This window comes from Rothia sp. P100 (genome assembly GCF_023712425.1).
Classification (GTDB): domain Bacteria; phylum Actinomycetota; class Actinomycetes; order Actinomycetales; family Micrococcaceae; genus Rothia; species Rothia endophytica.
Map to the genome: position 1 here is coordinate 461,372 of NZ_JAMAYG010000002.1, position 54,109 is coordinate 515,480.

Below are 54,109 nucleotides of genomic sequence, written 5' to 3' on the forward strand. Positions count from 1 at the left end.
CTTCTTCTCCGTCAAACTTCCAGTCAAGTGAGGCATAGCCGCGAGTCTTGGACTTGAGCTGATCAAAGAAGTCGAACACAATCTCGGCTAGGGGCAGGCGGTATCGCAACTCAACACGATCCTGAGATAGGTAGTCCATGCCACCCATAGTGCCGCGACGTGACTGACAAAGCTCCATAATCGCACCCACAAATTCGTTAGGAGCGATGATGGTGCAGGCAACCATGGGTTCCCTAATGGTGGCTACCTTACCCTCGGGGAACTCACTGGGGTTAGTCACTCGCTGCGAGGTTCCATCCTCAGCCACCACGTCATAAATAACGTTAGGAGCCGTTGAAATGAGGTCCAGATTAAACTCGCGCTCCAGGCGCTCGCGCACAATCTCAAGGTGGAGCAGACCCAGGAACCCACAGCGGAAACCAAAGCCTAGGGCCGCCGATGTCTCAGGCTCATACACCAGAGCAGCATCGTTAAGCTGGAGCTTATCCAGGGCGTCACGAAGAGCGGGGTAATCAGAACCGTCAATGGGGAAGAGGCCCGAGAAGACCATGGGCTTGGGGTCCTCATAGCCACCCAGCTCTTCTGTAGCTGACTTCTGAGCCGAAGTGACAGTATCACCTACGCGGGACAGACGGACGTCCTTTACGCCCGTGATAAGGTAGCCCACCTCACCAACTGCCAAACCATCGGTTGGTTTGGGCTCAGGTGAAATAACGCCAATCTCCAACAGCTCGTGTTCAGCACCGGTGGACATCATCTTAATTTTTTGACGGGGGCTGAGCTTTCCGTCCACAACGCGCACATAGGTCACTACACCGCGGTAAGAATCGTAGACCGAGTCAAAAATCATGGCGCGGGCAGGTGAATCCGGCTCACCCTGCGGCGCAGGAAGCAGCTCAACAATGCGGTTGAGTAGATCCTCAACGCCTTCACCGGTCTTACCTGAAACGCGAAGAACCTCATCTGGCTCAACCCCAATGAGGTTGGCAAGTTCTTCAGCATACTTTTCTGGCTGAGCGGCCGGTAGGTCAATCTTATTGAGCACCGGAATGATAGTGAGATCATTTTCCATGGCCAAGTAGAGGTTGGCCAGGGTCTGAGCTTCAATTCCCTGCGCGGCGTCCACCAGTAGCAAAGCACCTTCGCAGGCTGCCAGAGAACGAGAGACTTCGTAGGTGAAGTCCACGTGACCCGGAGTATCAATCATATTGAGGGCATAGTTGACTCCGTCTACCTCCCAGGGCATGCGCACTGCTTGGGACTTGATGGTAATACCGCGCTCCCGCTCAATATCCATACGATCCAGGTACTGAGCCTTCATCTCGCGTGGAGTCACAACCCCCGTTGCCTGAAGCATGCGGTCAGCCAACGTGGACTTACCGTGGTCAATATGCGCGATAATGCAAAAATTACGGATAATTTCTGGGTTGGTGGCCGCAGGTTTGGGCGGTTTAGTTGCCAGAGGTGACAAGCTGTGGTTCCTTTCACGGCTGGTTACAACACAGTTGCACGCATCTGGGGCGGACGCCGGCGCGCAGAGAGTTGGTATAGGTTAGTTAATAAGTTTCCCACATCCAGGGTGACTTTGCACTTTCAACACCTGCCGAGGTATCTACGAAGAACTCAGGGAGTTTTCAGGTACTTGTATGTGCTATTCACCTATTCTTATAGGTATGAAGATCAACATGAGAACTATCCAACAGGCCCTCAATATTGGGCAAAGGGTCTACCGCGAATGGAATAAATACCAAAATAAGAAGGCGCGTGAAACAGCCAGGCAGCAGTCACGCTCCACCAACCAGCCAGCTGGGTACGCCCCACCCAAAGAAGAGCAAAGTGGCAACTTTGGTAATTTTAGTCGCCAGCAGCAACCCCGCACTGCTCCCCCGGCAAATCCTTATGCACGGTCTAACCCCTATGCAGACCCAGGTGCTACTTCTGGCTCCACCTCTGGGAGCTGGCAAGCAGGAGGATACCCCGGGGACTACTTTGGTAGCCTACCTTTTGATTACTCACCTGTTCCGGACGGCAAAGCTGACCCCGGTGAGGTTGTGTGGGCCTGGGTTCCCTTTGAAGAGGATTACCAGCAGGGCAAAGATCGCCCGGTTGTGATTGTTGGTCGCGAGGGAGACTACCTTTTGGCTCTCATGTTAACCAGCAAAGACCACAACAATGCGGTGAACAAGGCTTCGAACTACATAGATATCGGTAGCGGAGTCTGGGATAAGGAAGGTCGCGCTTCGGAAGTGAAGCTGGACCGCGTAATTCGCCTGAATTCTGATGGAATCCGCCGCGAGGGCGCCATCATGCCCCGTGAAACCTTCGACCTCGTCTCCAACGCTTACCGTCAGCTTTAAACCGGAGTTCTAAATGTTGCCCGCATCTCTGCCCAAGATGAGGGTAAGCCTGTTAGAGTTAATCCTTGTGTGTCCGATGGTCATCGGGCACTGCTGTTCGATTGCCATAGGCATCCCCACGCCGCTCAGTCGATGATCGAACAGCGAAGCCCTCACCGACCAATTAGACAAAAACAGAAAGTTTTTACACCGTGGCTAACATTAAGTCTCAGAAAAAGCGTATCCTCACCAACGAAAAGGCTCGTCTGCGTAACAACGCAATCAAGTCCGACCTCAAGACCAGCCTACGCCGCGTCAACGAGGCAGTTGAGGCGCAGGACGCAGCAGCAGCAACCGATGCTCTGCGCACTGCAAGCCGTAAGCTTGACAAGGCTGTTTCCAAGGGTGTTCTTCACAAGAAGAACGCTGCAAACAAGAAGTCAGGCCTCGCAGCTCGCGTAAACAAACTTTCCTAATTTTTCTCTGCCAGCCCCTCTAGCTGGCTGTCTATTTAGCGAAGTGACACGTTGCCCCGCTGACCATTCACTGGTCAGCGGGGCAACGTGCTTTAAGTTTAGGATGATAATTCTTTCTAATGATGCTGGGAGGCACGGGAAACAGCAAGCACTGCTTTTCCCAGGGGATAGAGAGCGTCAAGGTTCTCCCCCTTGAGTGCAGCGTCAGTGTCAGCCAAAACCTGCATAATAGCCGCGATATCCTCAACCGAGTAGCGTCGTGAATCCCGAATGGCTACTTCGACCTGCCAGGGCGCCATTTTGAGATTACTGGCTAGCTGCTGAGCGCTCCCCCGAATGCCGTGAACTTTAGCTATATTGCGCATACGCAAAGCTAGTGCGCCCAGCATAGGGATAGGGTCACTACCGGTGTCTAGAGCCTGACGGAGCAGCTTAACAGCGTCTCTACTATTACCCGCCACAGCAGCGTCGCTCACCTTAAAGGCGGTCACTTCAGTACGTCCACCGTAGTAACGGTCAACAACTGAGATATCAATGGTATCGGGGCCATCTGCATGCAGTTGCCGGCAGGATGAAGCTAGTTCCGCTGTATCAGAAGTTGCTTGCGCTAGAGCCTGTGCAGCCTCGGCAGTAATCTTTTTGCCCAGTGCTCTAAACTCATAGAGCACAAAGTCTGTCTTATCTTTTTCGGTTTTCAGCGGCTTGCATTCGACCAGGGGGAAGGCGCGGGAAGCTCGAACGGTGTCAATCAGCTTCTTACCGCGGTTACCGCCGCTATGACTTAATACCACAACAGCCGTTGAGGAGGGGTTCTGGGCATAGTCGAGAGCATCGATGAGAAAAACGTCGCTCATCTGGGCTACATTCTCAATCTCAACGATTTTAGGTTCGTCAAAAAGGGAAGGGCTGGTGATGACGGTGAGCTGGCCGCTCCTGTAATCCTTAGCGGACAAGGTAGCTAGTTCATAACCACCTTCACGCTCCTGATACAGTTCCCGCAGTCGTTCCTTAGCACGTTGAGCAAAGTAGTCATCTGACCCGTAGAGCAGGATCAACGGTGCCAGTTCTACTGTTCTCCAGCCGTTAGCGTGGCCGGTATTTGCTCGTGATGTGCGTGCCATGTGCCTCCTTAGGTGCCCTCCTATTCTGGCAGACTTTTTCATTCTCTGCAGAGCATCTATTGCCCCTCTAGGGTTACTACAATTTCATGATCTCGTTGTTCCAGTGCGATGCTGCCGCTTTGGTCAGTCCTGACTACAGACACCCCGTGTTGCTTTAGGTAGTCCGTGATGACTTGATGAGGGTGGCCGTAGTCATTACCCCGCCCTGCGCTAATCAGCGCCAGGGCTGGGTTTGTTGCACCGATGAGCTGGGTGCCGCTTCCTCGAGATCCATGGTGCGCTACTTTCAGGATGCTAGCTTCTAGATTCTCTGGCTTCGGGAGGAGACGACCGGCGGCTGCCTCTTCAAGGTCACCCGTTGTTAAAACTGTCAGTGGTTGCTCCCCACCAACACGAAAGTGCAGAACTAGCGAACTGTTATTAACCAAAGCACTGCTGCCCTTCTCCCCCGGTACCCTATCGAGGCTATCTGGCGGCCACAATACTCTGACCTCAGCATCCGTGCCTAAGGAAAGCTCTGGGATGTATTCATCTGAACTGGCTAACTGTGTCAATTCAATGCCCTGAGGCACTTGGGCAGGGTCAAAATGTGCTGACGTAAAAAGGCGAGCTATGGGGTAGCTTTCCGCCAGCTCGTTTAGGGCGCCATAGTGGTCACGGTGCTGGTGGGTTATGAACACAGCGTCTAGCCTCTCAACCTGGGCCCACTCTAGGCAGGCTTCTAAATCGCTGTAGCTATCCCCCGTATCAATAAGGGAGACCTGGTCTTCCACGGTACGCACCAGGTGGGCGTCCCCTTGACCGACATCGCAGGTAATCCACTGCCAACCGTCCGGCGCCTGGGCAGAACTCGTCTTCTGGTTGAAGAGGCTCAGTGCAAGGACACAGAGTAAAAGACAAACTGAAATGATGAGTCTGCGGCGGTCTTGGGGCGATGTTGCGCTCACTTTCTGCTTACCTGCTTTGACAGGATTGGCTGGCGAACTGGTGGCGGTCTGTTGAGTCTGCTATCTGCGACTATGATTCCCGCCGTGAAAAGGGCAACCAGGGTAGTGCTGACCGCAACTGTCTGTGGGCTAGCTGGCAGGGCTACGGAGCTTGCAGGCAGGTGGGTAACCCAAGAGGCCACTGCGTGCACACTGCCCGCTAGTAGCTCACCAGCCCAGAAGAGAAAGGACACGAGGAAGCTAGCCCAAGGGCCTAGAGCCGCACCGATGAGGAGAAGGAGCCCCACGAAGGTTAGGGGGGCAACCATCGGAGCTACCAGTACATTAGCTAGCACGGTGTAGGGGTAGACGGCATCGGACAGCAAGAGAATGAGCGGTGCGCACCAGAGCGCTGCTGAGAGTGGAATGGCAATGACGTCTGCTAGAATTCCGGGCAAGAATTTGGAGGCCAACCTGCGTAGTGCTGGCGCCAGGAAGAGTAGGGAGGCAGTGGCGATGACAGAGAGGGCGAACCCATAGTTACTGGCTAGTTCTGGAGAGAGGACCAGCAGAACTAAAAGACAGGTGCACAGGGCTGTTACGCGATGAGCACCGTGCCCAAGCACCATACCTAAGCCGCCCAAAATACCCATGACCCAAGCTCTGAGGACTGAACCGTCCAACCCAACCAAGCCGACATAAACGGTAGCGGAAATCAGACCAATAAGAACCAGTGCGTAACGATTAATACGAATTTTTTGCGCAAGACGGTAAGAGACCACAAATACTAAGGAGATATTAGCCCCCGATACAGCGGTCAAGTGGGTTAGCCCCGCTACCCGCATCCTGTGAACAGCCTCAGCACTGAGGGATGAGTCATCACCGTAAGCCATCCCGAGAAGCAACCCGGCAGCGTCCCTTCCTACCTCCTGCACAACCCGCTCCCTGACCATAGTCTTGTGACCGTAAACGGGAGGCGGTGGTACATCAGTGCTTTGGGAGTAAAGTCCTCCTTTGACACGGTAGTAGCTACCATCAACGGTGAGGGTGCCCACCCCTGTTACCTCGCTGCCGGCTTCAAAGCGGCTATCGGTAAAAATACTCAGGGTTAGAAACTGGTCAAGAATCTGCCCCCGGTATTCGAGCTCCCCTATTCGCACTTGTGTCAATGAATCGCCGTAAGCACTGGGAGAGGATGCGAGAACGGAACCGGAGAATCGAACTCCTTGGCCATTGGCCGCGTCCAGGAAGTCCCAGCGCTCCTGGTAACCACGAGCGGTAATGAGAGCGCCCTGGATGCAAGCAAGGAGTAAACAAAGCATCAGGACACCTAACAGCGGTTGCAGTCTGGACCGCCACGAAATAGGCGCCGAGTTTTTGGCCAGTGGCAGAAGAGCTGTTGTTGCAGCTAAGAAGCCCAGACTTAAAAGCGCTGCCCTACTACCGCTCAGAATCCATATAAGGGTAAAAGCCCAAACACAGGTGGATGGGGCCAGCAACCGTGCGTCCAACAGACGAGGTAATTCTCTGAGGTGAAGCTGTCTGTCTCTATCAGAGAGCCAGTATTCCTTAAAGCGCTCCGATCCCCGTACAGCCTTCATAGTGTCACCAAATCTCTGAGATTTTCCATGGTTGCCGGCCCGATTCCCGAGACCTGGTCCAGCTCTTCGATGTTTTTAAACCCGCCGTGCTCCTCGCGCCAGCTAATAATATTTGAAGCAAGCACCGGACCGACCTTTGGAAGGGTTTGTAACTCTTCTTCGGTCGCGGTATTGAGGTTGACCAGGACGTTGGCACCACCAGTAGAAACCTGCCCGGGCGCTGCCCCACCGTCGGTGAGCCCTGTTGCACTCTGAAGTGGGGCTTCACCGGAAGTTGGGAGGTAGATTTTCACCCCGTCAGAGAGCTTATCTGCCAGGTTTACCGCCCCTGTCTCAGCTTCGGGAAGGGCGCCGCCAGCCACCTGAACCGCATCGTTCACGCGACTATCGGGAGGAAGAGTATAAACACCCGGAGCGGCAACAGCACCGTCTACATGGACCGTCAGAGACTCTTGTGGGGCAGGGCTCAAAGACTCCTGCGTCGCTGAGCCACTAGGATATTGGGAAGAGGAGGGAGCAGAGGTAGAGCCGGTTGAAGAAGGAAGCGCGAGTGACACCGTTTCAGTTTGGCCAGGAAGGGAACCTTTAATCGTTGTCCAGAGCGTCAACAGGGTAAGTAAGACCGCCACGGTGGCAATGAGCCCACTGGGAATTTTCCACCGTATGAGGTGTTGATCTGGTGAAGAAGAATGATGAGGGTTTGCTTCTAGCGTTTCCTTAAGGAGGGCGCGGCTACGTTGAGCCGATGATGTGTCTACCCTTGCCCGCTGAGAACCGTAGCGGCGGCTCGTTAGTAGGCGGTCTGTCTCTAGGTCACCTAAAGACTCCTGCGGTCCTATGCTCTCAGCAGCATCATGTAGGATCCAGCCTGAACCATCTTCTCGCCTGCCATGTTTCATGACCCCAGGATAAGCACGGGCGTAAGCCCTGAACTCTAGAACGAGGATCTGTGGATAAGAGCCACTCGGCTGAGAGCTAATGTATCTCGCCAGTTCCCACCCACCTCGGTGAACCTGAGACGAGTCTTTAACCGGTCAGCTACATTCTATCCACAGTCTGATTCACCGATGTAGGGGCTAATACACCACCGCTGCCAGAGCGCCTAAACCTGAGTGGGCAGAGAGCACCGGTGGAAGAGGCAGTAGCTCTGCATCTTCGGCTGGCTCACCCAGCGATCGCTGAAATCCCTGGGCTTGCAAGAGATTACCGCAGTAGTGGACGGCGACGACCCGACCGGTAGGTGCTGGAACACCGGCGGCAAAACGATGAGAGCCCTTTGCCTGTTCAGCGCTGAAGTCTAGGGTAAGTTCGGTGAGCCGTTCAATAGCTTTTGGCGTGGTACGCGGCCTTTCTAAGTAGATCAGCTTACCGTCAAGTACCGTGGCAACTGGCCGTATCTGAAACATCTGTGCCACCATTGCCAGGGCGGGAGCAACGCGGCCGCCCCGTTTGATGGCGTCCAATGTTGGGATAAAGAAGAACAGTTTGACAGCGGCGCACAAGTCCTCTGCGACCTCTACGGCAGTCTCTAAATCATCGGTATTTTCAGTGAAACGGTAGAGGTTTATAACGACCTGGCCGAGTGCCATGGCTAGATTTTCAGAATCGATAACGGCCACCGGTAACTGAACCATATCAGCGGCAACTCGCGCCGCGTCGCAGGTGCCAGAGAGCGCCCCCGAGAGATGAATAGAAATGATACCCGCATACCCTTCGCTAGCAAGCCGTTCGTAAACTTCTATAAGTTCCCCCGGTGAAGCGCCTGAGGTGGTGACTTGTTCCCCCTGGACGTGGGCGGTGACGATAGCAGCATCAATCTCGGCGGAGCTCAGCCCCTCCAGCGGCTGCCCAGCAATGGAAACAGGTAAATCAACCTGGGCCAAGCCACCTGAGGCTGTGGCTTCGGCAAAGAAATCGGCAGGCAAGGCAGCCGAAGAGTCAGTCACGATAGCTATAGAACGCACCGTTCCACTCTACCGCCTCCCGTGAATAGAGAAGAGGCAGACAAGGTCGTCATGACCTTGTCTGCCCTTCAGCTCAGAAATAAAACCCTAAATAACGATGTTCACGAGTTTGGGTGCTCGAACGATGACCTTGCGAATCTCGGCGTCCCCAATGGAACGCTGAACTGTCTCGGATTCCAATGCTAGCTTCTCAAGATCAGCTTCAGAGATGTCCTTAGAAACTTCCAGGCGATCCTTTACCTTACCCTTGATTTGGACGATAGCTGTGACGGTATCGTCTACCAGCTGGGTCTCGTCTACCTCGGGCCAGCCTGCAGTCAGCACGGGGCTCTCGTGACCCAACAGGTGCCAGGTGTCCTCAGCGGTGTAGGGCGCGTAAAGGGAGAGCAGAATCGCGATAGCTTCAGCGGCTTCGCGGACGGCAGGGTCCCCAGCACCAGCACCGGAGTCAATGGTCTTGCGGGTGGCATTGACCAGCTCCATGGTCTTAGCAACCAGCACATTGAACTTGCCGGTTTCAGCCAACTTGGCAGCCTCAAACATGGTGCGGTGCACCAGCTTGTGCAGATCCTTATCACCTTCTGAGCCAACAACGCCAGGGGCGCTGGTAACGTCGTTGGCAACGCGCCATGCGCGGGCCAGGAACTTCTGTGAACCTGCCGGTGACACGTCTGCCCAGTCAACGTCGTCCTCAGGGGGCGAGGCAAAGACCATGACGGTTCGCACGGCGTCCACGCCGAACTTATCGAGCTGTTCACCCAGGTCAACGCCGTTACCCAGTGACTTGGACATAGCCTTGCCCTGGTTGAGCACCTGGCCCTGGTTCATGAGCGCCTTGAAGGGCTCAGAATGGTCAATTAGGCCAAGGTCACGGATAACCTTAGTAAAGAAACGGGCGTACAGCAGGTGTAGAATCGCGTGCTCAACACCGCCCACGTACATATCAACCTGGTTCCACTTCTTCATCTGCTCGGGGTCAAAGACGCCGGCATCAAAGTTGGGTGAAACATAGCGCATGAAGTACCAGGAGGAATCCACGAAGGTGTCCATTGTATCTGAATCGCGCTTAGCAGGCTTGCCACATTCGGGGCAAGCAACGGTGTTCCACGCCTCGGCTGCGGCCAGAGGTGACTGCCCCTTGGGAGCCAGGTCTTCACCGGAGAGGTTGTCGGGCAGACGAACAGGTAGCTGATCTTCTGGGACCAGAACTTCACCGTGCTCTTCACAGTGAATCACGGGGATGGGGCACCCCCAGAAACGCTGGCGGGAGAGCAACCAGTCACGCAGGCGGAAGTTGACTTTACCCTTCCCTGCGCCCTGCTCTTCCAGCAGCTCGATAACCTTGCGGGTAGCTTCTGAACGGTTCAGCCCGTTCAGGGGGCCAGAGTTAATGTGGTTGCCGTCGCCAGCTGTGGCCACGCCGCTTTCAGCGGGGTCTTCTTCACCGGTTTCAACGACGGTAATGACAGGGATATCAAATTTACGAGCGAAGTCCAGGTCGCGCTGGTCGTGGGCGGGCACAGCCATCAGGGCACCGGTCCCGTAGTCAGCCAAAGCATAATCGGATGCCCAGATGGGCAGCTTATCCCCGGTCAGGGGGTTGATGGCGTAGCGACCCAAGAAGACACCGGTCTTCTCACGGTCTGATGCCTGACGATCAATGTCAGAGAGCACCTTGATGCTCTCGCGGTAGTTCTCCAGAGCCTCACGCTGCTCATCGATGACCAACTCGCTTGCCAAATCAGCATCTGCTGCCACGATGAAGAAGGTAGCACCAAAGAGGGTATCCGGGCGGGTGGTGAAAACATCAACGGTAGATGCTTCCTTACCCTCAGTAGCCTCAACGGCAAAACTGACCTCGGCGCCCTCGGAGCGACCAATCCAATTACGCTGCATAGCCAGCACACGCTCTGGCCAGTGACCCTCCAGACCCTTCATATCATCCAGCAGTTCCTGGGCGTAGTCAGTGATCTTGAAGTACCACTGGTTCAAAGACTTCTTAGTGACCTGGGTATGGCAGCGCTCGCACTCACCGTTGATGACCTGTTCGTTGGCCAGAACGGTCTGATCCTTGGGGCACCAGTTGACCTGGGAGTACTTACGGTAGGCTAAACCCTTCTTGTAGAACTGCTGGAAGAGCCACTGAGTCCAGCGGTAGTACTCGGGGTCAGAGGTGTGCAGGCGGCGTGACCAGTCAGCCATAATGCCGTAGCGCTTGAAAGAACCCGCCTGAGTCTCGATGTTCTTGTAGGTCCACTCTTTGGGGTGGGTATTGTTCTTGATAGCCGCGTTCTCTGCGGGTAGACCAAATGAATCCCAGCCAATGGGGTGCAGAACGTCGTAGCCCTTCTGCTTCCAGTACCGGGCAGTGACGTCCCCAATAGCGAAAGCCTCAGCGTGACCCATGTGAAGGTCGCCTGATGGGTAGGGGAACATATCCGCTACATAGCGTGTCTCTTTGCCCTCTTCATTGGTGGGTTCAAAGACCTTAGTATCTTCCCAGTAGGGCTGCCACTTAGTTTCCATCGCGCGAAAATCCCAGGTATTTTCGGTCTGTTCGGTAGTTTCTATCTCAGCAGTCACTTGACTTCCTGTCTGTACGTGTAGGTTGAGTTTTGAGTTTTGGGCGCACGAAAGGCGCCGGCGTCAAAACCTTTGGGTATAGTCTATCGGTTCTCCCCATTTTTCGCCGGAGCGACCAGTTTTTGGACGCCGCTGGGCGGGAGCGGGCAGCGGGGCCGCAACCGCAGCGGTAGAGTAAAGGGGTGAGTGAGAAAGCTAGAGTATCGATGCCCCCTGCCAGCGTTTTTGAGCTACACCCTACCGTCACTTCCCATGGGAAGCTCCACGAAGCCACGGTGAACGGTTCACTCACCCGATGGTGGGAATACGGGGATAGCACCGCTGAAACCCTTGTCTTAATCCACGGTTTTAGGGGGGATCACCACGGGCTTGAGCTTCTAACACAGGGGCTGCTGGACTACCGCGTCCTCATCCCTGATTTGCCGGGTTTTGGTAGGTCTGAACCCATGCCGGTAGCAGAGCATAACGTGAGTACCTATGCCGCCTGGCTAGCGGAATTTCTGGGGCTAACGGGTCAAAACCCTATCCACCTGGTGGGTCACTCATTTGGGTCTATCGTCAGCTCCTATCTCACAGCTACCCGACCCCATCTGGTTCAGAGGCTGACACTCATTAATCCTATCTGTGAACCCGCCCTGGATGGCAACCAGAAACTGATGAGCCGGCTAGCTGAGATGTACTATACGGCCGGTGCGCTCCTGCCTGCCCCTCTTGGGTTCAGTTTGCTGAAATCCCACATCATCACCAGAATCAGTAGCGAATTCATGATGAAGAACAGCCATGCAGAACTAAGGAATTTCATTAACGGTCAGCACGCAGCCTACTTTCGTGCTTTCTCTTCACGCGATGCTGTGCTTCAAGCCTACCGAGCTTCCATCTCATCAACCGCTGCGGACTTCACCCCCACAATCGATCTACCAGTACAGATGATCGTGGCGCAGGAAGATGATTTGGGGAGCATGGAGGGCCAGCGAGCTATGTTCGGCGCTCTTCAGCGGGGCCGTTTAGATGTAATTCCCGAGGTAGGGCACCTCATCCACTACGAAACTCCTCTCCGCGCTGCTGCTCTCATTGCTGATTTCCACCAGGAGCCCATCCGATGAAACTGATGATCGACGCCCGCTACACCCGCATCGGCATACACGACGGTATCAGCCGCTACACGGCGTCCTTACTCACAGCGCTCAAAGACCTGCAGGACGCTGGTCACCCCGCAGTACCGGAGGACCTGCAGCTGGCTATGGTGATTAGTGATGAGCGGCAGTTAGAGATGCTTCCCGAACTTCCTCACGTAAAGATTTGCTCACCCACTTCACCTTTGGAACCCACGGCTGCTCTTCAAATCAACCCTTATCGGCCAGAGGTGGTCTTCTCACCCATGCAGACCCTGGGGCTCGGGGGCTGGGGGCGGAAGTTCAAGTTGATACTCACCCTTCACGATCTTATTTACTACGCCCACCCTGATCCGCCGGGCTTCCTCCCTGCTCCCGTGCGTGCGGGCTGGCGAGTCTTTCACACCACCTACGCTCCGCAGCGATTTTTGCTTAACAGGGCCGACGCCGTGGTGACGGTGTCTGAGACTACCGCGGGTCTGATGAGGCAACACAGCCTCACGAGCAAGCCCGTTCACGTGGTGCCTAACGCCCCCCAGGACAGGATAAAGAGTCAAGACCAAGCGCTGAGCCTACTTCCGCAGCGCACCAAAGATCTAATCTACATGGGATCTTTTATGCCCTATAAAAACGTAGAGACACTAATAGCGGCGATGGGCTCCCTACCGGACTACACTCTGCACCTGCTCTCCAGAATTTCTCCTGCTCGACAGCGCGAACTAGAGCCAAAAGCTGGGCCCAACATTGTATTTCACAACGGTGTCGATGAAGAGACCTATACAGCCTTGCTGGGCACAGCCGCTGCTCTGCTGACCGCTTCAAAAGATGAAGGGTACGGTCTGCCGGTGGTAGAGGCGCAGTCGGCAGGGTGCCCCGTGGTGCTCAGCGATATTCCTATCTTTAGGGAAATCGCCCCCTCGGCGTTCTTTGCTAACGCTAACTTCCCCAGCGAATTTGCACGTGCAGTACGAGATCTTGAAGATCCGCAGGCAGCGAAATATCGAGTTGAAGGTGGGCTAGCTGATGCTGCACGTTATAGCTGGAACACCTCAGCTATTAAACTCCTCAACCTTCTGGGTGAGCTTTAGAGAATATCCAAACCATCGCAGCGCACCTGTACCGGTTCACTTTTTTTGAGCGCTGAGAGGGAGGCCTTGACAGCTCGCAGATGACGGGTGAAATCGTGCCCACGGGCATAAGTAAAGAAGAGAATAGCTCGGTAGATTTCACCGTCTATATCCGGCTCAAGATAGTCACCAGGCTCCTGCAGGGGCACCGGCCCGCTGACCCGAACGTCCTCAGGGATTTCAAGAGAGGCCAGGAAAGTCTCGATACCCTTCTCGCTACCGGTAACAGCCGCAGTACGGACGGCCGGCGGCAAGCCAATATCGTGCCGTTCATCAATCTCCCACAGGGCGTAGCCCATCGGGTCCCACCTCACCAGCGCCTCAAGCACGGGTGAAGGGCTGGCAGTTGTCACTACACGGCCACCAACAGCAAAAGACCGCACCAGAGCTGCAGCGTTAAACCAGCGGCGCAAGGCAGTTTCTGGAGCACGAAGAGAATCAGCCTGCATCATTCGATCAGCATCCAGCAGCAGAGCGGCTGAATACCCTCCTTCTGCAACTGGCTCTCCCCCGGGGGTAGCAATCACCAAAGCAGGTTCAGGGCCAATGGAAGATCTAATATTCTCCCCACTAGAACTAATGACCGGCACATCAGGGAAAGCGCGGCCCAGTTCCTCAGCGGTACGAAGCGCTCCCACCGCACCTGAGCGCCATCTGCGTTCGCCACAGTCCGTGCAGGCCCAGTTTTGAGCTATGCGCCCGCACCACCCGCATTGGGGCAGTGCTTGACCATAAGCCAGTGAAAGGGGGCCACGGCAGTCGCGGCACCGCGCCGGCATGTGGCAGCGCTGGCAGCTGAGGCTAGGTATGTAGCCCGCGCGCGCAACCTGAACCAGCACCGGCCCCTGCTTTAGAGCGTCCTGGGCCACGGCAAAAGCTTGGTGCGGAATCCGAGCTATAGCAGCCAGGGGGTCCCTGGCCAGCTGGTAGTCATCGCCCGTTGGCAGCACCCGTGGAGTGAAAGAACGGATGACCGCGCGATCAGCTGACAGTAAGCTAGCCCAACGGCTCCGTACGAGTCGTGCAGCCTCGCTACTGACGGCATACCCCATGAAAAGAGCCGCAGAATCCGTCAGCGTAGCACGCAAAAGAAGGACGTCACGGGCATGACAGTAGGGCGCGCGCTGTTCAATCAGTGAAGAGTCCCCATCATCCCAACAGGCAACAAAACCAAGATTTTTTATAGGGGCATAGGCTGCTGAGCGCGTTCCAATAACGATGTCTGCTAGCCCCTGCTTGGCACGCAGAAAACTTTCATAGCGCGGGGTGGGGGCATCATTGGCTGTCAGCCGGGTGTAGCGCTCAGGCGGGGTAAGCTGAGCAAGCGCTGTTTCAAGACGCTCCAAACTTTTGAGATCAGGGACAACACCCAGCGCTCCCCTGCCGTGAGCCGCAGCTTGCACAAGGCTCACGGCCATGAGGTCTTCCCAGCCGTGTTCCGGGTGTGAAGGCAGCACGCTCATCACGGCGCGAGCCGCGGCCCCAGCAGCAACATCATCGCAAAATTCTGTGCCCTGGGTGTAGTCTTCAAAGGCCGAAATATCCGGTGCCTGAAGAGGCTCTGGCTCTGCTTCTAAGACCTCATCGGTCATGGCTTTTGCTACCCGGCCTGGCTCTGGCTTTCCCTCTGCATCCTTACTCTCAGATGAACTGACAGACGACGCCGGCGCTAGGTACTGCTGCTCAACACTGGCGACTCGGGGCGGTACAGCTAGGCGCAGGACGTCGGGCACAAGGCCGGCATAACGATCAGCAAGAGCATCGGCCAGCTCAAAGATTTCAGCATCCACCACAGGCAGTGGAGAAACAATCTTATGCAGGGGCACAAGCCTGGTCGGTGAATCGGACCGGGCTACGCGCTCGCGAAGCCAGCCAGTCACCTCCCTGCCACCAAATTTGACCCTCACCCTCACCCCCGGCTGAGCCTCGGCATCAAGCGCGGCAGGTACAGCGTAGTCAAAGAGCCGATCAAGATGGGGCACATGGGTATCAATATGAACCCGCGCAACGGGCAGGCTAACGGCGCTATCTTCTGCTTCGGTTGAACCTGTCTGAGAAGGCAAAGAAACACCGAACCCCTGCAACAGGTCTGGTTGCAGGGGTTCGGTGTTAAAGCTGGTCATGTGGCTAGTTTACTATAGGCCAACAGCGGCTTTCAGCTCGGCTACACGGTTGGTACGTTCCCAGGTGAAGTCAGCTCCCTCACGGCCAAAGTGGCCGTTAGCCGCAGTCTTCTTGTAGATAGGGCGGCGCAGCTCAAGATCACGAATGATGGCCAGCGGGCGCAGGTCAAAAACTTCACGAATTGCCGCCTCAATCTTGTAGACAGCAACCTTCTCTGTTCCAAAGGTCTCAACATAAATACCAACGGGAGTAGCCTGGCCGATGGCGTAGGCAACCTGAACCTCTGCACGGTCTGCTAGACCGGCTGCCACAATGTTCTTGGCTACCCATCGCATAGCGTAAGCAGCCGACCGGTCTACCTTTGAGGGGTCCTTACCGGAGAAAGCACCACCACCATGACGAGACATGCCCCCATAGGTATCAACAATAATCTTGCGGCCGGTCAGGCCAGCGTCACCCACGGGGCCGCCCTGAACAAAACGGCCAGCAGGGTTAATAATGACTTTGGCAGCGCTAGCGTCAAAATTGAAGTTATCGAGGACGGGCTCAATCACGTGCTCACGGACGTCAGCAGCCAGCCGGTCCAGATCGTAATCGGCAGTATGCTGGGTTGAAACTACCACTGTATCAATGGTGACGGGGATGAAATCTTCGTTGTACCCCATAGTTACCTGAGTTTTACCGTCAGGGCGCAGGTCGGGCAGAGTGCCGTCCTTACGCACCTTGGTGAGCTGCTCAGCAAGACGGTGCGCCACAAAGATGGGAGCAGGCATCAAAGCCTTGGTCTCGTTAGTTGCATACCCGAACATGATGCCCTGGTCGCCGGCGCCCTGCTTATCAAGCTCATCTACTGCTGTGCCCTGGCGTTCTTCGAGAGAGGTATAGACGCCTGCGTTGATATCACCGGACTGTTCACCGATAGAAACGGAAACACCGCAGAACTCCCCATCGAAACCGTGGGTTGAGGAGTTGTAGCCAATATCCAGGATAGTTCTGCGCACGATGCTGGGGATATCCACGTATCCGTTGGTGGTTACCTCACCGGCAACGTGTACCTGCCCGGTAGTGACCAAGGTTTCAACAGCAACGTTAGAGCGGGGGTCAGTCTCAAGCAGAGCGTCGAGGATGGCATCAGAAATCTGATCACAGATTTTGTCAGGGTGACCTTCGGTCACGGACTCACTGGTAAAAAGGCGAAGATGGTTATTTTCAGTCACGGTTCTACTGTACTTCTCTTGGTCTAACTGGAGGTAAAGATGATCAATTATTGAGGTGTTGCGCTACATGACGCAGGAGGTCTTCAGAAACTTCATATTTTGTTCCTTGAGTCACCAAGGGCTCAACCTCATTGGCAGAAAGGATGGTCAGAGTATTGACCTCAGTCCCAAAACCCTGGGTGGCGCTCACGGTATTAACCGCTAGATAGTCGCACCCCTTACGGGCTAACTTTGCACGTCCGTAGTCCAACGGACTAGCACTCTCATCACCGGTTTCAGCTGCAAAGCCAACGATAAGCTGAGGGCCAGCCTCTCTGTTAGCTGACCGATGTTCCACGAGCTCTCGCAGAATATCCGGGTTACGCACCAGATGTATGACGGGGTCCTGCCCCGGATCATCGGTCTTCTTAATCTTGAAGTCAGCGTAGTCAGCCGGTCGGAAATCCGCCACAGCAGCAGCCATAATCACAACATCGGCCCCTTGTGCGGCTACTAAAGTAGCCTCACGTAGCTCTCTTGCGCTAGACACACGGGTTACGGTATCGAGACCGGTCGGAAGCTCCACTTCCACATGTGCCGCGATGAGGTGCACACTGGCTCCTAGCTGCTTCGCTGCACTCGCCAGGGCGAAACCCTGTTTACCTGAGGAACGGTTACCCAAAAAACGGACCGGGTCTAAATCCTCACGCGTGCCTCCGGCGGTAACTAGCACGCGGCGTCCTGACAAGGGCACATCAGCCGGGGCCGCTTCATCCACGTCCCACCCTAAAATTGCTTGTGCCTGCGCGAAAATATCGTCGGGCTCTGGCAAGCGACCGATGCCGGAATCAGGCCCCGTCAGGCGCCCAACGGCTGGTTCAATAATGTGATAACCAAAACCGCGCAGAGTCTTAACATTAGACCTGGTAGCTGGGTGCTCCCACATTTGAGTATGCATCGCTGGGGCCAGAATCACCGGAGCATAGGTGGTGAGAACGGTTGCCGAGAGTAGGTCGTCAGCTCGACCGCTGGCTAAGCGTGCCATCAAATCTGCCGTTGCCGGCGCAATGACAACAGCATCGGCTCTCTCTGCCTGGCGCACATGATTGACCTCGGGCACCCGGTCAAAAACATCAACCGACACAGGGTTACCGCTAAGAGCTTCAAGAGTGGGCCGGCCAATGAACTTAAGAGCCGCTTCGGTAGGAATAGCTACTACCTCGTGGCCAGCTTTAGAAAAAAGACGCAGGAGCATCGCTGCTTTATAAGCAGCGATGCCCCCGCCAATGCCGATAATGACGCGCATTGTTTTTAGAAACTATGCCTGTTCGGCGTCTTCAGCATCGACGTATTCCACGAAGGGCTCGTCGATGTAGAAATCTGCACCCAGGAAAGCGCTGGGTTCGTCGTCGTGAATCAGGGTGCCGTTTTCATCAAACTTGCCATCGGGCACGTGGCGAGCTTCAACCAGATCTTCATTAATTTCACGCATAGCCACAGATAGTGACTTCTCGTTGGGCTCTGAATCAACCAGGGGACCTACGTGATCGTAGAGGTTCTCGTGCAGCTGTGAGTAGTAAGCGTTGATCTGACGGGCACGGCGAGCACCGAAAATCACCAGACCATACTTAGACTCAGCCTTCTTAATCAGAGCGTCTGCGCTGGGGTTGATGATACCTTGATCGTTGTGTGCGTTAGCCACGTAAGACTCCATCTTTACTGGACTGCGCCACCGCAATCCGGTGGCAAAAACTCTACTAATACTATAGGCGAACCGATTTTTTGTCACGTAAAACGCAGGCGGCCCAGAGGTGATGTTCCACTAGTGCCGCCCGCGCTGACTCTTTAGCGCTCTACGCCCATGAGTTCAATAATCGCTTCGGCAGCTTCTGGCACCGAATCATTAATGACCGTATGGTCAAACTCGGGCTCAGCGTCCAGCTCAACTTTTGCTGTTTCAAGCCGCATCTGCTGTTCCCTAGCAGATTCAGTACCTCTACCGATTAGGCGGGATACCAATTCATCCCAGCTAGGAGGCGCCAAGAAAATCAGTTGAGCTTCTGGCATGGCGTTACGCACCTGACGTGCGCCCTGCAGGTCAATCTCAAGAAGTACGTTTTTCCCAGCTTTGAGCTGACGTTCAACCATAGAGCGGATGGTTCCGTACTTGTACGAGTTATGCACGGTTGCCCACTCCAGCATCTGACGGTTTTCGACCATTGAGTCAAACTCTTCATCAGAGACAAAGTAGTAGTGGATTCCGTCTTCTTCACCAGGTCTGGGATCACGCGTGGTAGCAGAAACCGAGAACCATACGTCCGGGTAGTTCTCACGAATGTAGGTAGACACGGTCCCCTTGCCTACAGCTGTTGGACCGGCCAAAACGGTGAGTTTGGGTATCTGGTGAGTTTCTGCCACGGTATCTAGCCCTTAACGGTCAAGAAGATTGATGAGTGCTCGACGCTGGTGGATGCCAAGACCACGCAAGCGGCGAGACGCAGCAATATTCAGATCTTTCAGAATATTTTCAGTTCGAACTTCGCCAACACCCGGTAGGGAGGTGAGAAGATCGGTTACCTTCAGTCTAGCGACAGCTTCATCAGTTTCAGCGCGCTGAAGGACCTCTGAGATGGTAATTTGCTTATTCTTAACAGCTTCTTTCATTTCAGCACGGATAACACGGGCTTTTTTGGCCTTTTCACGGGCTGCGGCGCGCTGTTCTTCGGTGAGGGGTTTGAGGGGCATGATTGCCTTCCTTATGTGCGAGGTGTTCACGGTGCGAACATGGAATATACAAATGTGTAATAGCTTTTTTCTTATAGGTAATACCCAGAGGAAATCAAACGAAAGCTATTTGCGATCAAACAATTATAAATTAGCACGTCAGGCGGTTTTTTCAAAGTAAGTTACCCGCGGGTAATATAATTAATATAGAAATGGCGGGGAAGCTTCCTTCCCCGCCATCTTATTCTCATCTAACCCTATCGTGAGGCCGAGTCCAGCTCCTCAGCAGCACGCTGTGCAGCGTCCCTCAAACTAGAACGATGAGGCCCGGCGCTCAGAACACCGCGGCTAGAGTTCACCAGCACTTGGCGCTCAATGCCTTCAAAGATCCTGTAAAGATCCTCGGCTGAAGCCCCCTGAGCCCCGTATCCGGGCGAAAGAATTGGACCGTTGAAGGTAGAAAGATCAATGTTGAGCTTAGATAAGGCCTGACCCACCGTAGCCCCAATGACCAGACCACAGGGGCCCATATTCTGCCAGGCAGAAGATTCATTTTCACGCTGAGCTGCTTGAACAATTGAGCCCGCTACCGACTTTTCAGGCCCCCCAATGTGCTGCACACTCCTTCCTTCCGGGTTAGAAGTAAGAGCTAGCACAAAGGTACCTCGCTGGTTCTTTGAAGCGAGGTCAAGGGCTGGTCGCAGAGATTCAAAGCCTAGATAGGGGCTCAAGGTTACTGAATCGGTGGCCAAAGGCGACGCCTCTCCTAGCCAGGCATCTGCGTACGCAGCCATGGTTGACCCAATATCTCCGCGCTTAGCATCTGCCACCACTAAGACGTCCTGCTGAGCAGCTTCAGCTTGAAACTTCTCTAGCACCGCAAGACCGGCTGAGCCGTGACGTTCAAACAGAGCTACCTGGGGTTTTAGAGCCGCCGAAACGTCCCCGCAGGCGTCCAGAACGGTGAAGGCGAAGTGCTCCAATGAGGCAGCTGTATCTTCAAGTCCCCACTGAGCTAGGAGCCCTGGGTGGGGGTCAACTCCCACGCACAAAGGCCCCTTCTCTGCCATTGCGCGTGAAAGTCGATCACCGAAAGGAAGCACATTGCTCATACGCTTATGCACTCTCACGCTGAGAAATCGCTTCACGGATCGATGCCCCGTGTTCCTGGAGGCTCATCACTTCCCAGCTGTATTCACGTAGTGCGTTGATAGCCTGAACAGCAGCACCAAACTCAGAGACCGTGGTCATGATAGGGCAGCCCACAGAGGTTGCAGCTGCGCGGATTTCATAGCCATCGCCTCGCGCCTGACCTCCCGAGGGAGTGTTGAGGATGAGGTTGATTTCACCATCGCGAATCATATCGACAATGGAGCGCTCACCCTTAGCTGTTTCAGCAATCTTTGAAACGACCTGAGCTTTTACCCCGTTGCGACGCAGAACCTCAGCGGTGCCACCGGTTGAAACAATGTCAAAGCCCAGCTGTTGGAGCATCTTTACGTAGATAATGCTGTTGCGTTTGTCGCGGTTAGCAACCGAGACAAAGACTTTGCCTTCGGTGGGCAAGAAGGAGCCGACGGATGCTTCAGCCTTAGCAAAAGCGGTATCGAAATGCGGGTCAAGACCCATGACTTCACCAGTTGAGCGCATCTCGGGGCCGAGCAGTGAATCCACGACGACACCTTCCGGTGTGCGGAAACGGCTAAAAGGCAGAACCGCTTCTTTGACGGCGATTGCTGTATCTGCCGGAAGGCTGGCACCATCCATTGATGTAGGCAGGTAGCCTTCTTCCTTAAGGTGGCTGATGGTTTGACCCGTACCGATGAGGGCGGCTGCCTTAGCCATCTGGACGCCGGTTGCCTTGGAGACGAAGGGAACGGTGCGTGATGCGCGGGGGTTAGCTTCGATGACATAGAGAATATCTGAAGCTACCGCGAACTGAATATTGATCAGACCGCGAACACCTACGCCGGCTGCAATGCGTTCGGTGGCATCTGCAACCTTGGCAATGATGTCCGGGCTGAGGGTGATAGGTGGCAAGGTGCAGGCAGAGTCGCCCGAGTGAATGCCAGCTTCTTCAATATGTTCCATGACACCGCCGAGGTAAAGCTCGGTGCCGTCGTAGAGAGCGTCAACGTCGATTTCAACGGCATCTTCAAGGAACTTATCAATGAGAGCCGGCTGGGAAGGAGAAACTTCAGTCGCATTTTCTAGGTAGCGAGCCAGCTGTTCTTCGCTGTAAACGATCTCCATACCGCGACCCCCCAAAACGTAGGAGGGGCGCACCAGAACCGGGTAGCCGATGTCATCAGCGATTCGCCTGGCGTTCTCAAAGGTCGAGGCGGTGCCGTTTTTGGGTGAGATAAGACCGGCATCTTCCAGAACTCGCGAGAATTCACCGCGGTCTTCGGCGAGGTCAATAGCCTCGGGTGAGGTACCTAGAATCGGAATTCCAGCTGCCTTGAGTTCCTGCGCGAGCTTCAGCGGGGTCTGACCACCGAGCTGCACAAAAACGCCCATCAGCCCACCGGTGCGGCGTTCCGCTTCAACAACTTCAAGCACATCTTCCAGGGTGAGAGGCTCAAAGTAGAGGCGGGTTGAGATATCGTAGTCGGTTGAAACTGTCTCAGGGTTACAGTTGACCATAACGGTCTCATAACCTGCTTCGCGCAACACCATCGAAGCGTGCACACAGGAGTAGTCGAACTCGATACCCTGACCGATACGGTTGGGCCCAGAACCCAGAATCATGATTGAGGGCTTCTCGTGGTGTGCGACCTCATCCTCCATGTCATAGGAGGAATAGTGGTAGGGAGTGAATGCCTCAAACTCGGCTGCACAGGTATCCACGGTCTTGAAGACGGGGCGAATATCCAGTGCGTGGCGAATACCGCGCACCACAGCCTCGTCCATGTTGAGAATCTCGCCAATCTGGGCGTCAGAGAAACCGTGTCGCTTCGCTAGGCGTAGGGACTCCTCATTGAGGTTTTTGGAAGCAGCGATTTCGCCGGCTACCTCGTTGAGCAGCACCAGCTGGTCCAGGAACCAGGGGTCAATCTTGGTTGCCTCAAACATCTGCTCAACGGTAGCTCCCGCTAGAAGTGCCCGCTGTACCTGGTGAATACGATCCGTAGTGGCAGTCTTAGACTTCTCAATGAGGTCAGCCAACTTCTCTGCTGACAACTCAGGGTTAGCGTAGGAGAAGGCTCCACCCTTCTGCTCCAGGGAGCGCATAGCCTTCTGCAGTGCCTCGGTAAAGTTTCGCCCCAGAGCCATCGCCTCACCCACGGACTTCATAGTGGTGGTCAGCGTAGGATCAGCTGCGGGGAACTTCTCAAAGGCGAAGCGAGGAACCTTGACCACAACGTAGTCGAGGGTAGGTTCAAAGGACGCCGGGGTCTTCTGGGTGATGTCGTTGGGGATTTCATCCAGGGTGTAGCCCAGGGAAAGCTTGGTGGCGATCTTTGCAATCGGGAAACCTGTTGCCTTGGACGCCAGTGCCGACGAACGGGAGACGCGGGGGTTCATTTCAATGACGATAATGCGCCCGGTGGCCGGATCAACTGCGAACTGAATGTTACAGCCACCGGTGTCGACACCAACTTCGCGGATCACGTTAATAGAAATGTCGCGAAGTTTCTGGTATTCGCGGTCTGTGAGGGTGAGTGCCGGAGCAACGGTGATGGAGTCACCGGTGTGCACACCAACGGGGTCGAAGTTTTCGATGGAGCAAACGACCACTACGTTGTCGTTCTTGTCTCGCATCATTTCAAGTTCGTATTCTTTCCAGCCCAAAATAGATTCTTCGAGCAGAACCTCGCTGGTGGGGCTGTACTGAATACCGGCACCGGCGATACGGTGGAGGTCTTCCTCGTTGTAGGCCATACCTGAGCCCAGACCACCCATGGTGAAGGACGGGCGCACCACCATGGGGTAGCCAAGGATCTTGGCAGCCTCTAGGGCTTCATCCATGGTGTGAACGATGACTGACTTTGCAGACTCGCCGCCGGCACGTTCAACAACGCCCTTGAAGGCTTCACGGTCCTCGCCGAGGTTAATTGCCTCAATGTTAGCGCCAATGAGTTCGACCTTGTATTTCTCTAATATTCCCTCCTCATCGAGAGCAATGGCAGCGTTGAGGGCGGTCTGGCCACCCAGAGTGGGGAGAATCGCATCCGGCTTTTCCTTAGCGATAATCTTTTCAATCACTTCGGTAGTAATCGGCTCGATGTAGGTCGCATCAGCAAACTCGGGGTCTGTCATGATGGTAGCCGGATTGGAGTTAACCAGGATGACGCGAACGCCTTCCTCCTTGAGAACTCGCAGAGCCTGGGTGCCGGAGTAATCGAATTCGGCAGCCTGACCAATAACGATGGGGCCAGAACCAATGACGAGAATAGAGTTGAGATCTTGACGTTTGGGCATGGTTCTTCCTTAGTTCTTCTTCGCAAGCATGAGGTCAATAAAACGGTCAAAGAGGTAGGCTGCATCGTGGGGACCAGCGGCTGCCTCTGGGTGGTACTGCACAGAAAAAGCTGGGATATCTAGGCAGCGTAACCCTTCAACTACCTGGTCGTTGAGACCGATGTGTGAAACTTCAACCCTGCCGAACTCAGCGTGGGGGGCTTCAACTGCGCCGTCCAGGGGTGCATCCACAGCAAATCCGTGGTTCTGGGCGGTAATTTCGACTTTACCGGTGGTACGATCCATGACCGGCTGGTTGATACCCCGGTGACCGAAGGGAAGCTTGTAGGTGCCAAAGCCTAGGGCCCGACCCAGCAACTGGTTGCCGAAGCAGATACCGAAGAAGGGGGTACCGGTGCGCAGGACGCTCTGAAGCAAGGCAACCTGGTCGTCAGCGGTCGCCGGGTCACCGGGGCCGTTGGAAAAGAAGACCCCATCCGGCTGGTAGGACTTAATATCCTCTAGAGTGGCAGTTGCCGGTAGGACGTGTACGCGCACCCCTCGCTCAGCAAAACGCTTGGGGGTCATGGCTTTGATGCCCAGATCCAGGGCAACCAGGGTTGCCTTAGGCTCCCCCTCCCAGCCCTGGTCGGCTGGTTCGATGGTGTAAGCCTGATCAATGGATACCGTATCAGCCAGTTTCTGCCCCTGCATCTGCGCACTCGCCTTGACCTTTTCCACCAATGTCTCGGTGGATGCGAGAGCCTCCTTGCCGGTAAAAATACCGGCACGCATAGCTCCTGCGCTCCGCAGGTGGCGGGTCAGTGCACGAGTGTCGATGCCTTGAATCCCAACAATTCCCTGCTCCACAAGCTCCTGATCTAGGGTGCGCTCAGAGCGCCAATTAGAGGCTCGACGCGCGGCATCTCGCACAGCGTAGCCTGAAACCCAAATCTTACGAGATTCGGCATCTTCTTCATTGACACCTGTGTTGCCGATGTGGGGCGCAGTCTGTACCACAATCTGGCCCGCGTATGAGGGGTCAGTTAGGGTTTCTTGATAACCGGTCATACCGGTGGAGAATACTGCTTCACCGAGGGTACTTCCGGTAGCTCCGTAGCTCTGGCCGCGGAACACTGTGCCGTCCTCTAATACGAGAACCGCTACACGCTCGCTAGATGCTAACTGGGTCATCACGTACTTCCTGTCGTAGGTTGGTCGGGTGTAGGGGTTTAACCCCAAAGATTTATAAACTTAGGCAGAAGGTGCCGGTAGTTCTTCTAATGCCTGGGGTGCAATCTGCTGAATAGTGTCAAGAACAGTCTTTTTATCGGCTGCAAAACGGGTGCGAAATCCGGTATCAACGGGCGTACCGTTGAGGTCCCAGGACAGCATCACGAGACCGTTTTTCTCCACGAACTTACCGGCCATGCCGGCTTCTGTTCGCACCGCAATAATATCGCTGGCTTGAACCCAGAGGTCTTGAGCGCCATCTCTAGCGATAACTACAGCGTCCTCGAAGATAAAGAGAGTGCCGGCTGCCTTAACACCGAGAGTGTTAGTAGCGATACGGTCCAACCAGTCCCCCATATGGGTGGTGGCAATGTAAACACCGGGGACGGCAAGCAGGCTTTCGGCGTCCTCGTATCGCTCAGGGACAGGAGCAAGAACCCCCGTGCCTTTCTGACGTTTTTGACGCCCCTTCCAGCCAGCCCACATGCCCCAAAAAATTAGGGCACAGAGCAGTACTAGAAGAGATAGTGGTAGGAGTCTGTCCACAAATCTACCTTCGATCCCCTAGTTGCCAACGTGGGTCACGGGAGTGGTCAGCTTGCCGTCTTTAACCACCGGGTGACCCCCATAGAAGGTTGCCATGACGGCACCTGGGACTTCCAAACCCCGGTAGGGGTTGTTCTTGCCCTTGGTGGCTTGAGCCTGGGGGTCAATGGTGCGAGTCGCGGCGGGGTCAACCAAAACCAGGTTGGCTGGTTCGCCGGCTTCCAGTGGACGCCCCTGCCCCGTTGCCAGGCCAATTTCAGCTGGTTTAGCGCTCATGATACGAGCCACATCAGCCCAGGAAATGAGCCCGGTATCAACCAGAGTTTTCTGGACAATCGATAGAGCCTGTTCTAGCCCGGTCATACCGTTGGCAGCACACGCCCACTCGCAATCCTTAGATTCGGTGGGGTGAGGCGCATGATCGGTGCCAATAATATCGATGATTCCGTCCGCAATAGCCTGACGCAGAGCCATCACATCTTCTTCAGTGCGCAGGGGCGGGTTGACCTTGTAGACAGGGTCGTAGGTGCGCACGAGTTCATCGGTCAGTAGCAGGTGGTGGGGGGTTGCCTCAGCGGTAACATCAATACCGCGTTCTTTTGCCCAACGAACGATTTCAACCGATCCCTTAGTGGAAAGGTGGCAAATATGCAGACGTGAACCCACATGCTCCGCCAATAAAACATCCCTGGCAATAATTGACTCTTCTGCCACAGCTGGCCAGCCAGCAAGGCCAAGCTCTGCAGAGACTTTACCTTCGTTCATCTGAGCGCCCTCGGTTAGACGGGGCTCCTGAGCATGCTGTGCAACAACACCGTTGAAAGTTTTAACGTATTCAAGGGCTCGGCGCATAAGGGCCGGATCCCACACGCACATGCCATCATCAGAGAATACTCGCACTTTGGCGCGAGATTCTGCCATAGCTCCGATCTCAGACAGGCGCTCACCGGCGAGACCTGCGGTAACGGCACCGATGGGCTGCACCTCGGTCCAACCTGATTTCCTGCCCAGCTCGTAAACCTGTTCAACCACACCGGCAGTATCGGCTACCGGGTTGGAATTAGCCATAGCAAATACAGCGGTGTAACCACCCAGGGCCGCAGCACGGCTACCGGTTTCTACGGTCTCAGCATCTTCCAAGCCTGGTTCCCGCAAATGGGTGTGCAAATCAACGAGACCGGGCAGAGCAATAAGACCCTTAGCGTCAATGATGTCTGCTTCAGGCGATGACACGTCAGCCCCTACTTCAGCAATCAGACCGTCACGAATGAGGATGTCCGCCTCGCGTTCGCCCAGCAGTGAAGCGCCCTTGATTAGATAGGTTGATGGTTTAGTCACGGTCTTCTCTTTTCTTCATTCTCACGTTTAGGCGCCAGGGTAAAAGTCGGCTGATTTGCCACCGGTCATCAGGAGGTAGAGTGCTGCCATGCGCACAGAAACCCCGTTGGTGACCTGTCGTAGCACCCATGAACGGTCTGAGTCAGCTGCTTCAGCGCTAATTTCTAAACCGCGGTTCATTGGGCCAGGGTGAAGCACAGCGGTCTCATGGTCCGCTGCGTCCAGCCGAGCAAAGCGTTCTGGTGTCAGGCCCCACAGTCTTGAGTATTCCTCACTGCTGGGGAAGAAGGCGTTATGCATGCGCTCTTTTTGGATGCGTAGCATCATGACAGCATCCACCCCAGATTCAATGGCTTCATCGAAGTTATAGAAAATTTCGCAGGGCCAGTCTTCTGTTTCTACCGGTAAAAGAGTAGGTGGAGCGACAAACTTAACCTGCGCCCCCAGAGTTGTCAGAAGCCAGAGGTTAGAACGCGCCACCCTGGAATGCAGGATGTCGCCCACTATAGCGACGCGCATCCCCTCAAGAGTGAGCCCCCTGGTTTCGGCCCCCGTGGTTTGAGCACGGAACTGGCGCAGGGTCATAGCATCAAGCAGTGCCTGGGTAGGGTGGGCATGGGTTCCATCGCCGGCGTTGAGAACAGGAACATCAATCCACCCAGCCTCAGCTAAACGCTGAGGAGCGCCAGAAGCGCCGTGCCTAATGACAACAGCATCTGCATTGATCGCAGCCAGGGTCTGAGCAGTATCTTTAAGCGATTCACCCTTAGAAACAGATGAACCTTTGGCTGAGAAGTTAATGATGTCAGCTGACAGGCGCTTCTCTGCCGCTTCAAAGGAAAGACGGGTTCGGGTGGAGTCCTCGAAGAAGAGGTTAACCACGGTACGGCCCTGAAGAACTGGCAATTTTTTTACTTCGCGCTGACCAATTTCACCCATGTAGTCGGCTGTATCAAGGATGTTCAGAGCATCAGCCAGGCTGAGGTCTTTAGTATCGAGCAAATGACGCATTAGAGATGTTCCCCTGTACCTTCAACCGGCTGAATAATAACCACCTGATCGGCTACACCATCAATGGGCTCCAAGAGAACTTTGACCGATTCATCTGAGTTAGTGGGTAGGTTCTTGCCTACATGATCCGCCCTGATAGGTAGTTGGCGGTGGCCCCTGTCAACGAGAACTGCCAGGCGTACGCAGGCGGGACGTCCGTAATCCTGTAAAGCATCAAGAGCTGCACGAATAGTACGGCCTGAGAAAAGCACATCATCAATCAGGTAAACATTCTTACCATCAAGGCCAAGAGGTGGCAGATGTGTAGGTTCGAGGGTTCGCCCTGGCCTAGAGCGTAAATCGTCACGATACATTGTTATATCTAGCTGACCCAGCGACATTGCCGGGTTGAAGGATGCATCAGTATCAGAGATTTTTTGGGCTAGTCGCTGTGCTAGCGGGTAACCGCGGCGCGGTATGCCCAAGATGACCAGGTTCTGGGCACCCCTATTAGCCTCAAGAATTTCATGCGCTATTCGAGTTAGCGCGCGGTCGATGTCGGCAGACTCCAGAATCACACGTTGTGACCCTGCTGAAAACACACTTCTGGTATCGCTCATTGGTTGCCGGCCTCCTTCCCCGCCTCACAGGACGGACTTAAAGGTTGCTGTCGTAGACCAAACTTATCATGGGCATCTCTTTTCACACAAAGTGTTGCTCGCTGTATAAAACGCCAAGTCACACCTTGAGAAGTATTAAGACACAAAAAGTGCCGCACCGGAAAAGGTGCGGCACTCATGAGTAGTTAAGCAAGGAGAGTTGGTTTAACCTGGCGCAGGCGGTCTAGCAAACCGTTGACGAACTTGGGTGAGTCGTCGGTGGAGAGCATGCGTGCCAAACCAGTTGCTTCTGAGATGGCAACTGCATCAGGAATCTCATCATTGAAGAGCAGTTCCCAAGCACCAATCAGTAGAACAATACGGTCCACGCTGGGCATACGGTCCATAGTCCAGTCCTGTGAGTATGTCTCAATGTACTCACGGATTTCCTCTTCACGGTCACGAACCCCTCGAACAATCTGCTCAGAGTAGAGGGATATTTGCGCTGAGGTGTGAAGCCTGCGACTGGTGAGAACATCAATGACGCCCTCACCGCGCTGCTCAGCCTCAAAAAGAACCTCTAGCGCGCGAAGTCTAGCTTTAGTTCTTGAATTCATTAGTCGTTAACGCGACCGAGGTAATCGCCGGTACGGGTATCAACTTTAACCTTAGTGCCGGTTTCTAGGAAAAGAGGGACCTGAATTTCAGCACCGGTTTCAACGGTTGCGGGCTTGGTACCACCGGTTGAGCGGTCGCCCTGCAGCCCGGGTTCGGTGTAGGTGATTTCGAGAACGACTGAGGCGGGAAGCTCAATGTAGAGAGGTGAGCCTTCATGCATTGCGATAGTTGCAGTCTGGTTCTCCAGCATGAACTTAGCGGCATCGCCAACAACAGTCTCTGAAACGTTAATCTGGTCGTAGGTCTTCATATCCATGAAGACGTAGTCGGTACCATCCTGGTAGAGGTACTGGTAATCAGAGCGATCAACGGTTGCAGTTTCGATTTTTGCGCCAGCGTTAAAAGTCTTATCAACTACCTTGCCGGAGGTTATGTTACGCATCTTGGTGCGTACGAATGCGCCACCCTTACCGGGTTTCACGTGCTGAAACTCAATGATGGACCAGAGGTTGCCATCAATCTTGAGAACAACACCGTTCTTGATATCTGCGGTAGTAGCCAACAGACTCTCCTCACAATAAATTTTCAATAAGCATGGGGTAAACCGTGGTCAAGTCTACCTGCTCACTCCCCTGCTTGCTTCAATCAGGGGTGAGTTTTTCACCTCAGAGCTGTTCCCTTGCTACAGATAGGCTGACCGCCCTGCGGGTGCAACCTATTTCTACTCAGCTATTTCTTGGTAGGTTGCAAAGAGGATTGACTCATCAGGTACTTCATAGATGCGGGGCTTACCCAGACCTTCCAGCACAACAAATCGCAGCAGGTGACCGCGAGTTTTCTTGTCACGACGCATCGTTTCAAGAAGCTTGCTCCAGCGATCTGCCGGGTAGCTGACCGGTAAACCTAACGATTCGCAGATGGCCCGTGTACGGTCCACCGTGGCTTCGTCCAGGTAACCGGCTGCCAGAGACAGCTCTGCTGCAAAGACCATGCCCACAGCAACCGCAGCACCGTGTCGCCACTGGTAGCGCTCGGCATGTTCGATAGCGTGGCCCAGCGTGTGACCGTAGTTCAAGAACTCCCTACGACCGCTCTCTTTAAGGTCTTCAGAGACAACATCAGCTTTTACTCTGATAGACCGTTCGATCAGCTCGCGAACAACCAGAGACTGAGAATCCCTGATTTTCTCGGGGTTATCTTCAATCAGTTTCAGGATTTCTGGGTCAGCAATAAACCCGCATTTGACGACCTCAGCCATGCCGGTGAGCAGTTCGTATTCAGGCAGAGTTCTTAGCACACCCAATTCGCAAAGAACAGCAGCGGGGGGGTAAAAGGCGCCCACCAGGTTCTTGCCCTCAGCGGTATTGATGCCTGTTTTACCGCCTACTGCGGCGTCCACCATGCCTAGGAGTGTAGTGGGGATATGAATAACCCTGATACCCCTGAGCCAGGTGGCTGCAACGAAACCCGCGACATCGCTCACGGACCCGCCGCCCACTGAAATAATGGCGTCAGTGCGGGTGAAATCGTTTTGCCCCAGTACCTTCCAGCAGAAGGCAGCAACCTGAATATGCTTGCCCTCCTCAGCGTCTGGAATCTCTGCTGAAAAGGCTTCAAAACCAGCCTTGCGCATATCTTCCATCACGAGCTCACCGGTCGACCGCAGAGCACGCGGGTGGATCACCAAAATACGCTGGCTGCGCTGGCCTAAGATACCCGGGATTTCTCCCAGCAAATTATGCCCTACCAGCACATCGTAGTTTTCTGATGCTTGACTGCCGGTCACGCTGATGCGGGTGCTAGCCTCTGTGCTCATACCTGCCCTTTTCTTGATCGAAGGATAAAGTTCTGAATTTCAGCCGCCATATCTGAGATACTGCGACCACCCCTGGCGTCCAAAGTGTAGCTAGCCAGTTCTTCAAAGCGCTCACGACGAGCTTCAAAAATTTCCGACCATTTTTCAATTGGATTGGGTTGCAAAAGCGGGCGTGCCCGCCCGTGGATAATCCGCGGTGCAACGGTCTCTGCATCAACCTTAATGTAAATAACCGTTTCTTCCCGCAGAAGTTCCGCCGTTTCAGGCGTCATAGGAGCTCCCCCACCCAAAGAAAAAATAGTGTTCCTTCTGGACGGGGACGTCAGGACCTCACGAATAACTTCAGCCTCGATGCGCCTAAACTCATCTTCGCCGAAGTCAGTGAAGATTTGAGAAACTTCACCGTATTTATCAACGATGAGGTGATCAGAGTCAATGAACTCATAACCATAAAAGCGCGCGAGGTGCGTACCGATGTAAGATTTACCGGCTGCCATGGGGCCGATGATAACCACCGGTCGGGATTTCTCGATGTAGGTTTCCTGCACCTCGCGCACCTGGTTGGGCGCAAGCCCTCCGGTCATATCGATCGCGTGTTCACGGGATCGGGGGGTCATGGTTTAGCTGTCCCATCCAGCCACATTAGACTCCCAGGCTAAAGACTCAGGGATAGCTGATAGGTAGGAATCCATGTTGCGGCGGGTCTCAGCGATATTGTCGCCACCGAATTTTTCAAGAGCCGCGTCAGCCAGCACCAGAGCCACCATAGCTTCGGCGACCACGCCTGCAGCAGGGACAGCACAAACGTCTGAGCGCTGGTGGTGGGCTGTAGCTGCCTCACCCGTTGAAGTATCGATTGTAGTAAGCGCCTTGGGTACAGTAGCGATGGGCTTCATGGCAGCGCGTACGCGCAGAAGGTCACCAATGCTCATACCCCCTTCGATGCCACCGGCACGATTCGACTGGCGGATGACACCATTCTCACCCGGCACAATTTCATCGTGAGCGCGGGTTCCGGGGCGGGCAGCGGTGAGGAAACCGTCGCCAACTTCAACACCCTTGATTGCCTGAATACCCATGAGCGCTGCAGCCAGACGAGCATCGAGTCGCCGATCCCAGTGGACGTAAGAACCTAGGCCCGGGGGCATACCGTAGGCAAGAACCTCGACCACGCCACCCAGTGTTTCTCCGTCTTTGTGGGCACGGTCGATGGTCTCAACCATGGCATCACTCGTTTCCTTATCGAAGCAACGAAGGGGGTCAGCATCCAGGTATTCACGGTCCGAAGGGAGCGGACGCGCCGCGTCCACAGGGGCAGCCACCTCAGCGATAGCGGTGGTATGGCTCACCAGCGAGATACCGAGTGCCTTCAACATTTGAGAGGCAACGACCCCCAGAGCGACACGGGTTGCGGTTTCGCGGGCTGAAGCGCGCTCCAGTACGGGGCGGGACTCAGCGAAGCCATACTTTTGCATACCGGCGAAATCCGCGTGGCCAGGGCGCGGGCGCGTCAGCGCAGCATTACGGGCACGGCCTTCGATCAGGGAGGGGTCAACAGGGTCAGATGACATCACATCTGCCCACTTGGGCCACTCGGTATTAGCAATTTCAAGGGCAACTGGGCCGCCCTGGGTCATCCCATGACGGACGCCGCCAAGAATGCGTACACGGTCCTCTTCGAATTTCATGCGGGCACCACGGCCGTACCCCAGCCGTCGGCGGGCCAGAGCGTCACTTACCATAGCGCTGGTGAGCTCGACTCCAGCTGGTACACCCTCGATGATTCCTACCAGTGCCTCACCGTGTGATTCACCGGCTGATAGCCAACGTAGCATCTGCCACCTTCATTCGTCTGTCGTATGTATTGCTTCTAAGATTTTCAAACTTAACCGGTTGGCGCAAACCGGGGCCGTTATTTGGGACTTTTTAGGTGCGAATCAGCTTGAGGGGATCCCAGACCATCTGCGGTGAAACCTCAGCTGGAGGTAGCCCAACGGAACTACGCATCGCCTCTATCACCTTATCTTCGCTCGGTAACCGCTCTTCTAAACTACGCCCCGTGAATAGCTTTACCTGGTCAACGGCCTGATACATTAACATTTCTAGGCCAGAGGTTACCTTTCCACCTCTTTCTTGCCAGAGCTGAGCAAGAGATGAGGGCCAAGGATCATAGGTGACGTCGAGCAAAATTCCCAGCTGCGTCCTCTGGGACGAAGTGGTATCAGACATTAGGTGGTCAGCCGCCCCGGCTGGCAGAGTAGAAATATTGACCTCGTAGAGTGAACACCTGTGAGAAAAGGCTTCTAAAGGCTCAAACTGCACAGTGACACCTAGCCTCTTAGCCGTTTCCACAACGCTTTGAGCACGAGCAGGGTTTCGCACAAAAACGTCTACCCTCTTAAGCCCCATGTAGGCTAAACCGGCGAGAGCCGCGGTCGCCGTGCCTCCCCCACCAACAATTGCTCCGGTCTGCAATTCAGCCGGGGCACCAGCGGTCTTCAGAGCATTCACAATTCCTGAGACATCGGTGTTGTGTCCCCAAACGCTCCACCCTTTGACTCCCTCCCTCCAGTAAACCGTGTTGACTACACCGACTGCCCGAGCGAAGGGAGTTAGCTCGTCTAAGTAGTCTAGGATGGCTGTTTTGAGTGGCATGGTCACAGAGAAACCACAGGTGTCATCGTGGGGACCGTGCTGAGCAAAAACCGCAGGCAGATCTTCCCCCTGAGTTTCTTTACGCTGGTAATCAATAGATTCGCCCAGGGCATTGTAAGCAGCTTGGTGGAGGAGCGGAGACTTGCTATGGCTAATGGGAGACCCCAAGACAAACGCCTTGGGGCCCACACCTGATAGAAGAGTCATTTACTGGCACACATTCTTGTTATTTGCACAGAACTCATCGTAAATCTCCACATTAGCCAGGTGCTCTTCATACGTTTCAGCAAAGAGCGTCTCACCGGTGAAGAGGTCTACAGTCACCCAGAAGTAGTAGTCATTCTTCTCGGGGTTAGCAGCAGCCTTGATAGCGGTTTCACCGGGTGAACCGATCGGGCCCTCAGGTAATCCCTTGTAGTAGAAGGTGTTGTACTTGTTCGAGGAGTCTGCTTTCTGCTCATCGGAAATGTGGTAGCTCTTAATCCCTAGGCCGTAGGCCACGGTGGCGTCAGACTGCAGATAGCCAGATGTCTCACCGTCTGGGTTATTCAAGCGGTTTTCAATAGCGCCGGCGATGGGTGCGTAGTCTTTCTCGATACCTTCAAACTCTAGGATGGAGGCAACAGTCAGTACATGGAAAATACGGTCGTCACCGGTCACTCCATTAGCCTCAAGCTGTTCCTTGGTTTGATCAACCATGGTCTGCAGAATCTCTTCGGCGGTCGCATCCTTGGCGAAGCGATATTCACCGGGGTACAAGAAACCCTCAATCGTTGGGAAGTTAGAAGGAATACCAAAGACATCAGGTGAGTTGCCCAGAGACTCAAATTCACCGGCACTGATACCGGTGCCCTTTGCCAGGGCGTCAAATGTTTCATCCATACGCCAGGTGCGGGAAACAGCAACATAATTGGTGTTCGCCTCATCCAGGTTAAGTAGCTCGTTGAGAGCAGCAGAGCTACTCATCTCCTTTTGAAGCTCGTACTCCCCTGGCTGGAAAAACTGATCAGAAGTTGTCTCCGAGTAGACTTCCAAGAACCTGCCGGCATTAGCAATAATTCCCTGTTCTTCCAGAGAGTTAGCGATACCAATATTCGAAGAGCCTTCAGCAATAGTAAAGGTGACGGTGGTTCCGTTCCCCTCGCCGCTGTAATCTTTTCTTTCAAACCATCCCAGGCGAGGAGAAATAATTGCCACGACCATCACCAGCGCAACGGCAAAGACAAGTACAGCCGAAGTAACAGCATTGCGGCTACGGCGTTTTACACGCTGACGTTCTTCTGAAGTAACTTCATCCTGCTCAACCTCAATCCCCATGAAACCATCGTGGGCAGTTTCGGAGGATCGCCCAAGGATACCCCCCAAATCGGTTTGATGATCTCTGGTGGGTCGTGAGGGGCGCGGCGGGCGGTTAGAACTCGAGTTTTCAGGCATTCGGGTTCTCCGTTTCGTCGTTGTATACGGTTGAGTCTTGTGAGTTGAGAGGTCCCTTTGGATCCACCCGGTAGCCAGCTAGTTGTTGACCGGCTTTGATGGTATCTAAGGCTGACTGCAGGATGTTGACCGCAGCTACTTGATCAACCATCGTCTTGAAGTCCCGAGATGATACCCCGGCCTCGTGCAGCGCTCGATGAGCGCTCACCGTAGTCAGCCTCTCATCGATGAGCCATATGGGAGTTAGTCGGTCTTCCGCGGCTAGCTCAGCAGCAAGATGCTCTGCATAGTCGCGCGCCATGACAGTCGATGGGCTTTCCCCACCTTTCATGGTACGCGGCAGACCCACGAAAACCTCGGTTACTTCGTGAACCTCCATGAGTTTCCTAAGTACTCTGCGGTCGGAATCCTTCTTAAGATCCCGACGCAGAGTTTTCAGAGGCGTCGCAAGAATCCCATCTGGATCGCACAGGGCTAGGCCGACGCGGGCATTGCCCACGTCAACCCCCATACGACGGCCCCTAGTGAAACTCACGGGGTTAAGCTCCGAGCTCTGTGATTGCTGAGCGGATTGCCGTGAAGGCGGCATCAATCTTGGAGGCATCCTGACCGCCACCCTGAGCGACATCGTCCTTACCACCGCCGCCACCACCGAGTATACCGGCAGCAATACGTACCAGCGCACCGGCCTTAACGCCGGCGTCGCGGGCAGCCTGGTTGGTAGCAACCAGAATCACGGGCCGGTCATTATTGACGCCGGTTACGGCAACAGTTGCCGCCTCTTCACCCAGGCGAGAGCGAAGGTCAAGGGCTAGGTCACGAACGCCGTTAGCATCAAGTTCACCGGCATTGTGCAAGAGAGTGCGCACACCGCCCAGCATTTCTGCGGACTCGGTGAGTCTGCCGGCCTCTGCCTGCAACTTTTCCTTGCGAAGCTTCGTCAGTTCCTTCTCAGCTTCCTTCAGCTTAGCCAGAGTCTGGCTCAACTTTTCGGGGAGGTCTGCTGAGGACTGGACCTTCATCATGCCGGTCAACTGATTGACTAGGGTGCGCTCAGCAGCCAGATGATTGAAAGAGTCCAAACCAACGAGAGCCTCAACGCGGCGGTTGCCCGAACCAACAGACTGCTCGGTGAGCAAGGTCAGTGAGCCAATCTGAGCGGTCGAATCGACGTGGGTGCCACCGCACAGTTCGCGGGAGAACTCCCCGCCCATTTCAACCACACGCACGGAATCGCCGTACTTTTCACCGAAGAGCATGGTGGCGCCCAGGTTCTTAGCCTCATCCAGTGACATTTCGCGGGTGATGGTCTCGAAGTTATCTCGGATTGCGGTGTTGGCGACCTCTTCTACCTCATGCTTAGCAGCATCTGATAGGCCTTCGCCCCAGGCAAAGTCAAAGCGCAGGTAACCCTCCTTGTTATAGGAGCCGCGCTGGGTTGCCTCATTACCGAGCACCTGGTGCAAAGCTGCGTGGATAATGTGCGTGCCAGAGTGAGCTTTTTCGCCATCAGCACGGCGCTGTACATCAACCTGAGCCACAACAGCGGAGCCAGCGACAACCTCGCCCTCACGCACGGTAGCGCGGTGAACCGAGAGTCCCTTAACCGGCTGCTGAACATCCGAAACATCAAGCACAAAACCATTTCCGGTAATAACACCGGTATCGGCAGCCTGGCCACCAGCTTCAGCGTAGAAGGGGGTCTCATCAAGAACAATCTCAACCTGATCCCCCGCACGAGCGGCAGGGACGCTGACTCCGTCCACCAGGATAGCTCGCAGGGTGGTTTCGGTGCGCAGTTCGTTATAACCGGTAAAGATTGAGGGGCGCTCATCGACTAGCTCGCGCAAGGCCGAAAGATCAGCGAAAGAACCCTTCTTTGCTTTGGCGTCAGCCTGAGCGCGGTGGCGCTGTTCCTCCATCAAAGAGCGGAACTGTGCCTCGTCAACCTTGACCCCAGCTTCTTCAGCCATTTCCAGGGTTAGATCAATGGGGAAACCATAGGTATCGTGCAGGGCAAAAGCGTCTGCACCAGACACCTCGCCCTTGCCAGCACTCTTAGCAATCTTGACAGCTTCTTCAAGGCGCTCGGTGCCTGACTCGATAGTTTTCAGGAAGGCCTTTTCCTCTGCATAGGCGATTCGGGAAATACGTTCGAAGTCTTCAGCAACCACGGGGTAAGCACCCGCCATGGCATCGCGAGAAGCGGGGAAAAGCACGGGTAGGCAGGGATCGGTAACACCCAGCAGGCGCATTGCGCGGATGGCGCGGCGCATAAGGCGGCGCAGGATGTAACCGCGGCCTTCGTTGGAGGGAGTTACACCATCGGCGATGAGCATGAGGGAGGAGCGGATGTGGTCGGCAACCACGCGCATCCGCACATCGTTGATGTAACCCTCATCTTCAGCGTTTTCTGAGCCGTGGTACTTTTTACCGGATAGCTTAGAGGCTGCATCGAGCACGGGGCGCACCTGGTCAGTTTCGTAGAAGTTTTCTACTCCCTGCAGCAGCATAGCCAGACGCTCTACGCCCAGACCGGTATCGATGTTCTTCTTGGGAAGCTCGCCCAAAATTTCGAAGCTGTCCTTACCGGTGCCTTCACCGCGCTGGTACTGCATGAAAACCAGGTTCCAGATTTCGATGTAGCGGTCATCATCTGCAGCAGGGCCGCCTTCTTTACCGTATTCCGGGCCACGGTCGTAGAAGATTTCGGAGTCAGGGCCTGCGGGGCCGGGCTGACCGGTGGACCAGTAGTTCTCAGCCATACCCATCTTCTGGATACGCTCGGCGGGGAACTTCACATCGTTAACCCAGATATCGTAGGCTTCGTCGTCTCCCTCGTAGACAGTAACCCAGAGGCGTTCAGCATCTAGACCATAGCCGCCGTCTTGAACTGAGGAGGTCAGCAGCTCGTAGGCCCAGGGAATAACCTCTTTCTTGAAGTAGTCACCAAATGAGAAATTGCCGGCCATCTGGAAGAAGGTTCCGTGGCGGGCGGTCTTACCGACCTCTTCAATATCCAGGGTGCGGATACACTTCTGGACGCTGGTTGCGCGGGAGAAGCTGGGAGTTTCGCGCCCCAGGAAGTAAGGAATAAAGGGCACCATACCGGCGATGGTAAACATTGCACCGGGCTCGTTTGATACCAGCGAAGCTGAGGGAACTACGGTGTGCCCGCGCTTCTCGAAAAATTCGATCCAGCGCTTTGAGATTTCCTGTGAAAGCATCGAAGCTGTTTTCCTAACGTTCGTTACCTAAAATGATGAATAAGTTTATGAGAAAAAGTCTGTGCCGAGATCGGCGTCTCGTGCCAGACGCCTCTTACGGGCATCAGCTTCCGTCTCTGGTGCTTGGCTTAGCGAACCCTCTAAAACACCGTCGCTGCCATAGGTCTCAATGCGTCGGTTGGAGCCTTGGCCCTGTTCCCAGGTATCGATTGATCCCGGACGTGTTTCTTGTTTTTGTTCTTCAAAACGCTGCTTAAGCTCAGCTTCTTTTTCATCCATGCCAGCTTTGACGTTAGCGGTGAAGCGCACGAGGCTCAGCGCCGAGGCCTTGAAGGGAGCCCCATATTTAGAGTCAAAGAATTGAGCCACAGCTGCATCCTTACCAACAAAATTTTGCAGAGCACGCTCAGAGCGTAGCGTTAACTCTGCTGATTGACTAGATACCTTCTCTTGGGAGCGAGAAGCTAAATAGCCAGCAGCGGCACCACCGGCAATGAGCAGAGCATTCTTCCAGAAGGACACTTTTACTCAGCCTCCGGGTGGCGAGGCCGGCTAGCTGGCCCATCGCCTTTAACAGCTTTACGTAACCCGTGAGAGAAGGAGGCCACCTTAATCAGCGGCTGACCTACGGTTGAGGTTACCAAGGATGAGAGCGCTGAGACGTTTGCTGAGGCATCAGAAACATTGCTTGTAATGCTATCCACCTTATCCAGCTGAGCATTAGTGCTAGCAACCGTTTTGGTTACCTCACCAATGAGAGGTGTGGTTTCGTTGTTCAGGCTTCTGATGGTGAGCGTGAGTTCGTCAAAAACCTTACCCAGTTTCAGGATAGGTAACGCCAGCAAGGCAACCAGTACAGCAAAAACACCTGCTGCTATGAGACCTGCTATGTCTGCACCACTCACGGGCACCTCTTTCTCGACTGGCTAACTGCTCTTAAAAGAGCACGAATTGATAACAATACTACTTGACCTGTGGCGAGAAGCGTTATTTTTTGGTGTTCCCAAAAGGTAAGTCCCCATCACATCACCCAAGGTTTAGTTTCACTTCTGCAAACCAATCACTGGTAAACCTCACAAAAAAGGCCCGCACCACAGTTAAGTGGTACGGACCTTTAGGAGCTATTGCTTATGCAAGGCGTGAGTAGTATTCAACAACCAGCTGCTCTTCGCAGATGACGGGAATTTCTTCGCGCTTGGGTGCACGCTCAAGCTTAGCGTGGAGCTTCTCGATCTCAACGTTCAGGTAAGGAGGAGTATCGGGCAGAACATCCTGGTGTGCGCCGGTGGCTGCAACCTGGAAGGGTGCCATCTTCTCGCTCTTGGGGTGAACGTGAATCAGCTGACCGGGCTTGACGCGGAATGAGGGGCGGTCAACGCGAACGCCATCAACCATGATGTGACGGTGAACGACTGCCTGGCGAGCCTGAGCGATGGTGCGGGTGAAACCTGAGCGCAGGACAAGTGCGTCGAGGCGGGTTTCGAGGATTTCAACCAGGTTCTTACCGGTCTGACCCTCAATGCGCTTAGCTTCGAGGTAAGCGCGACGCATCTGAGCTTCACGGATGTTGTACTGTGCGCGCAGACGCTGCTTTTCCTTCAGCTGTACTGCATAGTTCGAGTCAGCCTTCTTACGGGCGCGACCGTGCTGGCCGGGGCCGTAAGGGCGACGCTCGAAGTACTTTTCTGCCTTTGGGGTCAGTGCAATGCCGAGTGCACGTGACTGACGCACGGTACGGCGGGTACGGTTGTGGTTTGCCACAGCTGTTACCTTTCATTAGCGGTTGGTTCCCCCTGCGTGGAAGGAACCATTTGTTCTGTTGTCTTGGCCTCCGGTAACCACCCACGTTTTGGGTGGTGGAGAGTTGCGAGCAGCCGCACTCAAACAACTACGATTTACCCGGTGATCAGGTTTCTTTTCAGAAGCCCGCGTTTTGGGTAGCCTGCCAGACCGTACTAACTGTACCTCAAGCCTTTACCCTCTGCTACGAGGCCTTCACTTGTGTTGTTGTGTTCTTGCTGACCCTGGCGTCCCTACCGCTCATTTTTGCCCAGAATTTGATTGATGGCGTCCAGACGGTCTTTGAGCGCGCGTTCGTGGCCAAAGGACGTGGGTGCATAGTACCGAGTGCCACCGAGGGTTTCAGGTAGGTAGGATTGAGCGGCGACACCGTTCGGTTCATGGTGGGGGTAAATATAACCACGCCCGTGCCCCAGTTGGCTTGCGCCGGGGTAATGGGCATCTCGCAGGTGAAGGGGGACCACACCCGCGTTACCGTTTTTGACATCAGCTATGGCTGAGTCAATCGCCGATATGACCGCATTTGACTTAGGTGCTGTAGCTAGGTGAATGGTGGCCTGAGCCAGATTAATCCTCGCCTCGGGCAGACCCACTAGTTGGACGGCTTGAGCCGCGTTGACAGCAGCAGTTAGGGCGCTCGGATCTGCCATGCCGATGTCTTCACTGGCGTGAACGATTAGCCGCCGTGCAATAAAGCGAGGGTCCTCACCAGCCACAATCATGCGCGCTAAGTAATGCAGGGCCGCATCGGGATCTGAACCACGAATTGATTTGATGAAGGCACTGGTGACGTCGTAGTGCTGGTCCCCATTTCGGTCATAGCGCAGTGCACTCTGATTGAGCGCCTGCTCAGCGTGCTCGATGGTGAGCTGTAATGGTTTCTGGACGCTGTAGTCCCGGTTCTCGGCCTCGGCCTGCCCAAAAGCCTGGGCTGCAGCAGCCTCTAGGCTGGTTAGAGCCTTGCGGGCATCCCCCATAGCCAGCTTTACCAGGTGATCTTTCGCGACAGCTTCGAGAGTGAGGGTTCCACTGAAACCTCGCGGGTCCTTCAAAGCCCTGTCCAGCAGATCAGCAATATCCCCATCAGTCAGACCCTGCAAGGTCAGCAGAATGGAGCGGGAGAGCAGGGGCGATATGACGCTGAAGGAGGGGTTCTCCGTGGTGGCTGCAATGAGAACTACCCAACGGTTCTCAACCCCCGGTAGCAGGGCATCCTGTTGAGCCTTGGTAAAGCGGTGAATCTCGTCCAAGAACAAAATGGTGGTGATACCGCGGTAGTCTCTGTCTTCAAGCGCCTGTTCCATGACCGCGCGGACGTCTTTGACCCCCGCAGTGATTGCAGAGAGTTCAACGAACTTGCGGCCAACGCCACGAGCTATCACGTTAGCTAGGGTTGTTTTGCCGGTACCGGGTGGACCCCAGAGAATGACGGAAGATGGCCCACCTGGACCCGCAGACTCCCCCGCTAGAACCCGCAAAGGTGAGCCCGCCTTAAGCAAGTGACTCTGCCCCACCACCTCGTCCAGAGTTCGAGGCCGCATGCGCACAGCTAGCGGAGCTCGTTCGCGGCGGGTCAAGTTGCCCTGGGACTCGTTGCCGTCATCGGGCTGGTCGTTGAACGTAAAAAGGGAGCTATCCACGGCGTCCTCGTATCTGCTGTTGGCTGCTGGTGTGGCTACAGCTGGTCGGTATCAAGAATAAGGGTCACAGGGCCATCGTTGGTGAGACTTACCTGCATCTGGGCGCCGAAGACACCCGTCTCAACCTTGAGTCCCAGGGCCCGTAAAGCCTCAACATAGCTATTAAAAAGGGGCTCAGATACCGGGGCTGGGGCAGCTTTAGACCATGAGGGGCGCCGCCCTTTCTTGGAATCGGCGTAGAGGGTGAACTGGCTGACGGCCAGCACCGGGGCACCAGCATCCAGACAAGAGACCTCGCCCTCTAGAAGCCTAAGCTGGGCGGTTTTCTCAGCAAGTTTCTGCACCTGTGTCTCGCCGTCATCGTGGGTGATACCCACTAATGCCAGCAAGCCTGGCCGGTCGATAGAGCCTACCGTTTGCCCATCAACGGTCACTGCTGCTGAGGTGACTCTTTGAAGAACTACGCGCATTATTCCCCTGCCGTTGACTCTGCCTTACTCCCCTATTTTGTCATGTTCTACCACTCCGGTCTTCTTATATGGTTAAAGAAAGAAGCGCCGTCCCGGCATCTTCTGAGAAAGAGCAGGGGCGGCGCCTCTTTGTGGGGCTTAAAGCCTAGAAGTTACTTAGCTTCAGCTTTCTTGGCCTCAGGCTTGAAGTCAACGCCGGCTTCCTTGCGCTGCTGCGCGGTGATGGGCGCAGGAGCAGCAGTGAGCGGGTCAAAGCCGCCACCGGTCTTGGGGAAGGCGATGACGTCGCGGATTGAGTCGGTGCCGCCGATGAGCTGCAGAACGCGGTCCCAACCGAAGGCAATGCCACCCATAGGGGGTGCGCCGAAGCTGAAGGCCTCGAGGAGGAAGCCGAACTTCTCTGCAGCTTCTTCTTCGCTGATGCCCATGACCTTGAAGACACGTTCCTGGACGTCCTTCTGGTGGATACGAATCGAGCCGCCGCCGATTTCGTTACCGTTACAGACAATGTCGTAGGCGTAGGCTAGAGCCTCACCGGTGACCTCTTCCTGGTCAAAGGTGTCCAGGTACTCGGGCTTGGGCGAGGTGAAAGCATGGTGCACGGCGGTCCACTTTGAGGAGCCTAACGCCACATCGCCGGAGGCAGTAGCGTCTGCTGCTGACTCGAAGAGGGGTGCATCTACAACCCAGACGAAGGACCAGGTGCCATCCTTGATGAGGCCGGTGCGGTGACCAATTTCAACGCGGGCAGCACCCAGCAGAGCGCGCGAGGACTTGGCGTCCCCTGCGGCAAAGAAGATGCAGTCGCCGGGCTTAGCGCCGGTTGCCGCTGCCAGGCCGGCACGCTCTTCTTCAGTGATGTTCTTGGCAACGGGGCCGGTCAGCTCGCCGTCCTCCTGAATCAACACGTAGGCAAGACCCTTAGCGCCGCGCTGCTTGGCCCATTCCTGCCAGGCGTCCAGGGTGCGACGTGCCTGTGAGGCACCACCTGGCATCACCACAGCGCCCACGTAGGGAGCCTTGAAGACGCGGAAGGTGGTGTTTTTGAAGTAGTCGGTCAGCTCGGTCAGCTCGAGACCGAAGCGCAGGTCGGGCTTGTCCGAGCCGTACTTCTCCATGGCATCCTTGTAGGTGATGCGCTCGATGGGGCGGGGAACCTTGACGTCAATTAAGTTCCAGACAGCCTCAACGATACGCTCGCCCAGGTCAATAATGTCTTCCTGGTCTACGAAGGATGCCTCGATGTCCAGCTGGGTGAACTCGGGCTGACGATCGGCGCGGAAGTCTTCGTCACGGTAGCAACGGGCAAGTTGGTAGTACTTTTCAATGCCGCCCACCTGCAACAGCTGTTTGAAGAGCTGGGGTGACTGGGGCAGTGCATACCAGGAGCCAGGTGCCAGACGTGCCGGGACCAGGAAGTCACGAGCACCTTCGGGGGTTGAACGGGTCAGGGTGGGTGTCTCAACCTCGGTGAATTCCTGACCGTGCAAAACTTCGCGAGCCGCACGGTTAGCCTCTGAACGTAGGCGCATCAAGCGGGCAGGTTCGGGGCGTCGCAGGTCAAGGTAACGGTACTTCAGGCGGGCTTCTTCGCCTACTTCTACGTGCTCATCAATCTGGAAGGGTAGGGGTGCTGCAGTGTTGAGCACCTCAGTTTCCTTGACCATAACCTCGATGTCACCGGTGACCAGGTTGGGATTCTCGTTACCCTCGGGGCGGCGGGTGACTTCACCCACGACCTTGAGTACGTACTCGTTGCGCAGGTGTTCGAAGTCAGCTTCGTTATGGAAGACCACCTGAGTGACGCCTTCACGGTCTCGCAGGTCTACGAAGGCAACACCACCGTGGTCGCGGCGTCTTGAAACCCAACCAGATAGGGTAACGGTTTCTCCGATGTTCTCAGCGGTTAGCTCGCCAAGGGTGTGAGTGCGTAGCACGCTCTTCCTTTCCATCATCACAGCTGTTTTTCTGTGAAAAGAATTTTATGTCTAAGTATAGGTTGCACCGTGGACTGCGCGACAGCCACGGTGGGTTTAGTGGGAGTCTGCAGGGACGATCCGCACCTGCAGATCCTCTGCCGGAGGCATCCAGTTTTCGGGTAAAGCTTCTCCCTGCTCCCCGGTGCGGATGTCCTTGACCTCGTGCTTGAGGCTGCCATCTTCGTTGGTTGAGGTAAACCACACGAAGGGGATGCCGCGTTTTTCGGCGTACTTAATCTGCTTACCGAACTTAGCTGCGGTTGCTGAGACCTCGCAGGCGATTCCGCGGGCACGCAGCTGATCAGCGACGTCTTGAGCGCCTGACCACATCTCGTCGTTGGTCAGGGCGATGAGAACGGCTGAGGGCACCTTGCGGGTAGGAGTGGCGAAGCCCTGGGACAGGATGCGGGATACCACGCGGGTGACGCCAATAGAGAGGCCAACACCGGGGTAGGTTTTCTTTCCGTTGGACGCCAGTGATTCGTAGCGACCACCCGAGCAGATGGAGCCCAGCTGCTCGTGACCCACCAGCACCGTTTCGTAGACGGTACCGGTGTAGTAGTCCAAGCCGCGGGCAATGGAGAGATCAGCAATGACCTTGCCGGGGGCACGACGTGCAGCTTCACCTATCACCTCAGTGAGTTCAGCCAAGCCCTCTTCCATGAGTTCATCGGAGACACCCAAAGCGCGAACCTGATCGGCGAAAGAGGTATCTTCTGCCCTGATGGACGCCAAGGACAGCGCAGCCTGAGCCTGCTCGTCCGTAGCACCCAGCTCGTCTTTGAGGAGCTGGGCCACGGCGTCCGGGCCAATCTTTTCTAGCTTGTCGATATTGCGCAGCACTCCCGCAGTATCTGTGAGCCCGATGCCGCGGTAGAAACCTTCTGAAAGCTTGCGGTTATTGACGCGCAGTTTAAAGTCAGGGATGGGCAGTTTTGAAAGGGACTCCACAATGATGAGAGCCAGTTCAACGTCATAGCGGAAAGGCAGAGCGCCATCCCCCACTACGTCAATATCGGCCTGAGTGAATTCGCGAGCACGGCCTTCTTGAGGACGCTCACCGCGCCACACCTTCTGAATCTGGTAGCGCATGAAGGGGAAATTCAGGTAGCCAGCATTTTCCACCACGTAGCGCGCAAACGGTACGGTGAGGTCGAAGTGCAGTGCCAGCTTCTCTTTTTTGGCAGCGCTGCGGGCATCCTCCGCATCATCGAGCAGACGTGAAACCGCGTAGACCTCTTTGTCGATGTCGCCCTTGCGCAGTAGTTGGTCGATGGTCTCAACCGAGCGCGTTTCGATGGAAGAGAAGCCGTGCAGCTCAAAGGTTTCGCGCAGAGTATCGAGAACGTAATTCTCCACCAAACGTTCTTCAGGTAGGTGCTCTGGGAATCCAGAAAGCGATTGCTTGCGAGCCATTAGCTCCCCTCACGTCAACAAAATAGGTACTTGGTGCGCAGCTTTTACCGCACAGTCTTCTTAATACTAAACGGTGAGCACGGAGCACCGGTAATTATAGGCGGGGTCTGCTGCTGAGATACACCACATTACTGCCCACGTAATACCCGGGTGTCCTTTAGATGCTAAAACCCCCTAAGAACGATATGCTGGTGAGTGCACCAACCGTGCTCGATAGATTATTAGTTGTTGACTGATGACAGCTAACCAGCCCTATCGTCTAATTGCACGTGGCTGGTGCGCTTTGTTTTACACCTGCGCTAACGCGCCTCAACGTGAAAGAGTTATAGCGGTGACTACCCAACCCGACGACACCCTCGCAACCGTAGACCTCGAAAAGGCTCGTAAATTCGGCAAAGTTGATGCTGAAGGCCACGTCTTTGTCATCGTGGACGGTGAAGAATATGCAGTAGGCCAGGTGCCCGGCGCCTCAGCTGATGAAGCCCTCGCCTACTTCGCCCGTAAGTTTGAAAATGTAGAAGCACAAGTTGCCCTGCTCGAAGAGCGCGTAGCTCGTAAAGCTAAGGCAGCCGATCTGCAGAAGGCTGCAGCGCACCTGGGCCAACAGGTAGCAGTTCGCAACATGGTGGGCGATTACGCTGTGCTTCAGGAGCGTCTGGTGGCTCTGGTTGCCAAGATCAATGAACGCGAAGAAGCCGAAAAGGCAGAATCAGTCGAATCACGTGAAGCTGCGCTGGCAGCCCGTGAGGCAATCGTCGCCGAAGCTGAGACCCTAGCTGACCAGGATGAAACCAAGATTCACTGGAAGAACTCCCACTCACGCATGAACGAGCTGTTTGATGAGTGGAAGAAAACCCAGCGAGAGCATCACCTGGCTAAGAGCGTAGAGGACGACCTCTGGAAGCGTTTCCGCGCTGCCCGCACCACTTTTGACCGCCGCCGCCGCGCTCACTTCTCACAGCTTGATGAAAAGAACGCCAAGGCTAAACGTGTCAAAGAGGCTCTCATTGCCGAAGCTGAGGCGCTAAGCACCTCCACTGATTGGGCGGAGACTGCCGCCAAGTACCGCACTCTGATGGATCAGTGGAAGGCCGCACCTCGCGGCGGACGCAAAGAAGACGATGCGCTGTGGGGTCGTTTTCGTGCAGCACAGGATGTCTTTTTTGACGCCCGTGCCGCTCTCAACGCTGAGCTCGATAAGGAATTCGAAGCTAACCTGGTAGCAAAGGAAGCGCTGCTTGAAGAAGCGCGCGCCATCCTGCCCGTCACCGACATAAAGGCCGCTAAGGCACAGCTCGAGGGCATTCTTGATCGTTGGGACACTATCGGGCGCGTTCCCCGCGCCGCTGTGCGTCGTGTGGAACAGGATCTGAAGAAAGTTCAGGACGAAATCCATCAGGCCGAAAACGCTAAGTGGCAGAAGACTGACCCCGAGAAACAGGCTCGTGCTAACTCCATGCTGACCCAGTTGGAAGAGGCGATTGCTGATCTCGAAGCTGATCTTGAAAAGGCTCAAGCTGGTGGCAACGCACAGAAAATCAAGAAGGCGGAAGAAGCACTGGCAGCTCGCAAGCAGTGGCTGGAAACCTTGAAGGCTTCATCAGCTGAGTTTGGTGCCTAGCAGGTTTGACGGTTTAACCGTGCATCGAATGTGTGGATAAACCGTCTATGTGAAGTGAATATTTCTTCTCTTCAGCTCGACTCCCCGCAGAGACTACAGTTTCTGCGGGGATTTTGCTGTTCGAGACAGAAGTTATACACAGGTCAAAAAATTGATCCCTCGATGATGCTTTGGTTTGGTAAAACTTAGGTATGTCAGCTCACAGTATCACCCATAAACTCAGTGCTCTCCCCTTCCCGCTCCTCCCGCCGGAGCAGAAAAGCTCCTCAACCCTTGAATATATAGCTCAGGCACAAGGGGGCTTCCAGTCCACGGCTTTCACCGATCCAGGGCTCCGCCATCTTGACCCCCGGGCTACTGAAGAAATGAGGAGGCTACTTTGCACCGCTGAATCAGAGGGAGTCAGCACTGCCGAGTTTAGAGAAGTCGTTGAGTTCGAAGCTTTAGTTCACCTGCACCACGGAATTTACTCTCCACCCCATGTGAAAGATACCGCCCTGCTGCGAGCTATCAGCTGTGGCATGCTTATCCCTGAGGGTTACCATCACCGCTTACGCATTTCTCGCCGCGCAGCAGCCTGGATTCTGGGGTTTGGGCAGGCGCCGCAGGGCAGTATTGATATCGATTATGACCGTAACAACAGAGTTCATTTGCCACGGAAGGCTGCACGATTGTGCTCAGCTCATCAGTCCACCTTCAAAGCCTACGAGGCACTTAGTATTGGTGGCCTGCTGGTCACCAATCATCTGCGGACGGCGCTAGATCTTCTTATCTTTGATGAAGAATATGATGCTCTAGAGATTGTAGGGCAGATTCTCCTTAGCCCGGATAATAATCTGACGCCGCGCTTACTGTTGTCACATGTGCAAGAAGCATCCTTCATACGTCAGCGTCAAGCAGTTCTTGCTCGGGCAAAAAATATTTGTACCGAGGTTACCTTGCGGAGACAAGGGCTATGGTAGAGCCTAGATGCTGATACATGTGAGCTTACCGTTTAATGTCACTACCACTATTCGTATCGAGGTAGGTCTCTCTTCGAGAGAGGTTTGGCCCCGGTTAGTCTGTAAGCGCTAAAGATACCAGGTACGTTCATAATCTGGTTGAGAAGATGATCGAGCATAAAGCGGTCGCTGACCTCAACCGTGTAACGGTTGACGGCAAAACGATCGTCACTGGTGTGAACCTTCGCATCGACGATATTGCTCCCGGATTCAGAAATTACCCGAATGACGTCGACCAGCAGCAGCTTGCGGTCAATACCCTCCACCTGGATGCTCACCCTAAAATTATTATTGGTGCTGTTAGCCCACTCAACAGTGGTCTGGCGAGGGTCATCCTGAGCATTCAGCACGTTGGGGCAGTCGACACGGTGAACAGAAATACCCTGTAAGCGGGTCACGATACCAACGATTTCGTCCGGCGGAACAGGAGTGCAGCATCGAGCAATTTTAGTCAGAATACCCTCAGCGCCAGGCACCACCACACCGTTATCATCGCCTGTAGCTGGGCGGGTATTGAACAGTGAGTTATCAAAGCTATTGACCTCTTCCGGTGCTTGATCGTCGTTATCCCCGTAGTAGAGATCGACCAGAGTAGAGATAACATTTTGGGGTTCAAGATCGTTCTCTCCAACCGCATGGTAGAGACTTGCCACATCGTTTTTATGGTGCGCATGCGCTACCTGAAGCATGAGCTCAGGAGTCAACATTTTGGTGAGTGGAAGTTCATGCTGCCGCATGGCCTTCACTAAGCGTTCCTTGCCGCGGCTGAGCGCCTCAAGTCTGCGCCCCTTAGCAAAATGTTGCCTAATTTTGGTGCGGGCTTTTGAGGTACGCACAAACTTGAGCCAGTCCTCGCTTGGCTCGTGGTTCTCGTCCTTAGTGGTCATAATTTCCACTGTGGAGGCTGTCTCTAGTTTCGTATGCAGGGGCACGAGCTTGCCATTGACCTTGGCCCCAATCGTGCGGTCGCCCACCTCAGAGTGAATAGCGTAGGCGAAGTCAACGGGCGTTGAACCGGACGGCAAACTAATGGGCTTACCCTGCGGGGTAAGAACCACAATCTCATCTGACTCTAGAGTTTCCGCCAGCTCCTCATAGAACTTGCTCGATTCGGGGTTAGAACTAGAAATCTCAGAGATTGATTGCAAAATCCCGATGCTAAAGGCAGCAGTGTGGGTGCTGGGCTCCTGGACCGCGGTCTCCACCTTCTCACCACGAGAAGCTGCCTTATACCGCCAGTGTGCTGCCACACCGTACTCAGCCTCTTCGTGCATCTTGTAGGTGCGAATCTGGATTTCAAGCGGTAGCTCACCTGGCCCGTGCACCGTCATGTGAAGGGACTGGTAGTGATTATTCTTGGGCGACTTGATGTAGTCCTTAAAGCGCCCCGCCATGGACGGCCACAGCGACAGCACATGACCTAAAGCGGCATAGCAGTCATCAATGTTCTCAACCATGATACGTACAGCCAAGATGTCGTTGATTTCATCAAAACTCTTACCCTTGGTCTTCATCTTTTGATGGATGGAATAGTAGTGCTTGGGGCGGCCAGTCACCGTGCCCTCAATACCAACCTGCTGCAAGCGATCTTCGATAGTCACCCGAGCTTCAGCCAAATACTTTTCGAGTTTGGGGGTTCGCTCACCGACCAGACGCACAATTTCCCGATAAATATCGGGGCTCATTGCTGCAAATGAAAGATCCTCAAGCTCCCATTTAATGGTGTTAAGACCGAGGCGGTGTGCCAGCGGGGCATAGATTTGCAGGGTCTCTTCAGCCTTCTTGGCCGCTGAAGCTCCTGACACAAAGCGCCAGGTACGTGCGTTATGTAGACGGTCCGCCAGCTTAATCAGAAGCACGCGGATGTCCTTGCTCATGGACAGCACCAGTTTACGGATGGTTTCAATGGGAGCATTAGCGCCGTAGCTGACTTTATCGAGCTTGGTCACCCCGTCCACCAGGTAAGCAACTTCTTCACCGAAGTCGGCAATGAGCTGCTCCATGGTGTAGTCAGTATCTTCAACGGTGTCATGCAGAAGTCCAGCAACAAGAACGGGGCCGGTAGCTCCAATCTCTGCCAGGATAGTGGTCACGGCTACCGGGTGGGTGATGTAGGGGTCCCCACTCTTACGCTTTTGCCCGCGGTGGTAGCGGCTGGCTACTTTAAAGGCCCGCTGCAGCACATCAAGGTCTTCATTAGGGTGAAACTTGGTAACTGTGCGGATGACAGGGGCAAGAACCGGCGAGAATCGTGGGCTTGGGCCCACTTCACGACCAAAGACCTGGCGAGCCGGCACCCGACCTGATGCCGACATGACACGGTGTGAACCACGCAGAGGTCGCTTCATGTCCTGGGTGCTGTGAGTGTTCTTTTCTGAAGCGCTCATATCTGAACTCCCCCTTGCCTCGTCCACGTGCTATATGTTGCTCTATCATAGTTCAAAATAGCTGATAGGTAGAACACAGTGACCAGGCATAACTAAGCCAGCCTACTTTAATGTGAAGGTGCCGCCTAGTTTTACCGGGCGGCACCTTCTTTATCTATGAATATCGAGCCGGTACTCGGCTCTCGTTGTCCCTACTGGTTATTGGTCGTAAAGTTAAACTCTCGGACGGTGATAGCAGGGATGCCCGGGGACTGGCCGGTATCAGCAGTTTCTTCTTCGGAAACAATACCTACACGGGCGTCCCGTACTCTGCGCTCCTGGTTCTTGACGTTTTGCTCTCTTAAGCGCAGCACAGCATAGGCGGGAGCAGCCACAAAGAGGGTGCCAATGGTGCCTACGATGATACCTACGAACAAGGCCAGCGAAAGATCCTTGAGAGTGCCAGCGCCCAGCAACAGAGCACCAATAAAGAGAATAGAACCCACGGGCAGAATACCAACAATAGATGTATTGATGGATCGGACCAAGGTTTGGTTAACCGCCAGGTTTACCTGCTCACCGAAAGTGACATCACGTCTGCCCTCAATACCCTCAGTATTCTCTCGAATCTTGTCAAAGACCACCACAGTGTCATACAGCGAGTAGCTGAGCACGGTGAGGAAGCCAATGATAGCGCTGGGCGTAATCTCAAAGCCGACAAGAGCATACAGCCCCACGGTGGTGACAATGGTGAAAACCAAACCGGCAATTGCTGAAAGCGACATCTTCCAGGTTCGGAAGTAGAGCGCCATGCCAATCATTACTAGTACTACGAACCATGCTAGACCGATGAGGGCTTGCTTGGTGACGCCGGCACCCCAGGTAGGGCCGACGAAGGATGAAGTGACATCGTCGCTCTCAACATCGTAGGCAGCTCGCAGAGCGTCGCCGACTGCCAAGGTTTCATCGTCGCTCAGCTCGCTCATCTGCGCACGCACGGTGCCCGATGAAATGTTGGTGACTCGTACGTCAGTCGCCTCAGGTGCTGCTGAGCTGATGGCGTCCTGGCCGATGGTCACATCTTCATTCGCCACCGATGAGACAGTGAATTCTGATCCACCGCGGAATTCGATGCCCAGATTGAAGCCGCCTTTGAACACCGGAACCATCGCAGCAAGAAGCACGACGATCAGGGCGAGGCTAAGCCAGCGCTTACGATGAGGCACAAATCCATAAGATTTTTTGCCTGAATGCAGGTCATTACCGAACTGCGCAAGCTTATTCGCCACGGCTTTGCTCCTTAATATCAGTTGCAGACATCTCTTCTTCAGCAGCGGCTAAACGCTCACGGCGCTTACGCTCAGCAAGAGAGAGGCGAGCTTCGGTTTCTTCAACGCTACGGACGCGCCCGGCACCTCGGTAGAGCGGTGTGGCTCCCAGCGCCGCGGGATCCATACCGGACCACTTGCCGCCGTTTCTAAAGTAATTGCGCTGTCCCAGCAGAACCATCAGCGGGTGGATGAAGAGGAAAGTAATGATTAGGTCAGCAATAGCTGTGAGGCCCAAAGTGAAAGCGAAACCTCTCACGTTACCTACCGAAGCGAAGTAGAGCACTAGGGCAGCTAGAAGGTTCACGGCCTTAGATGCCATAATCGTCCGCTTTGCACGGTTCCAACCGTGGTCGATAGCGGCAGGTATGGTTCGCCCAGCCCTAATCTCGTCCCTAATACGTTCAAAGTAAACGATGAAAGAGTCAGCCATCAGACCAATCGACACGATGAGGCCCGCAACGCCAGCCAGCGAAAGTCGGTAGTTCATGAGGTGGCCCAGCAGAATAATCACGCCGTAGGAGAAGCCCGCAGCAACCAAAATTGAGCTGATATTGACCAGACCAACCAGGCGGTACTGGAACAGGGAGTAGATAAAGACCAGGATCAGACCAATCAGACCGGCCAAAAGACCCATCTTGAGCTGATCAGCACCCAAAGTTGCTGAAATCTGTTGCTCCGACTGGATGGTAAAGCTAATGGGTAGAGCACCGTATTTGAGCTGCTCAGCGAGCTGGGATGCTTCTTGCTCAGTAAAGTTACCGGTAATCTGCGGCTGACCGTTGGTAATCACTGCTTGGGTGACCGGGGATGAGAGAACGGCGCCGTCTAGCATAATAGCGAAACGGGCACGTGGGTCAGAGGAGTTAGCACCACGGATTGAGTTCAGACGAGTGGTGACATCCTTAAAGGTTGCTGTTCCAGATTCATTGAACTCAATATTAACTCCCCACTGGCCCGTGGAATACCCTGTGCCACCGGTCACCTGAGAGAAGCTGGCATTTTTAATTTCTGTTCCATAAATTTCGATAGGCCCGAGGATGTACTTCTCCTGCCCGTCGGTTGAACATGCAACGATTGCCACGTCGGGGTCCTGCTCAACCTCGTCCACATTGGATGGAATGCTACAGTCAAGAGCCTCATACTCCCGCCAGAGCTCAGGGGTAACCCAGTTGTAGTCTGAACCGTCAGTAGGTTCAGCGGTGGGGGCAGGTAACGATTCCTCAGTCGCTACTGCATCACCCGTTATCGGGGTAGGTGCACCAGAGTTGAGGACGGCGCGGAAAGACATCTGTGCTGATGTTTGGATGAGTTCTCGGGTTTCAGGGCTCAGGACTCCGGGTACTGATACCACAACGTTCTGCCCAGACTGAGTGGTGACTTCAGCTTCAGCTACTCCGGAACCGTCCACGCGCTGGCGAATAATTTCTACTGCCTGCTCTAGTTGTTCATCCGTGACCTGCCCGCCGTCGGCGTCATTCACCTGGGGTGAAAGAATGAGCTGGCTGCCACCTGAAAGATCAAGCGCGAGCTTGGGTGACCAGGAACCCCCAGCGAAGGTGGTGCCGAAGATACCCCCAGCAACTAAGAGCAGTAAGAGCAGCATGGAGACCAGCGCTCCGCGTGCTTTTGCACTGTGGCCTGTAGTAGCCATCAACGCCCCTTTACAGTTTTATGTCAAACGTGAAAAGGCGCGCGGCCCTCAGGCTGCGCACCTATTTCGTAGAAGAAAGTTTATTTGGTGGGTTCGTCTGCGATTTCACCGTTGATGGTGGGCTGATGCTCCCCTGCCGAGGCTGCTGATCCGGTTGCGGCACCAGTTTCTTCGATCTGGGTAACGGTCATGAGATGAACCTTAACAACAGTACCAGGAGCAATTTGGAGCTCAGCGGTGTTGTCTTCTTTGTTGATGCTAGCCACAGTGCCGTAGAGACCGAAGTTGGTCATTACGGGAGTCCCTGGCATCATTTGGTCTTGGCGTTCTTTGAGCTGTGTCTGCGCTTTTTTGGTACGGCGAGCAGGCAGTACGATAAGCACAATCATCATGATAGCTAGTAGCGCGAGCATGAATAGGGGTGAACCGCTGTCCACGAATAATCCCTCAAATCAGGTGTTGGTGATAGTCTTCCGCCCCAGTTTACGCGATGAGTCTGTGAATTTGGCTCTAGGTTGCTGTAGGCAGGTTTTCTGAGCTGAGAGTTTTATGGGAATTCTGGGGCTGCTAACCCTAAATGTTGCCAGGCTGCCGGATGAACCATGATTTTCCGAGCGCGCGAGGAAACGAAAATCGTGGTGAATCTCTGCGCGTCAGCGCAGGGCGCTTACGGCAGCTCTGGGG

At 54.8% G+C, this 54,109-nt stretch carries 46 protein-coding genes (1 of these 46 only partly in view); 6 read left to right on the forward strand and 40 right to left on the reverse strand.

The window, feature by feature from the left end:
• Positions 1–1,471: the 5' portion of a translation elongation factor 4 gene (lepA, locus tag M3668_RS07005; protein WP_251380107.1), read on the reverse strand. 386 nt of this gene lie to the left of the window's left edge; the window shows 1,471 of its 1,857 coding nt (coding positions 1–1,471); it begins with the start codon at positions 1,469–1,471; its stop codon lies off the left edge, out of view.
• A gap of 214 nt (positions 1,472–1,685) precedes the next feature.
• Between lepA and M3668_RS07010 the strand changes: the two genes are divergently transcribed.
• Positions 1,686–2,357, forward strand: a complete 672-nt coding sequence (locus tag M3668_RS07010) for a type II toxin-antitoxin system PemK/MazF family toxin (protein ID WP_251380108.1) — start codon at positions 1,686–1,688, stop codon at positions 2,355–2,357.
• Between the two features lie 191 nt (positions 2,358–2,548).
• Positions 2,549–2,812: a 30S ribosomal protein S20 gene (gene rpsT, locus M3668_RS07015; protein WP_251380109.1), complete on the forward strand. Its 264-nt coding sequence runs from the start codon at positions 2,549–2,551 to the stop codon at positions 2,810–2,812.
• 116 nt (positions 2,813–2,928) lie between these two features.
• On the opposite strand, the gene holA is transcribed toward rpsT, so the two are convergent.
• From holA to leuS, 6 genes are all read right to left on the reverse strand, one after another.
• A complete protein-coding gene (gene holA, locus M3668_RS07020) occupies positions 2,929–3,933 on the reverse strand; it encodes a DNA polymerase III subunit delta (protein ID WP_251380110.1) in 1,005 nt (334 codons plus the stop codon).
• Between the two features lie 56 nt (positions 3,934–3,989).
• A complete protein-coding gene (locus M3668_RS07025) occupies positions 3,990–4,880 on the reverse strand; it encodes a ComEC/Rec2 family competence protein (protein WP_251380111.1) in 891 nt (296 codons plus the stop codon).
• Positions 4,877–6,181: a ComEC/Rec2 family competence protein gene (locus M3668_RS07030; RefSeq protein ID WP_251380112.1), complete on the reverse strand. Its 1,305-nt coding sequence runs from the start codon at positions 6,179–6,181 to the stop codon at positions 4,877–4,879. Before M3668_RS07030 ends, M3668_RS07025 begins: the two co-directional genes overlap by 4 nt.
• A 275-nt stretch (positions 6,182–6,456) precedes the next feature.
• Positions 6,457–7,359 carry a helix-hairpin-helix domain-containing protein gene (locus M3668_RS11025; protein ID WP_285835768.1) on the reverse strand — a complete coding sequence of 301 codons (903 nt, stop codon included), beginning with the start codon at positions 7,357–7,359 and terminating at the stop codon, positions 6,457–6,459.
• Between the two features lie 177 nt (positions 7,360–7,536).
• A complete protein-coding gene (locus M3668_RS07040; RefSeq protein ID WP_251380114.1) occupies positions 7,537–8,406 on the reverse strand; it encodes a DegV family protein in 870 nt (289 codons plus the stop codon).
• A gap of 105 nt (positions 8,407–8,511) precedes the next feature.
• Positions 8,512–10,950, reverse strand: a complete 2,439-nt coding sequence (leuS, locus tag M3668_RS07045) for a leucine--tRNA ligase (RefSeq protein ID WP_285835810.1) — start codon at positions 10,948–10,950, stop codon at positions 8,512–8,514.
• 239 nt (positions 10,951–11,189) lie between these two features.
• Between leuS and M3668_RS07050 the strand changes: the two genes are divergently transcribed.
• Entirely contained in the window at positions 11,190–12,110 is a 921-nt protein-coding gene (locus M3668_RS07050; protein WP_251380116.1) for an alpha/beta fold hydrolase, read from the forward strand.
• Positions 12,107–13,207, forward strand: a complete 1,101-nt coding sequence (locus M3668_RS07055; protein WP_251380117.1) for a glycosyltransferase — start codon at positions 12,107–12,109, stop codon at positions 13,205–13,207. Before M3668_RS07050 ends, M3668_RS07055 begins: the two co-directional genes overlap by 4 nt.
• Here M3668_RS07055 and M3668_RS07060 read toward each other — a convergent pair.
• The 29 genes from M3668_RS07060 to hisS form a co-directional block, all read right to left on the reverse strand.
• The gene (locus tag M3668_RS07060) at positions 13,204–15,369 is read right to left on the reverse strand and encodes a primosomal protein N' (protein ID WP_251380118.1); all 2,166 of its coding nucleotides are present in this window, start codon (positions 15,367–15,369) and stop codon (positions 13,204–13,206) included. The genes M3668_RS07055 and M3668_RS07060 overlap by 4 nt on opposite strands.
• A 12-nt stretch (positions 15,370–15,381) precedes the next feature.
• On the reverse strand, positions 15,382–16,587 hold the full coding sequence (gene metK, locus M3668_RS07065; RefSeq protein WP_251380119.1) for a methionine adenosyltransferase: 1,206 nt from the start codon (positions 16,585–16,587) through the stop codon (positions 15,382–15,384).
• A gap of 43 nt (positions 16,588–16,630) precedes the next feature.
• On the reverse strand, positions 16,631–17,872 hold the full coding sequence (gene coaBC, locus M3668_RS07070) for a bifunctional phosphopantothenoylcysteine decarboxylase/phosphopantothenate--cysteine ligase CoaBC (RefSeq protein ID WP_251380120.1): 1,242 nt from the start codon (positions 17,870–17,872) through the stop codon (positions 16,631–16,633).
• Positions 17,873–17,884: 12 nt separating this feature from the next.
• Entirely contained in the window at positions 17,885–18,268 is a 384-nt protein-coding gene (gene rpoZ, locus M3668_RS07075) for a DNA-directed RNA polymerase subunit omega (protein WP_502948956.1), read from the reverse strand.
• Between the two features lie 143 nt (positions 18,269–18,411).
• Complete coding sequence (gene gmk / locus M3668_RS07080; RefSeq protein ID WP_251380122.1) at positions 18,412–18,984, reverse strand: guanylate kinase; 573 nt, start codon at positions 18,982–18,984, stop codon at positions 18,412–18,414.
• 12 nt (positions 18,985–18,996) lie between these two features.
• Positions 18,997–19,311, reverse strand: a complete 315-nt coding sequence (gene mihF, locus M3668_RS07085) for an integration host factor, actinobacterial type (protein ID WP_251380123.1) — start codon at positions 19,309–19,311, stop codon at positions 18,997–18,999.
• Between the two features lie 236 nt (positions 19,312–19,547).
• On the reverse strand, positions 19,548–20,402 hold the full coding sequence (gene pyrF / locus M3668_RS07090; protein ID WP_251380124.1) for an orotidine-5'-phosphate decarboxylase: 855 nt from the start codon (positions 20,400–20,402) through the stop codon (positions 19,548–19,550).
• 4 nt (positions 20,403–20,406) lie between these two features.
• Positions 20,407–23,715, reverse strand: coding sequence for a carbamoyl-phosphate synthase large subunit (carB, locus tag M3668_RS07095; RefSeq protein ID WP_251380125.1), 3,309 nt, complete (start codon positions 23,713–23,715; stop codon positions 20,407–20,409).
• 9 nt (positions 23,716–23,724) lie between these two features.
• Complete coding sequence (carA, locus tag M3668_RS07100; RefSeq protein WP_251380126.1) at positions 23,725–24,888, reverse strand: glutamine-hydrolyzing carbamoyl-phosphate synthase small subunit; 1,164 nt, start codon at positions 24,886–24,888, stop codon at positions 23,725–23,727.
• Positions 24,889–24,948: 60 nt separating this feature from the next.
• Positions 24,949–25,473 carry a PH-like domain-containing protein gene (locus tag M3668_RS07105; RefSeq protein WP_251380127.1) on the reverse strand — a complete coding sequence of 175 codons (525 nt, stop codon included), beginning with the start codon at positions 25,471–25,473 and terminating at the stop codon, positions 24,949–24,951.
• An 18-nt stretch (positions 25,474–25,491) separates the two neighbouring features.
• A complete protein-coding gene (locus tag M3668_RS07110; protein WP_251380128.1) occupies positions 25,492–26,811 on the reverse strand; it encodes a dihydroorotase in 1,320 nt (439 codons plus the stop codon).
• 27 nt (positions 26,812–26,838) lie between these two features.
• A complete protein-coding gene (locus M3668_RS07115) occupies positions 26,839–27,822 on the reverse strand; it encodes an aspartate carbamoyltransferase catalytic subunit (protein ID WP_251380129.1) in 984 nt (327 codons plus the stop codon).
• Entirely contained in the window at positions 27,822–28,421 is a 600-nt protein-coding gene (gene pyrR / locus M3668_RS07120; RefSeq protein WP_251380130.1) for a bifunctional pyr operon transcriptional regulator/uracil phosphoribosyltransferase PyrR, read from the reverse strand. The genes M3668_RS07115 and pyrR overlap by 1 nt, the downstream gene beginning before the upstream one ends.
• A 185-nt stretch (positions 28,422–28,606) precedes the next feature.
• Positions 28,607–29,017 (reverse strand): transcription antitermination factor NusB, encoded by a 411-nt coding sequence (gene nusB / locus M3668_RS07125; protein WP_237203650.1) that lies wholly within the window; start codon positions 29,015–29,017, stop codon positions 28,607–28,609.
• A complete protein-coding gene (gene efp / locus M3668_RS07130) occupies positions 29,017–29,580 on the reverse strand; it encodes an elongation factor P (RefSeq protein WP_251380131.1) in 564 nt (187 codons plus the stop codon). The genes nusB and efp overlap by 1 nt, the downstream gene beginning before the upstream one ends.
• Positions 29,581–29,739: 159 nt before the next feature.
• Positions 29,740–30,834, reverse strand: a complete 1,095-nt coding sequence (gene aroB / locus M3668_RS07135; protein WP_251380132.1) for a 3-dehydroquinate synthase — start codon at positions 30,832–30,834, stop codon at positions 29,740–29,742.
• Positions 30,831–31,451, reverse strand: a complete 621-nt coding sequence (locus M3668_RS07140; protein WP_251380133.1) for a shikimate kinase — start codon at positions 31,449–31,451, stop codon at positions 30,831–30,833. The genes aroB and M3668_RS07140 overlap by 4 nt, the downstream gene beginning before the upstream one ends.
• A 3-nt stretch (positions 31,452–31,454) precedes the next feature.
• The gene (gene aroC / locus M3668_RS07145; RefSeq protein WP_251380134.1) at positions 31,455–32,669 is read right to left on the reverse strand and encodes a chorismate synthase; all 1,215 of its coding nucleotides are present in this window, start codon (positions 32,667–32,669) and stop codon (positions 31,455–31,457) included.
• A gap of 91 nt (positions 32,670–32,760) precedes the next feature.
• A complete protein-coding gene (locus M3668_RS07150; RefSeq protein WP_251380135.1) occupies positions 32,761–33,696 on the reverse strand; it encodes a shikimate dehydrogenase in 936 nt (311 codons plus the stop codon).
• Positions 33,697–34,923, reverse strand: coding sequence for an endolytic transglycosylase MltG (mltG, locus tag M3668_RS07155; protein WP_251380136.1), 1,227 nt, complete (start codon positions 34,921–34,923; stop codon positions 33,697–33,699).
• A complete protein-coding gene (ruvX, locus tag M3668_RS07160; protein ID WP_251380137.1) occupies positions 34,916–35,434 on the reverse strand; it encodes a Holliday junction resolvase RuvX in 519 nt (172 codons plus the stop codon). The genes mltG and ruvX overlap by 8 nt, the downstream gene beginning before the upstream one ends.
• Positions 35,435–35,462: 28 nt before the next feature.
• On the reverse strand, positions 35,463–38,150 hold the full coding sequence (gene alaS / locus M3668_RS07165) for an alanine--tRNA ligase (protein WP_251380138.1): 2,688 nt from the start codon (positions 38,148–38,150) through the stop codon (positions 35,463–35,465).
• A gap of 45 nt (positions 38,151–38,195) precedes the next feature.
• Positions 38,196–38,672 (reverse strand): peptide chain release factor 4, encoded by a 477-nt coding sequence (locus M3668_RS07170; protein ID WP_251380139.1) that lies wholly within the window; start codon positions 38,670–38,672, stop codon positions 38,196–38,198.
• Between the two features lie 2 nt (positions 38,673–38,674).
• A complete protein-coding gene (locus tag M3668_RS07175; RefSeq protein ID WP_237203660.1) occupies positions 38,675–39,055 on the reverse strand; it encodes a DUF948 domain-containing protein in 381 nt (126 codons plus the stop codon).
• 223 nt (positions 39,056–39,278) lie between these two features.
• Entirely contained in the window at positions 39,279–39,911 is a 633-nt protein-coding gene (gene rpsD / locus M3668_RS07180; RefSeq protein WP_251380140.1) for a 30S ribosomal protein S4, read from the reverse strand.
• A 272-nt stretch (positions 39,912–40,183) separates the two neighbouring features.
• Positions 40,184–41,590 carry a replication-associated recombination protein A gene (locus tag M3668_RS07185; RefSeq protein ID WP_502948957.1) on the reverse strand — a complete coding sequence of 469 codons (1,407 nt, stop codon included), beginning with the start codon at positions 41,588–41,590 and terminating at the stop codon, positions 40,184–40,186.
• A gap of 35 nt (positions 41,591–41,625) precedes the next feature.
• Complete coding sequence (dtd, locus tag M3668_RS07190) at positions 41,626–42,060, reverse strand: D-aminoacyl-tRNA deacylase (RefSeq protein WP_251380141.1); 435 nt, start codon at positions 42,058–42,060, stop codon at positions 41,626–41,628.
• 152 nt (positions 42,061–42,212) lie between these two features.
• Positions 42,213–43,997: an aspartate--tRNA ligase gene (aspS, locus tag M3668_RS07195; protein ID WP_251380142.1), complete on the reverse strand. Its 1,785-nt coding sequence runs from the start codon at positions 43,995–43,997 to the stop codon at positions 42,213–42,215.
• A 96-nt stretch (positions 43,998–44,093) separates the two neighbouring features.
• Positions 44,094–45,455: a histidine--tRNA ligase gene (gene hisS / locus M3668_RS07200; protein ID WP_251380143.1), complete on the reverse strand. Its 1,362-nt coding sequence runs from the start codon at positions 45,453–45,455 to the stop codon at positions 44,094–44,096.
• Between the two features lie 331 nt (positions 45,456–45,786).
• Here hisS and M3668_RS07205 point away from each other — a divergent pair, with 331 nt between their 5' ends.
• Positions 45,787–47,076: a DUF349 domain-containing protein gene (locus M3668_RS07205; RefSeq protein ID WP_251380144.1), complete on the forward strand. Its 1,290-nt coding sequence runs from the start codon at positions 45,787–45,789 to the stop codon at positions 47,074–47,076.
• Positions 47,077–47,267: 191 nt separating this feature from the next.
• A complete protein-coding gene (locus M3668_RS07210) occupies positions 47,268–48,038 on the forward strand; it encodes a hypothetical protein (protein ID WP_251380145.1) in 771 nt (256 codons plus the stop codon).
• A 47-nt stretch (positions 48,039–48,085) separates the two neighbouring features.
• On the opposite strand, the gene M3668_RS07215 is transcribed toward M3668_RS07210, so the two are convergent.
• The 4 genes from M3668_RS07215 to M3668_RS07230 all read right to left on the reverse strand — a co-directional run bounded on the left by M3668_RS07215 (position 48,086) and on the right by M3668_RS07230 (position 53,862).
• On the reverse strand, positions 48,086–50,464 hold the full coding sequence (locus tag M3668_RS07215; protein ID WP_251380146.1) for a RelA/SpoT family protein: 2,379 nt from the start codon (positions 50,462–50,464) through the stop codon (positions 48,086–48,088).
• 191 nt (positions 50,465–50,655) lie between these two features.
• Positions 50,656–51,732 carry a protein translocase subunit SecF gene (gene secF, locus M3668_RS07220; RefSeq protein WP_251380147.1) on the reverse strand — a complete coding sequence of 359 codons (1,077 nt, stop codon included), beginning with the start codon at positions 51,730–51,732 and terminating at the stop codon, positions 50,656–50,658.
• Positions 51,722–53,425: a protein translocase subunit SecD gene (gene secD / locus M3668_RS07225; protein ID WP_251380148.1), complete on the reverse strand. Its 1,704-nt coding sequence runs from the start codon at positions 53,423–53,425 to the stop codon at positions 51,722–51,724. Before secD ends, secF begins: the two co-directional genes overlap by 11 nt.
• An 80-nt stretch (positions 53,426–53,505) precedes the next feature.
• Entirely contained in the window at positions 53,506–53,862 is a 357-nt protein-coding gene (locus tag M3668_RS07230; protein WP_251380149.1) for a preprotein translocase subunit YajC, read from the reverse strand.
• Positions 53,863–54,109 lie beyond the last annotated feature (247 nt).

Excerpts from the sequence above, each read along its gene's own strand:
- nusB (WP_237203650.1), bottom strand. The coding sequence starts at position 29,017 with ATGAATTCAAGAACTAAAGCTAGACTTCGCGCGCTAGAGGTTCTTTTT.
- secD (WP_251380148.1), bottom strand. The coding sequence starts at position 53,425 with ATGGCTACTACAGGCCACAGTGCAAAAGCACGCGGAGCGCTGGTCTCC.
- leuS (WP_285835810.1), bottom strand. The coding sequence starts at position 10,950 with ATGGAAACTAAGTGGCAGCCCTACTGGGAAGATACTAAGGTCTTTGAA.
- aroC (WP_251380134.1), bottom strand. The coding sequence starts at position 32,669 with ATGCTACGTTGGCTATCAGCCGGTGAATCACACGGTGAGGCACTGGTA.
- M3668_RS07140 (WP_251380133.1), bottom strand. The coding sequence starts at position 31,451 with ATGACCCCCCGATCCCGTGAACACGCGATCGATATGACCGGAGGGCTT.
- M3668_RS07060 (WP_251380118.1), bottom strand. The coding sequence starts at position 15,369 with ATGACCAGCTTTAACACCGAACCCCTGCAACCAGACCTGTTGCAGGGG.
- M3668_RS07030 (WP_251380112.1), bottom strand. The coding sequence starts at position 6,181 with ATGCTTTGTTTACTCCTTGCTTGCATCCAGGGCGCTCTCATTACCGCT.
- dtd (WP_251380141.1), bottom strand. The coding sequence starts at position 42,060 with ATGCGCGTAGTTCTTCAAAGAGTCACCTCAGCAGCAGTGACCGTTGAT.
- carB (WP_251380125.1), bottom strand. The coding sequence starts at position 23,715 with ATGCCCAAACGTCAAGATCTCAACTCTATTCTCGTCATTGGTTCTGGC.
- M3668_RS07115 (WP_251380129.1), bottom strand. The coding sequence starts at position 27,822 with ATGCGTCATTTGCTCGATACTAAAGACCTCAGCCTGGCTGATGCTCTG.
- ruvX (WP_251380137.1), bottom strand. The coding sequence starts at position 35,434 with ATGGGGGTTGACGTGGGCAATGCCCGCGTCGGCCTAGCCCTGTGCGAT.
- pyrF (WP_251380124.1), bottom strand. The coding sequence starts at position 20,402 with ATGAGCAATGTGCTTCCTTTCGGTGATCGACTTTCACGCGCAATGGCA.
- M3668_RS07055 (WP_251380117.1), top strand. The coding sequence starts at position 12,107 with ATGAAACTGATGATCGACGCCCGCTACACCCGCATCGGCATACACGAC.
- alaS (WP_251380138.1), bottom strand. The coding sequence starts at position 38,150 with ATGCTTTCACAGGAAATCTCAAAGCGCTGGATCGAATTTTTCGAGAAG.
- coaBC (WP_251380120.1), bottom strand. The coding sequence starts at position 17,872 with ATGCGCGTCATTATCGGCATTGGCGGGGGCATCGCTGCTTATAAAGCA.
- holA (WP_251380110.1), bottom strand. The coding sequence starts at position 3,933 with ATGGCACGCACATCACGAGCAAATACCGGCCACGCTAACGGCTGGAGA.
- M3668_RS07215 (WP_251380146.1), bottom strand. The coding sequence starts at position 50,464 with ATGAGCGCTTCAGAAAAGAACACTCACAGCACCCAGGACATGAAGCGA.
- hisS (WP_251380143.1), bottom strand. The coding sequence starts at position 45,455 with ATGGCTCGCAAGCAATCGCTTTCTGGATTCCCAGAGCACCTACCTGAA.
- mihF (WP_251380123.1), bottom strand. The coding sequence starts at position 19,311 with ATGCCCCTCAAACCCCTCACCGAAGAACAGCGCGCCGCAGCCCGTGAA.
- M3668_RS11025 (WP_285835768.1), bottom strand. The coding sequence starts at position 7,359 with ATGAAACATGGCAGGCGAGAAGATGGTTCAGGCTGGATCCTACATGAT.
- pyrR (WP_251380130.1), bottom strand. The coding sequence starts at position 28,421 with ATGAGCGATACCAGAAGTGTGTTTTCAGCAGGGTCACAACGTGTGATT.
- aroB (WP_251380132.1), bottom strand. The coding sequence starts at position 30,834 with ATGAGCACAGAGGCTAGCACCCGCATCAGCGTGACCGGCAGTCAAGCA.
- M3668_RS07150 (WP_251380135.1), bottom strand. The coding sequence starts at position 33,696 with ATGACTCTTCTATCAGGTGTGGGCCCCAAGGCGTTTGTCTTGGGGTCT.
- M3668_RS07010 (WP_251380108.1), top strand. The coding sequence starts at position 1,686 with ATGAGAACTATCCAACAGGCCCTCAATATTGGGCAAAGGGTCTACCGC.
- carA (WP_251380126.1), bottom strand. The coding sequence starts at position 24,888 with ATGACCCAGTTAGCATCTAGCGAGCGTGTAGCGGTTCTCGTATTAGAG.
- M3668_RS07210 (WP_251380145.1), top strand. The coding sequence starts at position 47,268 with ATGTCAGCTCACAGTATCACCCATAAACTCAGTGCTCTCCCCTTCCCG.
- mltG (WP_251380136.1), bottom strand. The coding sequence starts at position 34,923 with ATGCCTGAAAACTCGAGTTCTAACCGCCCGCCGCGCCCCTCACGACCC.